The following is a 57,671-nucleotide window of genomic DNA, read 5'->3' as shown; positions in this document are numbered from 1 at the left end:
AAATGAAGCAAGAGTTTCAGGATAAAGCTGCTGAACTGCAAAGTATCCGGACTGAAGCCAAAGAGAAAGTTGAAAAACTGAAAAGAGATAGTTCATTAATGAGTGAAAGTGACGTTGAGAAACTTCGCATTGAAATTGGACAGCTCGATAGTAAGTTTAAAATTAAATCACAGGCATTAGAGCAAGCTTCTTCTAAACGAGAAGCGGAAGAAAAAGGTAAACTACTGAAAGTTATTCATGATGCAGTAGAAAAAATTGCCAAGAAAGAAGGTTTTGATATGGTCATTGATACTCAGGTAATGCAATACGGCAAACCAGAATATGACTTGTCAGACAAGGTTATTAAAGCGTTGAAATAATTATATGATGGTAAAACTGACATTAGCCGAACTGGCAGACATCACCAATGGTGAAATCATTGGCGACCCGACCGTGACAGTGAGTGCTGTCGCACCGATGAATAAGGCGAAAGAGGGGGATATCACCTTCTTATCCAATCCGAAATATGCGCAGCATTTAGGGCTTTGCCAAGCATCGGTGATCATGGTCAAAGCTTCACATCAGTCGCTATGCCCAAAGAATGTATTGGTTGTAAATGATCCGTATGTTGCTTTTGCAAAAGTGGCTCAAGCTTTGGATACAACACCGGCACCGGCATCAGGAATTGCTGCATCTGCCGTCGTTGCTGAAGATGCCGTTCTGGGAAGTAATGTCTCGATTGGTGCGAATTCGGTTATCGAATCCGGTGCTGTTTTGGGCGATAATGTTGTTATCGGGGCTGGTTGTTTTATTGGCCAACATGCTGAGATTGGTGATAATACCCGCTTATGGGCCAATGTCAGTGTTTACCATCGGGTTGTTATTGGCTCTGATTGTTTAGTTCAATCAGGGACAGTCATCGGCTCTGATGGTTTTGGGTATGCCAATGAAAAAGGGGAGTGGATTAAAATTCCTCAGTTGGGGAGCGTCAGAATCGGTAATCGTGTTGAAGTTGGTGCATCCACGACCATTGATCGGGGAACACTTGATGATACGGTCATTGAGGATAATGTTATCCTTGATAATCAGATGCAGATCGCGCATAACGTGCACATCGGATATGGTACGGCAATGGCTGGTGGTACGATTATTGCTGGCAGTACCACAATAGGAAAATATTGCGTCATTGGTGGTGCTTCAGTTATCAATGGGCATATTGAAATTGCAGATGGTGTCACAATCACTGGTATGGCGATGGTGATGCGGAGTATTTCTGAGAAAGGTGTTTATTCTTCAGGAATTCCTCTTCAACCGAATAAAGAGTGGCGCAAGACCGCAGCTCGGGTGCTTCGGATTGAAGATATGCATAAACGGTTGAAAGCCGTTGAACAACAGTTGGAGCAGCAAGTGGAATCTTAATTCTGCGATGTATCCTGAGCCGAATGTGATTTAACGGGGAAGGGTATAGAGAAAGGCTCGCATCGTGTGAGCCTTTTTTGTTGGAAATACCCTGATTGGTTTTTATTGATTTATATAGGAATATGACTTTGACTACTGAAAATAAGACGATGGATATCACTGAGATTCAGAGACTCCTTCCACATCGTTACCCATTTTTGCTGATCGATCGCGTCACAGATTATGAGGAAGGGAAATATTTAGTTGGCTTGAAAAATGTTTCATTCAATGAGCCTCAGTTCACCGGACATTTTCCTCAACTACCGGTGTTTCCGGGAGTCATGATTCTTGAAGCGATGGCTCAGGCAACGGGTCTGCTCGCATTTAAAACTTTTGGTGCGCCTAAAGAGAATGAACTTTATTATTTTGCTAGTATTGACAATGCGAAGTTTCGCAAACCGGTCTCTCCGGGAGATCAATTAATTGTTGAAGTGGAGTTCATCAAAGATCGTCGAGGAATTGCGCTGTTCACCGGAGTGGCAAAAGTTGATGGTGAAGTCGTTTGCTCGGCGGAACTAAAATGTGCTCGCAGAGAGTTTTAGTATGATTCATGAAACAGCTCAGATACACCCTACAGCAGTCGTTGAAGACGGTGCTCTGATCGGTGCGAATGTAAAAATCGGCCCGTTTTGTTATGTCGAAAACAATGTGGAGATTGGTGACGGGACTGAGTTACTGTCTCATGTTGTTGTGAAAGGCCCGACGAAAATTGGTCAGGATAATCGTATTTTTCAGTTTGCTTCAATCGGTGAAGCTTGTCAGGATTTAAAATACAAAGGCGAAGCCACACAACTGGTGATTGGTGATCGAAACACCATCCGTGAGAGTGTCACAATGCATCGTGGTACAGTGCAGGATCAGGGGATTACGCAAGTCGGCAGTGATAACCTATTTATGATCAACGCGCATGTGGCACACGATTGTAATGTCGGGGATCGGTGTATTTTTGCCAACAATGCAACGCTTGCCGGACACGTAACTGTCGGAAACTATGCAATTGTGGGTGGGATGTGTGCGATTCATCAGTTTTGCCATATCGGCGAGCATGTGATGTTGGGTGGTGGCTCGATAGTCGTTCAAGATATTCCGCCTTACGTCACGGCTCAAGGGAACCATTGTGCTCCATTCGGTATTAATGTCGAAGGTCTGAAGCGGCGTGGATTTGAAAAATCTGAGATTCACGCGATTCGCCGTGCCTATAAATTGTTGTATCGTAGTGGTCTTAAGCTGGACGAAGCCAAAACGGAAATTGCAAAAGAAGCGGAATCAAGCCCCGCTGTTCAGGCTTTTCTGGACTTTCTGATGCAGTCCGTACGCGGTATTATCCGCTGATTTATGCACAATCAGCAGAAAAGATCGCTTTGAATTGAGCGATCTTTTTTTGTTGGTCTCCATTTATGCTGTCTGTTAGGGATTCAAAATCAATCATGTTGGATAAAAGTAAGCCGCTCAATATTGGCATCGTGGTCGGTGAGTTATCCGGTGATACGCTGGGTGAAGGGCTAATCAAAGCGATCCGAGAACAGTATCCTAATGCTCATTTTGTCGGAATCGCTGGTCCTAAAATGAAAGCGCTGGGTTGTGAATCTTTATTTGATATGGAAGAACTGGCTGTCATGGGGTTAGCCGAGGTTTTAGGAAGACTGCCTCGTCTTTTCAAGATCAAATCTCAGCTCGTTCGCTATTTTAACGCTGCTGACCTGGATGTATTTGTTGGTATCGATGCACCGGATTTCAATCTGCGTCTGGAGCGGAATTTGAAAGATGCCGGTATCACAACGGTTCATTATGTAAGCCCTTCTGTTTGGGCATGGCGTCAAAAGCGTATTTACAAGATTGCTCAGGCAACTCATCTGGTGCTGGCATTTCTTCCGTTTGAGAAAGCTTTTTATGATCGATTTAACGTGCCATGTGAATTTATCGGTCATACATTAGCGGATGCGATTCCGTTGTCTTCGGATAAAAATGAGGCCCGGGCAGCATTAGGGCTGGAGACCGAAAAACGTTGGTTAGCCGTACTTCCCGGAAGCCGGGGCAGCGAACTGAAAATGTTGAGTCGTCCTTTTATTGAAACTTGTCAGAAACTTCACCGGCGTTATCCTGATTTAGGGTTTGTGGTCGCCTTGGTGAATGATAAACGACGTGCTCAGTTTGAAGCCGCATGGCAGGAAATTGCGCCTGAATTGGATTTTAAACTGTTCGATGGGACGGCAAGAACGGTGATTACGGCTGCGGATGCAGTCCTGTTGGCGTCTGGAACCGTTGCATTAGAGTGTATGCTGGTGAACCGCCCCATGGTGGTCGGCTATCGGTTTAATGCGGTAACCAATTTCCTAGCCAAGCGACTGGTGAAAACAAAATATGTATCGCTACCGAATATTCTTGCCGATGACGAAATTGTGAAAGAATTATTGCTGGACGAATGTACGGTGGACAACTTATACCGGGAAGTCTGTGTTCTATTCGATGGTGATAATCGTTTGATGCAAAACAAGTTCACAGAAATTCACCAGTTGATCCGCAAAGATGCCGATAAACAGGCGGCTAACGCAGTTTTAAACCTGATAGAGCGATTGTGAATGGCTAATATTGAATTCCCTCCTTTTGAATACCCGTCTGGTTACCGGTGTTTTGCCGGAGTCGATGAAGTGGGGCGCGGGCCTCTGGTTGGCGACGTCGTGACTGCCGCAGTGATTTTAGACCCGGCCCGGCCGATTAATGGTTTAACGGACTCCAAAAAATTATCGGAAAAAAAACGGCTGGCTCTCTTTCCCGAAATTCAGGAAAAAGCGATTGCGTGGGCGATTGGGCGTTGTTCAGCAGAAGAAATTGATCGTCTGAATATTTTACAGGCAACGATGGTGGCAATGCAGCGGGCGGTTGATGCTCTCCCGGTTGCCGCTGATTTTGTTCTGGTCGATGGTAACCGGATTCCGCCATTGTCTGTCCCTGCGGCTGCTGTCGTAAAAGGCGATCTGCGTGTGGCAGAAATCAGTGCTGCTTCAATTTTGGCGAAAGTGACCCGGGATCAGGAAATGATGCTGTTGGATCAGCAATATCCCAAGTATGGATTTGCACAGCATAAAGGCTACCCGACCAAAGCGCATCTGACAGCAATTGAACATTACGGGGTGATTGATGCGCATCGCAGAAGTTTCAAGCCCGTACGACGTATTTTGGACTTAGATAGATAATCACGTACAATATTGGGTTATCACGTTTTTACATACGGAGACGGCTGTTTTTTTACCGTTTCTGAACAGGATATTCAACACCATGTCAGACCCTAAATTTATCCATCTCAGAGTTCATAGTGATTTTTCTATGATTGATGGGCTATCTAAAGTGCCGCCTTTAGTCAAGAAGGTTGCAGAGATGGGAATGCCGGCGATGGCGTTAACTGATTTTACCAACCTGTGCGGGCTGGTAAAATTTTATAGTACCGCCCATAACTGTGGTGTAAAGCCGATCATCGGCGCTGATTTTTCAGTTCGTTCGCAGGCATTCGGTGATGATCTGACTCGCCTGACATTACTTGCAGCTGATAATACCGGCTATAAAAATCTGACTTGGCTTATCTCACAAGCCTATCTCCGCGGACATATCCAGCATCAGCCCGTGATTGACCAAGAATGGTTGGCTGAACACTCTGAAGGTTTAATCGTCTTGTCCGGTGGTAAAAACGGAGATATTGGTCAGGCGTTACTGAAAGGCAACCAGAAACTGGTTGAGCAGTATGTTGACTTTTATCAGACCCATTTCCCTGATCGTTTTTATCTTGAGTTAATCCGAACCGGCCGCCTTGATGAAGAAACCTATCTGCACTTTGCCATCGAATTGGCGGAGCAATATGATTTACCGGTGGTGGCCACAAATGAAGTGGTTTTTTTAAGCCGGGATCTGTTTGAAGCGCATGAAATCCGGGTCGCGATTCATGATGGCTATACCATGGATGACCCGCGCAGACCCAAACACTACAGTGAACAGCAATATCTTCGCAGTGAAGATGAGATGTGTGAGCTGTTCAAAGATATTCCCGAAGCGCTGCAAAATACAGTCGAAATCGCTAAACGCTGTAATGTGACCGTGCGGTTAGGGGAGTATTTCCTGCCGAATTTCCCTACGGAAGGGATGAATATCGATGACTTTTTAGTCAAAAAATCGCAAGAAGGGCTAGAAGAACGACTCGAATTTCTCTTTCCCGAGCCGCAAGTCAGGCTGGAAAAACGGCCGGCATATGATGAGCGTTTGCAGATTGAACTCGACGTCATCAACCAGATGGGATTTCCCGGTTACTTCCTGATCGTGATGGAGTTTATTCAGTGGTCCAAAGATAATGATATTCCCGTGGGACCGGGGCGAGGCTCAGGTGCCGGATCGCTGGTGGCCTACGCGCTGAAAATTACCGATTTGGATCCGTTGGAGTATGACCTGCTTTTCGAACGTTTTCTCAATCCGGAGCGGGTGTCAATGCCCGACTTTGATGTCGATTTCTGTATGGATAAACGAGATCGGGTGATCGAACACGTTGCCGAGATGTACGGAAGAGATGCGGTTTCTCAGATCATTACCTTCGGTACGATGGCAGCGAAAGCGGTTATTCGTGATGTGGGAAGGGTTTTGGGGCACCCATTCGGGTTTGTGGATCGTATTTCTAAGCTGGTACCGCCTGATCCGGGCATGACGCTGGAGAAAGCGTTTAAAGCTGAGCCTGCACTCCAAGAACTCTATGATGCCGATGAGGAAGTCAGAGAGCTGATCGATAAGTGTCGGATTCTGGAAGGCTGTACCCGAAATGCAGGTAAACATGCCGGTGGGGTTGTGATCTCACCGACGACGATTACCGATTTTTCTCCCATCTATTGTGATCCGGAAGGTCACTATCCGGTTACTCAATTCGATAAAAATGACGTCGAGACCGCAGGACTGGTTAAGTTTGACTTTTTGGGATTGCGGACACTGACGATTATCGACTGGGCACTTGGTCTGATTAATCCGCGCCTCGAAAAACGAGGAGAACCACCGGTTCGTATCGAAGCGATTCCGCTGGCCGACCCACAGTCATTTCGTAATTTGCAAAATTCAGAAACAACCGCAGTGTTTCAGCTCGAATCGCGCGGTATGAAGGATCTGATTAAACGACTTCAGCCGGACTGTTTCGAAGATATTATCGCATTGGTGGCGTTGTTCCGTCCCGGACCTTTGCAGTCAGGGATGGTGGATAACTTTATTGACCGGAAGCATGGGCGTGAGCCGATCTCCTATCCTGATGAAAAATGGCAACATGAATCGCTTAAAGAGATTCTTGAGCCGACATATGGGATTATCCTTTATCAGGAACAGGTCATGCAGATTGCTCAGGTCCTGGCCGGTTATACCTTGGGTGGTGCAGATATGCTGCGCCGCGCGATGGGGAAGAAAAAGCCGGAGGAAATGGCAAAGCAGCGGGCGATATTTGAACAGGGCGCAGTCAATAACGGTATTGATGGCGAACTTGCGATAAAAATCTTCGACTTGGTGGAGAAATTCGCCGGTTATGGCTTTAACAAGTCGCATTCGGCAGCATATGCACTAGTATCATACCAGACGCTGTGGTTGAAAACGCATTATCCAGCGGAGTTTATGGCCGCAGTCATGACTGCGGATATGGACAATACCGAGAAAGTGGTCGGTTTGGTCGATGAATGTATCCGGATGAATCTGACGGTACTGCCGCCTGATATTAATTCAGGGCTTTATCGGTTTAATGTCGATGATCAGGGCGCTATCGTATACGGTATCGGCGCGATTAAAGGTGTTGGCGAAGGGCCGATTGATGCGATTCTCGAAGCACGTAATGCTGGCGGGCATTTTAAAGACTTATTTGATTTTTGTGCGCGAGTTGATCTAAAACGGGTCAATAAACGTGTTATCGAGAAACTGATTTATGCCGGTGCGCTTGACCGTCTTGGACCACACCGTGCGGCTATGATGGCTTCTCTCGATGATGCGGTTAAAGCTGCCAGCCAACATCGTCAGGCCGAATCATTTGGTCAGACGGATATGTTTGGGGTGCTGACCGATGCACCAGAAGCCGTGGAACAACGCTATACGCAAGTACCTCCATGGCCGGAAAAGGTTTGGCTTGAAGGCGAAAGAGATACACTGGGACTCTATTTAACCGGTCACCCGGTTAATGCGTATCTGAAGGAACTCAATTACTATACGGATTGTCGATTAAAGGATGTGACGCCAACTCGACGTGATCAATCGTTAAAAGTTGCGGGATTGGTGATTGCCGCACGGGTGATGACCACCAAGCGCGGCTCGCGTATCGGGATATTGACATTGGACGACCGTTCCAGTCGGTTAGAGGCGATGTTGTTCTCCGATGCGCTGGAACAGTATGCAGAATTGCTTGAAAAAGATAAAATTCTGGTGCTAAACGGACAGGTCAGCTTTGATGACTTCAGTGGTGGCCTTAAAATGACTGTCCGCGAAGTGATGGATTTAGATTCAGCACGAGAAAAATATGCAAAGAGTTTGTCTTTATCAATCACTCAAACACAGATTGATGAACCATTTTTTGAGCGTTTCAGCCGTATTCTGGAACCTCACCGCTCCGGTAGTGTGCCGATACATATTTATTATCAACGGGCTGATGCCAGAGCGAAATTGACCCTGGGTACAGAATGGCGTGTGACGCCGAACGATACACTGTTGGATGAATTGAAACAATTGCTTGGCCCCGGCCAAGTTGAACTCGAATTTAACTAAATTCAGCTGAAAATAAAGAAAGCTGAGTCAAAAAGGATCGGTAAATGAGCCTGAATTTTCTAGAATTTGAAAAACCAATTGCAGAACTTGAAGCGAAAATTGAAGCATTACGAGATGTTTCCCGTCATGGCGGGAGTACCTCAGTCGATCTCGATAAAGAGATCGAACAGCTAGAAAATAAAAGCATTGAACTGAAGAAAAAAATCTTTAGTGATTTAGGTGCGTGGCAAGTCGCTCAGTTAGCCCGTCATCCTCAGCGTCCTTATACTTTGGACTATATCAAACACGTCTTTACTGATTTTGATGAATTGTCTGGGGATCGCGCTTATGCTGACGACAAAGCGATTGTCGGTGGGATGGCGCGTCTGGATGGCCAGCCTGTCATGGTGATTGGTCATCAGAAGGGGCGTGAAACCCGTGAGAAGGTCAAGCGTAACTTCGGGATGCCAAAACCTGAAGGTTATCGTAAAGCCTTGCGCCTGATGCGAATGGCAGAACGTTTTAATCTGCCGATTATTACATTTATCGATACAGCGGGTGCTTATCCCGGTGTCGGTGCCGAAGAACGCGGCCAATCAGAAGCAATTGCGACCAATTTGAAAGTGATGTCCGGTTTGAAAGTACCAGTCATCTGTAATGTGGTTGGTGAAGGTGGTTCCGGTGGCGCTCTGGCAATCGGTGTCGGTGATTATGTGAATATGTTGCAATATTCAACTTACGCTGTAATTTCTCCTGAAGGGTGTGCGTCTATTTTGTGGCGTGATTCAGATAAAGCGCCTCAAGCGGCTGAAGCGATGGGGCTTGTTGCGCCACGCCTTAAAGAGCTTGGCCTTATTGACGATGTGATCGAGGAGCCTTTAGGTGGGGCACACAGCAACCATCAGCAAATGGCACAGCGAATGAAAGAGACGTTGCAACGACAGCTTCAGGAACTGCGTCAATTTGATCAGAATACTTTATTAGATCGCCGTTATCAGCGTCTGATGAGTTATGGTTATTGTTAAGCGTGACTTACGGTACAAATGCGTTTTGTTGTACCGGTTGTACCGCTTAAGATTGAAAGGGAGATCCGATTCGGATCTCCCTTTTACTTATTCATCATGACCTCACAAAGATCAATTCAGGTTTTCACCTGCAAAAGGCCAAGGTAAACTGACGGTCTCCAGTGTTTTTTGAAATGCGACCTCAATGCTTTATCACGATTTTTTTCAGTTTATGACCAGCCATATTCAATCTCCGCAAACCAGATGTATTCTGGCATTGAGTGGTGGTGTTGATTCGCGCGTCTTGCTTCATTTGTTAGCTCGCTACGTGAGCGATAATCCGTGTCCGGCAATAGCGGTGCATGTCCATCATGGACTGAGTGCTTCGGCCGACCAGTGGGTTGAATGTTGCCGACAATGGTGTGCAGAAGAAGGATTGCCTTTTCAGGTGGAATATATTGAGGTCGATCAACAAGGTGATGGTTTGGAAGCTGCTGCCCGTCAGGCCAGATATCAGGCGTTACAGCGTTATATCGATGAGGGGGATTTGTTGCTGACCGGACAACATCGTGACGATCAACTGGAAACCTTTCTGCTGGCTCTCAAACGGGGCAGTGGCCCGAAAGGGTTATCGAGTATGGCGGCATCGATGCCATGGCATCAAGGGCGGTTATTACGCCCCTTATTGAATGTCTCAAGAGCGGAAATTGAGGCGTATGCTAATACTCATCAATTAAGTTGGGTGGAAGATGAGAGCAATCAGGATACTCGTTTTGACCGCAACTTTATTCGTCATGAGGTGATGCCTTTACTGGTGGAGCGCTGGCCTCATTTTCCGCAAGCGGTACAGCGTAGCGCCGAGTTATGCGCCAGTCAGGAAGCCTTACTCAGTGAATTGCTTCAAGCACGTTATCGCGCAGCGTTGCAGTCGGACAGTCGTTTGTCGATCCGCTGCTTATTCGAGAGTAGTGAAGCGGTACAGGCACAGCTATTACGGATGTGGTTTGAGCAACTTGGTCATCCGATGCCAAGCCGGATTCAGCTTGAAAATATCATTCATCAGGTTTTGCAGGCGAAAACCGATGCCAATCCGCGGTGTCGTATCGGTGATTATGAGGTGCGTCGCTTTGCCGAACATCTCTATTGTATTCCGGTTTATACAGATATCAGTGACTGGCAGTCCCCGATAAAATTGAATGCTCCGATTGAACTTCCTGATGGGTTGGGGACACTAACATTATCTGAGAGTTCTTTATTAACTGAGGATTCTTTATTAACTGAGGATTCTTTATTAACCGAGGATTCTTTATTAACCGAGAGCGTGACAGGTACACAAGGCGCACTTGGATTAGACACACATTGTCTGTCTATGCCACTGCGGGTGATGTTTAATCCGGAAGGATTGATCGCTTCTCCCGTCGGACGAAAGGGGCGGCATAAATTGAAAAAGCTGTTTCAAGAGTACCGGATCCCGAGCTGGCAGCGGCGGAGAATGCCGATTCTGGTGAGTGGGCAGCAGGTGATAGCCGTGGCAGGGTTGTTTGTTGATGAGCGCTTTTCTGGTTCAGACTATGAGCTGATTTGGGGCACGGCGACATAGATATCAGTACCGGAACAACGTATTATTGAGCTGGTCATGCAGTTTGATGGGATTGTACAAATGTCTCATTGTGTTAGTTTTCAGCAGTTCGGCTGGATTGAATCTCAGAGGGCTGGTTGCGGATGATGCCAGTCAGAGATGATTAATCTATTCATTTCATATTGGCGTGATGATTGCTTGTCGGTTGAGGGATTGTTGAATGTTTTCTTCTGGTAATCGATAATGCCTGCAACCCATAAAGTTTAAAGGATGAACATGAAAAAGATAGAAGCTATTATTAAACCGTTCAAACTCGACGATGTTCGTGAAGCGCTTGCCGATGTCGGAATTACGGGGATGACTGTCTCAGAGGTTAAAGGATTTGGTCGTCAGAAAGGGCACACTGAGCTATATCGCGGTGCTGAATATATGGTGGACTTTTTACCGAAAGTAAAATTGGAAATCGTCGTATCCAGTGATGTGGTTGATAAGTGTGTTGATGCAATTATTGAAACCGCACAGACCGGCAAGATTGGCGACGGTAAAATATTTATCACCGATGTTGAGCGGGTGATTCGGATCCGCACCGGTGAAGAAGACGAAGACGCGATCTAATTTATTACCGGAAGGAGCCGATGGCTCCTTCTTTGTCATCAACCATCGATTCTGATTTATTCCTACCCGTTTCATTCTTTGATTACTTTCCGGAAAGCATACCATGAAAAAAAGACTGGGAATTCTCCTTGCCGTATTGTTACTCCTCTCTGCATTAGGTGCGACGATTGTTTTTCAAGTTCCAGACTCACCGCAACTGATGTCATTAGTGCCTGCAAAGTCATCTGTTCCTTCATTTGATGGGCAATGTTATCAAAATAGCCATATTCCGGCTGCGATTGATGCGCAAGGTGTGTTGAATGTGCTGGTTTGGAATATCTATAAAGAGAACCGTTCCGACTGGGAACCGGCTCTGAGCAAATATAGCCGGAATAAGCAGTTGATATTGCTACAGGAATCAAGTTTTGGCTCGCCATTGTATCAATGGTTGATGCAACAAAATCTGTCTGCGTTACAGGTTCATGCTTTCTCTGTCTTCAACAAGTCTGCCGGAGTAATGAATATTGCCGGGCCCCCCCCTATTTCGGCTTGTGCTTATACTGCTGATGAGCCATTGATTCGTCTGCCTAAATCGGCGTTGGTTGCTTATTACCAGTTAAGTCAACCGGCGCAAAGGCTGGCGGTGGTCAATGTCCATGCCATTAATTTCTCGCTTGGAATCGAAGCATTTCAGCAACAGTTGCAACAGTTGACGCGAACATTGACCGCTCATCAGGGGCCGATCTTGTTTGCCGGTGATTTTAATAGCTGGAGTGATGAGCGAATTCAATTGGTCAATCAGATGATGGCGTCATTATCGATGCAGGAAGTCACTTTCTCTGATGACCAGCGTAAACAGTTTCTTTCCCATCCGTTGGATCATGTTTTTTACCGCGGGCTGGTTCTCAATCAGGCTCGTGTGGTTCAGACCACGGCGTCGGATCATAATCCGATTCAGGTCTCTTTCTCTTTACCGAAGTAGGTATATTCAGGGGGAAGTTCTATTACGTAATCGGAAGGGCTTTACCGGTACGGCTGTACCGGTAAAGTGATGTGATCAGACACTGACTTTGGTGACATCGACATATAATTTCAACTGTTGGCCGGGTTGGAGGTATTGTTCTTCCATCAGGCTATTCCATTTGATGATATCGGATGTTCTGATCCTGAATTTATTGGCAATGCCACTGAGGGTATCACCACTGCGAACTTTGTAAAACAAAGTGCGGATGATTGCACCGTCACTGGCTTTTTTCCAGATAACCAATGACTTGCCAATCTTGAGCGGATCTTTGGGGCTCATCCCATTCCATTTTGCCAGAGACCGGTGAGAGATGTGATAGTGTTTAGCAATGGTCCATAAACTTTCCCCGGGACGAACGCGGTGGGTCATTTTATACTGACCTCTGACTCTGGACTGAATCTTCGCCAGTCGATTGCTCATACTCAGGGCATAAGCTTTTTCGTCTTTGACTGAGGTCGGGATCATCAAATATTGTCCGACACGAATCAACATCCCATCCAGCTGATTCACAGTCTGAATTACTTTCGTGGTCGTATTGTATTTTTGAGCAATGGTACTCAGCACATCACCGGATTGAACCTGATAGCGAATCAGCTTCATGCCCCGACCATCATCGGCCTCAAGGGCTTGTTCAAAAATGTTGACTTTATCGACAGGAATCAGTAACTGGTATGGACCATTCGGTGAGGTAGCCCATTGATTGAAGGCCGGGTTATAACTCTGAAGTTCTCTGACGCTGATCCCGGCATACTTTGCCGCTACGGCAAGATCGAGCTGCTTTTGGGGATCAACGCGTGCCAATACTTGTTGGTTGGTAATCGGCGGAAGTTTAATACCGTATTGCTGATGATGGGCAATCACATCGACCAGTGCCAGCAGTTTAGGCACATAACTACTGGTCTCTTTGGGTAAATCTAACGAGAAAAAGTCGGTTGGCAGCCCTTTCTTCTTATTTTTTCGAATTGCAGATGAGACCCGGCCACTGCCACTATTGTAAGCTGCGATGGCATGATACCAATTGCCATTAAATTTTTTATTCAGATAGGAAAGGTAATCTAGTGCCGCGCTGGTGGCCGCATCCACGTCTCTGCGCCCGTCATACCAAAAATTTTGTTTCAGACCATACATCTTCCCGGTTGAAGGCACAAACTGCCATAAACCGGCGGCTCTGCCATAGGAGTAGGCAAAGGCGTCGAATGAGCTCTCTACAACGGGGAGTAAAGCGAGTTCCAGCGGTAGATGACGTTGTTCAATTTTTTCGGTGATCAGATAGAGAAATGGTATTGCTCTTTGGGCGACCGTTGCTAAATGTCTGGGATGTTTGAGATACCAGGCTCGATACCGATTGACGGATGCGTCATCCGGTATCGGTAGGCGAAACTGCATAATAATACGCTGCCATAGGTCAGCTTGTTCCTGTGGCGTGAGGATTTTCTTCTGTTTTTCGACAGCCGTCCGGAGCATTGCAGGCGGCTTTGCGGCTGCGTTTTCTGAATGCTCCGGAGATGGTGTATTCGTCGGTTCGGAAGCACTCACTGGTTCAAACGGTTGGGTGGTCTGACATCCGGTGACTAACAACATTAGCACCCAACTGAGATGTATTTTCATAAATTAATAACAGCCTTTTTTACACGACCCGTGATGATACTTGTGTCAGGATAATGATGACAAGAGAGGAAGTGTTAAAATTCATTTTTCCATTCACGTAATATTGTAAAAACCGAAAGCGGATCAAGGTCGGTGCTCCGATCTGAGACGGATTTAATAATTTCAGCCTGATCCGGACGTAAAAAAGGATTAATCTGTTTTTCGAGTCCGATCGTGGTTGGCAGGGTCGGTTGATGATGGGCACGCAAGCGGTTGACGGTATCGCGATAAGCTTGTAACGCCGGGTTTTCCGGTTCGACGGCTAACGCAAAAGCAATATTACTGGACGTATATTCGTGAGCACAGTAAACCTTGGTGTCTTCCGGTAAGGATCTCAATTTCTGGAGTGACTGCCACATCTCTTCGGCTGTGCCTTCAAACAGGCGGCCACATCCGGCAGAAAATAGCGTGTCACCACAGAAGACTTCAGACTCACCCAAATAACCAATATGTCCCAGCGTATGGCCTTTTAAATCGAGAATGTGGAATATATGGTCGAAAATTTCAATTTGATCACCACCGGAGACGGCATGAGTGATACCGCCGATGGCTTCATTAGCCGGGCCGACAACATGAATATGAGGAAAGTGGCGGACGAGTTCACTGATGCCACCAGTGTGATCAGGGTGATGATGTGTAATGAGGATCGCATCTAAAGTCAGATGATTGGATGTCAGGTAGTCGATGACAACGCCTGCATCACCGGGATCGACAACGACGCAGTGTTGATCCCGATTTTGGATGAGCCAGATGTAATTGTCGCGAAATGCAGGTATGCTTTTGATGTTTAACATGAGTTATCTCCATTCACCTTTTTTATTGAGCTTATGTAGCGGGGCAGTCATGGAACCGGCACGCAGTGAAAAAAAAATCGATAAGCCGCACTCTTGGGACCAACTGAAAAATGGTCAATGGGTTAGTGAGTCGATACAAACCCGGTTAGATGAGTGGTGGCCGAAATTATTCGGTTATCATATGCTAAAACTGGGTGGTTTAAGTTGTGAGCTTGCCAGTAGTCTTTCAAATATTCAACATCAAGTCCATTTGGATATAGAAAATCAATTGCATACATTAATTGCAGATGGTTACGACTTGCCGTTTCTGGAAAAAAGTATCGATGTGGTCATTCTGGCGCATCAGCTCGATTATTGTAACGATCCGCACCGAATGCTCAGAGAAGTTGACCGGGTGATGGTTGATGATGGTTACCTGATCGTCACGGGATTTAATCCGATGAGTCTGACCGGGTGTGCGAGTATCTTACCGTGGCGAAAAAAATATTTACCGTGGAGCGGGCGAATGTTCACGCCCAGCCGGATCAGTGATTGGTTAGGCGTTTTGAACTATCAAGTTGTTGAATGTCAGCGGTATGCGTTGTTTCCTATCCAGAGTTACCGTCCTCTCTGGACTTGGCTGGAAAACAATATCAGTGATGGTTGGCGCGCTTTCGGCAGTCTGTATTTTATTGTGGCCAGAAAAAGAACCTATCCGTTAAAGCCGATTAAACCGCACTGGCGTTTAAAACGTCCGCTGAGTCCGGTTCGGGTCAATTATCGTTCATTTCGGATCATGGATTAAGGTTGATATCCCTCATCATCAGCCGTCGGAGATTCGGCTGCTGTGCGTGCCAGTTGGTCACAAATTTCATTTTCCCGGTGACCGGCATGACCTTTCACCCAACGCCACTCAACTGTATGTCGCTGGGTTTCTTGATCCAGTGCTTGCCATAAGTCTGCGTTTTTGACGGGTTTTTTATCTGCTGTTTTCCAGCCTTTCTTCTTCCAGTTATGAATCCACTGGGTAATTCCCTGCCGGACGTACTGGCTGTCTGTTGTCAGAGTGACATGACAGGGCTCTTTGAGGCTTTTCAGTGCCACAACGGCTGCCATCATTTCCATGCGGTTGTTTGTTGTGAGCCGAAAGCCTTGAGAAAGGTTTTTTTCAGTGCTTTTATAACGCAGAACAATCCCATATCCACCCGGTCCCGGATTACCGAGACAAGAACCATCTGTGAAAATTTCCACCTGTTTCGCCATGATTTGATACTATAAGCCACAGTGATTGAATCAACATAGTCTGACACAGTTATCCCAATGAATACTAGCAACAATTCTGAAATACATCGTATCGTGGTTCTTGATACGGAAACCACGGGTATGAACCAAGATGGTGGCCCGCATTATGAGGGACATCGGATCGTCGAGATCGGTGCGGTTGAAATTATCAATCGCAAGCTGACCGGCAGACATTTTCATGTCTATCTGAAGCCGGATCGTCAAATTCAGCCTGAAGCGATTGAAGTTCACGGTATTACCGATGAATTTCTCGTCGATAAACCGGAATATAAAGATGTTCATGCCGCTTTTCTGGAATTTATCCGTGGCGCTGAGCTGGTGGCTCATAACGCACCGTTTGACGTCGGCTTTATGGATTATGAGTTTGCCAAGCTGGGAGTCAATACCGGTAAAACAGAACAGTATTGTAAGGTGACGGATACACTGGCAATGGCCAAACGGATTTTCCCCGGTAAGCGGAACAATCTGGACGTATTGTGTGAACGATATGGTATCGATAACTCACACCGGACGTTGCACGGCGCTTTACTCGATGCGGAGATTCTTGCTGACGTTTATCTGTTTATGACAGGTGGACAAACCTCACTGCAATTTTCGGCGGGACAAAGCTCCGGAGATGGCGGTGAAGCGATTCGCAGGGTTGCTCCCGGTCGAAAATCGCTAAAGGTTTTAAGCGCAACGGCCGATGAAATACAAGCACATCAAGATCGTTTAGATTTAGTTGAAAAAAATGGCAGCTGTCTTTGGCGTCAGTAGGAGAGTGAATATATATGTTGCGGGTGTTAACGATCTTTATCGGGCTATGGGTATCGCTGGGAAGTTATGCTGCAACAAGTTCTCCGGTGTCTTTATTGGATAACCGCTTTCGTGTTGATCCGACCATCAGTCAGATAACGTTCGTCATTTACCGTGAGAAACCCTCGAAACCGGTAGTCTTAGTTCGTCCTGATGGCACGAAATATTATTCATGGAAACATCCGGATAATGTGCGTTGGTATCAGGAACCATCAATGGATATTATCTCAATCGAAAAACCGATGCCCGGCCCTTGGCAGGCTGTCGGTAAAGTGACCCCTAAAAATAATATCCGACTGATTTCAAATCTGGCATTAACCACCGACCAGCTCCCGTTACGACTGTATCAAGGCGAAGAGATTAAGTTTACAGCTAGATTAACCTCTGATGATAAGCCGCTGACGATTCGTGATTTTTTGGATCGCGTCAAACTGAAAGTGACCTTTACTAAATATATCGAGAATGAAGCGCAACTGGTTAAAGAAGCACGTCCGACCCCGGATGTCATCGGGGAATTTGCCGATGACGGGCGAGAGCTTGATGAGAAACCGGGAGACGGCGTTTTCACCGTCAAATTAAACATTTTTTCTGAGCCGGGTAGATATCGGGCTCGGATTACATCCGGGAATGGCGTGTTCTTACGCGCGCAGGAACAAGAAGTGCTGGTTTATCCGTCACCGATTACCACGTCTTTTATTCAGTCCCGGGTTGATGATCAACCACATCAAGTGGTATTCACCGGGTTAGAAGGGACGATCGAACCGGGTTCGGTGATTGCACATATTGATCACTGGGATCGCTATGACAATCACTTTACTGCCGAAGGCCAGTCCGGGACTGAATCTTTGACCGTTAAACTGGCCATTCCTAACAATGGTGAAGTCGGTAACTTTAAATGGAACGGCCGCGTTTATGCGACTGAAGCCAACTCTAAACGGCCGCTTATTTTCCCCATCCCCGAACATACATACAGCGTGGTTGAAGATGTGAATATCGAGCAGACGCGGCTGATGCAAGAGAAAGCCCTTGCTGAGAAAATTAAGCTGGAGCAGCAGGAAGAAATTCTGAAACAGCGAGAGTCAGCAAGAAAGTGGAAGCTGATTTATATCGTGTTGGGGAATGTCGTTGCTTTGATTTTAGGATTGGTGGTCTGGATGGTTATCCGCAAGAGAAAAGCGAAAAAAGCTGAAGTACCACTCCAGCTCGATATGCCCAAAAAATAGTTTTGATGTTCTGAGATATCTTATCGGAGACAAAAAAAATGCCAGTCAGTTTTCCTGACTGGCATTTTTACTGATGGTCAATCAAACTGCCTTTGCTGCTAGACTCATCCGGATAAAACGGGTCAGAGAGTTTGTTGCAAATGGCATTTGTTGCAAATGGCACTGACCCGTTATGACGCTTATACCGAAGTGGCCGTTTTCCGATTGGTGCGTTTGGCTTTTTCCTGTTTCGGATGAACAGGTGAGCCTGCTGCCAGCGCTTCCGGTGCAAAGTCATCGACATTGATCACATAGAGTCGTTCCTGCTCTGCCTTGATCAGTAAATCAGACTCGTCGCTTGAAATCAGCTGTTCATCCAACGCTGTTTTAGCCAGTTGATCTAAATTGGTAAATGGATAATGTTTACCTTTCAACTGACAAATCTTATCAAAAATTGGTTCTGCCTGAATGATCGTATCCAAGGCCTGATGAATCCGACCAGCGGGATTATGTTCGCTTGCATACCAGTATTGATAACGACCCAGACGGTTTCTTGGTGCAGTGTTGGACTGCAGTAACTTGGCCACTTGATGATCAAGTTTATCGCCGGGGCCGTGACAAACTCGTCCAAATGGCATCAGTACCCGTTTGAGCAGATATCCCAAAATCGGGGACGGGTAGTTGTCCAGTAATTCAGACAACGCCACTTCCATCTCTTTCAGGCTATCTTCCAATGCCCAGCGAACCAAGGCTAAATCTTCAGTGTGGCGGCCATCATCGTCATAGCGTTTCAATGTTGCCGATGACAAATACAATTGACTGAGTAAATCACCCAGACGGGCTGAGACGCGTTCTTTGCGTTTCAGGCTACCGCCAAGTGTCAGCATTGTCAGATCTGCCATCAGTGCGAGATTGGCACTGTAACGGTTGAGTCTTTGATAGTAACGCTTGGTTTCATCACGATGCGGTGCAGCCGATCCGAGTCCATTGGTGAGTCCCAGCCAAAAACTGCGCGCTGCATTACTGATGGTATAAGCAATATGCGAGCTGAGTGTCTGGTCAAACTGGGTCATTGCGTCAGTGCCTGAAGCATGGGCCAGTTCCATTTCTTTGAGTACGTAGGGATGGCAGCGAATCGCCCCCTGGCCGAAGATAATCATCGAGCGGGTCAGAATATTTGCACCTTCAACCGTAATGGCGATTGGCGAGCCCTGATAGTTCCGTGCCAAAAAGTTCGAGGGGCCAAGGCAAATGCCTTTCCCGCCGGTAATATCCATTGCATCTTTGAGGCACTGTTGCGCCCGATGAGTACAGTGGTATTTGACGATTGCTGAAATAACGGACGGTTTTTCACCTTTCATGATACCGGTTACGGTAAGCTGGCAGGCTGCATCCATGAGGTAGGCATTCCCGCCTAAGCGTGCTAATGGCTCTTCAATTCCTTCCATTTTTCCAATCGGTTGTTTGAACTGACGACGGATTCGCGCATAAGCCCCGGTTGTGACTGCCGCAGTTTTAGTGACCCCGGTTGAATTCGATGGCAGGGTGATGCCGCGACCCACCGACAGGCATTCAACCAGCATTCGCCATCCGTTACCGGCCATATTCGGGCCACCGATGATAAAATCGAGCGGAACAAAGACATCTTTTCCCTGAGTCGGGCCGTTTTGGAATGGAATATTGAGCGGGAAGTGACGCCGGCCAATGTCAACACCTGCCATATCGGTTGGAATCAACGCACAGGTGATACCAATGTTTTCTTCTTCACCGAGTAAATGATCCGGGTCTTGTAATTTAAAGGCTAACCCTAATACGGTTGCTACCGGGGCAAGCGTGATATAGCGTTTATTCCATGTCAGACGCATCCCGATGACTTCTTTTCCTTCCCATGTGCCTTTACAAACCACTCCGAAGTCAGGAATTGAACCGGCGTCGGATCCGGCTTCAGGGCTGGTCAGGGCAAAACAAGGAATTTCCTGCCCGGTGGCGAGGCGAGGGAGATAATGATCTTTTTGTGCTTCGGTGCCGTAATGTTGTAATAATTCTCCGGGGCCTAAGGAGTTAGGCACACCGACAGTGATAGCCAGTATACCGGATACACCCGCCAGCTTTTGGAGCACCAGAGACTGTGCATAGGCTGAAAACTCTAACCCGCCGTACTGTTTTTTGATAATCATGGCAAAGAACTTCTGTTCTTTCAGGTATTCCCAGATTTCAGGGGGTAAGTCTGCCAGTTCATGAGTGACCTGATAGTCATTGACCATCTCACAGACCTGATTGACCGGTCCGTCTAAAAATGCGCGTTCTTCTTCGCTCAGGTGAGGTGCCTGATAGCGATGCAGTTGTTGCCAGTCTGGTTTGCCCCGGAATAGCTCGGCTTCCCACCAGACGGTTCCCGCATCTAAGGCTTCTTTTTCGGTCTTAGACATTGTTGGGAGCTGGCGTTTAAACAGATTGAATATCTGAGACGTCAGTAAATTTTGCCGGATGGACGGAACCGTGACGCCAGCAATAATCAGTGCATAAATAACCCAGAATGTAAAACCGACATGGCCAAGCAGCGTTAACACAACCAGTGACGCAGTCAGCAGTCCTGTTCCCAATGCCATCGAGAGACGATGATAGGCGCAGATTCCCCATACCGCGAGTAGTACGACAATTGAGAGCAAAATACTCATATTAATTTTCCTTAATCGGATTATTTAGATGTTTTCATCGTAGAACTATCAAAGAGGTCTTACCAGTTACTATGTTGCAAAAGTGTTAAGGAGATCGAATTGTGAGTCACTTTCTGATGATTTGGTGAGATGATGCGCTGGATCTGAGGGAAGAAACAGCATTCTTACAGGGCAAGGCTCGACAGAATGAATTGTTGGGGTAAACTCATGATTATCACCGGAACATTTCACCAACATATTATGAGTGAGCCGGGTAAACATGTATCGCTCTTGTCTTAAGAGTGCCATTTCAGCATACATCAAAGAGAATTGAGTTATGTACCACGATTTAATTAAGAACGAGCTGAACGAAGCTGCCGACGTACTAAACAAGTTTTTAAGTGATGAGCACAATATTGCTCAGATAGAGGCGGCTGCCAAGCTGATTGCAGATTCTTTTAAACAGGGTGGTAAAGTGCTTTCTTGTGGGAACGGTGGGTCTCATTGTGATGCGATGCATTTTGCTGAAGAATTGACGGGACGTTATCGTGATAACCGGCCTGGTTATCCGGGCATTGCGATTTCGGATCCGAGCCATCTGTCGTGTGTCAGTAATGATTTTGGTTATGAATTTGTATTTTCTCGTTATGTTGAAGCTGTCGGCGCCAAAGGCGACGTATTGTTCGGGCTTTCTACATCGGGAAATTCCGGAAACATTCTGAAAGCGATCGAAGCGGCTCAAGCAAAAGGCATGAAAGCCATCGCTTTAACCGGCAAAGATGGTGGCAAAATGGCTGGTATTGCTGATGTTGAGATTCGTGTACCTCATTTCGGTTATGCTGATCGGATTCAGGAAATTCATATTAAAATTATCCATATCCTGATCATGCTGATCGAGAAAGAAATGGCTTAAACACCGTTCTACTGGGAGATTGCAGGTTATGTGTGAATTGCTCGGCATGAGCGCGAATGTTCCGACCGATATCTGTTTTAGTTTTACTGGCTGGATTCAACGCAGTGGTAAAACAGGCCCGCATCGTGACGGCTGGGGGATTACGTTTTATGAAGGGAAGGGGTTTCGCACATTCAAGGATCCAAAGCCGGGCTATCAGTCTACGATAGCGGAATTAGTTCAGAGGTACCCAATCAAAAGCAGGGCCGTGATTAGCCATATTCGTCAGGCTAATCGTGGTGGGGTCAGTTTAGAGAATACCCATCCGTTTACACGCGAACTTTGGGGGCGTTTCTGGACATTTGCCCATAATGGACAATTGAGTGGTTATGAGGATCTTGATACTGCCAATCATCGGCCGGTGGGCGAAACAGACAGTGAACTGGCATTTTGTTGGTTGCTCAAGCGGCTGGATGACCAATATCCGACACCACCCGATGATGCGATAGAAGTGTGTCGTTTTATTGCCACGCTGTGTGACCAACTTCGACAGATGGGCGTGTTTAATATGCTCCTGACAAATGGTGAGCATGTGATGACCTACTGCACGAACCATCTATACTCAATTACACGCCGCTCACCTTTTGGTCAGGCGACGTTGATTGATGAAGAAGTCGAAGTGAATTTTCAGGAAGAAACGACACCCAATGATGTAGTGACGGTGATTGCGACTCAGCCACTGACAATGGACGAGCAGTGGCACCGAATGAAGCCCGGAGAATACAATATCTTTCATCATGGTGAGTTGATTGACAGTAATCAGTGTCAGTTAGCAGATGTGCCGTTTGCGGAAGCAAAACCAGGCTGTCAGGCACCGACGGAACCTCTTGAATAGAACGGCATCTCAGAATCACCGAATACGAATAATAGAGGCTTGCGATATGCAAGCCTCTGGTATTATTTCAGTAGTCCTTTTTGTGCAAATGTCACTTTTGTCGCCTCATTAAGATCCAGAGAGGGAAGTTCTTCAGGGCTTGCCCATTTAAATTCTTGGAACTCGTCATTAATCGCAATATGACGATTGGCGCTTTCACAGTCGAATATCAGATAAATCATATAGATTTCTTCTTGACTGCCGTCTGGATAAGTCTTGATCCGAGTATCGTCTCTGAATGTCCACGGGGAGATGTGCGTCAGCGCTAAGTCGGGGCCTAATTCTTCTCTGATTTCACGTTTTAATGCTTCTTCCATTGTTTCTCCCGGTTCCATTCCGCCTCCGGGAAGTGCCCATTGACCGGGGAATACACCGCGATCACTCGCCATTTTACAGAGTAAGTAATCCCCGTTGTTGGTAATCAAGGGGCAAACAATAGTTCGCTGTCGCATAAAGGCTCCTGTTTATTCTGAATTTTATTAATCACGAGATTGGTAATGGTTTCAACGGTCATTTGCTGATTGTATTCAACGACTCGCTCTTTCAAATGCGTCGGTAAGTTATCAATCAGTGACTGATATTCTTCTCCCCAACCATGAATCCAGCGTTGTTTGGTTGCTTCATCAGGAAATTCCCGGGGACGAATGCCTTTTGACTCATCATTGGATAAATTTTTTAATGAAAATTCGGGTGGAAAATTCATGTAAACAATCACATCAGGATCGGGGATTATATCCGTGAGTTGATGCCATAAAGACATATACGCTTGATGCTGTTCTCTGGATATATATTTTTGCTTATACATAAAATTTGCAAATATATAATCCTCAATATGAGAGCGTTCCATAATAACATTAACGCCTTTATCTAGCCAAGATTTAACCAGCAGCACTCGTTGGATCATAAAATTAAGCTGTAACGGATAGCCATACGTTGCTGGCTTATCAAAAAGGTCTTGTAGTAATGGATGATGAAGTGATTTTTCATCAATCGCAATTGTCCGGGAATTATTTTCATAAATATGGGTGGAGATCGAACGGAGTAATGTGCTTTTCCCAACACCAGAGTTACCGGACAGGACAATATATACCGGGTGGGCATCCTGTATATCCGGTAATTCACTGCTTGCCCATGGCGGGGTATAGAGGTGGTGTTTATTCATGAGACAAACTCCATTTCATCGAGCCAGAATCGATTGTTTTCACATTTCTGCATAATTTCAGGCTGACCAAAAATATGGTGAATAATTTGTTCCGGAGAGTCTTTTTCCATATTACACAGATAGGTATAGTTTTCACCGTCGGGAATAATGACATCAAAGTTGGGCTCCATCACAATATTGGCTTTGTCACGTTCTTCAAAAGTTGCCCAGCTCAGTGGCAGATCCGGAAATTCATTTTTTGTCTGCTTCATTGTGCTGATAAATAAGTCAGTATCGATTTCTAACTTATCTCGTTTTTCTTTACCCACGCCGAGCGGACAAAACTGATAAAATCGCCACGACTGAATTTTATAGGGGAAACTATTTACCCAGCGCACAATGTCGGAGATTTGATGTGCATTGGTTTGAGAAACAACAGTAGTAAGTTTGATATTAATGGTGTTATTTGTCTGTGATAACCAAGTCAGGATATCTTTGATCACGCGATGCTGATTTCCCATCTTGTCACTTCTGATATCACAGTTGGTTTGTTTTTCTATCCCATCAATGGGCATTCCAACCCAGTCCAGCACACCGTTTAACCGCTCGTGGTCCATAATGAAGCGGTGACCGACGGTTGACAGATAAGTCATAAAGCCGAGTTTTTTGGCGTGTTCAATTAAGACGAGAAAATCTTTTCTGGTGGTGGGCTCTCCACCGGTGAACCCGACGCGACGGAATCCGACTTGGTACATTTTATCTAATACCTTCAATGCACTTTCGGTTGATTGGTCTGCAATGCCGGGATTTCTGAAGCATAAGTCACAGTCGAGATTGCAATAAGAAGTAATACGGAAATCTAATAATAATGTATTGATATCTAACATATTTATATCCAGTCTATTTGCATTCTAATAACCATAGTCTTTGTATTGTTATTATGCAAGCTGGCGCATTTTTTTTCCGAAACGGGTGAGCTCCATACCATCGTCATGTTGTGAGTCAGTCGGTGGAGAAAATGTTGTATGGTATTGAACCAGATGCAGGATATAAAAAAAGCGGCTGGAGAGCCGCTTTTCAGAAATAGAAAGGGAGTTGCTGACTTAACGCGCCGAATGGCCTTTATAGCCATGAATGCCCAGTTGTTCGCCATCAAGATAGGCTTTGCCGTCACGCATTTCGACCCGGTCTTCAACAAACCATTGTGCCACCAGTGGGTAGATCCGGTGTTCTTGTTGTTGAACCTTACGGGTCAGGGACTCAATGGTATCATCGTCATCGATAGGAACCCGGGCTTGTAGAATGACAGGGCCACCATCCAGTTGTTCCGTCACGAAATGAACACTTGTGCCGTGTTCCTCATCTCCGGCGAGAATGGCCCTCTGATAAGTATTCAGTCCGGGATACTTCGGTAATAGTGAAGGATGAATATTAATCATCTTTCCCATGTAATGGCGGACAAACTCTGCGCTCAGAATACGCATATAACCCGCCAGAATAATCAGGTCAGGTGCATACTCATCAATCTGTTCCATCAATGAGCGGTCAAAGGCATCACGCGTGTCAAAGGCTTTTGGATCGACAAAGATTGCCGCTGCATTGGCTTTTTTGGCTCTTTCCAGCGCGTAAGCATCCGCTTTGTTTGAAAAAACAGCAGTCACTCTGCCATTGGGCATTTTTGAGTCACAAGCATCAATGATGGCTTGTAAGTTGGTCCCGTTGCCCGAAACTAAAACGACAATACTTTTCATGAACTATTTAATCTCTACTTGCGCTTCGTCAGCCTGTGCTTCTGCTATATGTCCGATAACCCAAGCGTTTTCTCCTTCTGACCGGAGAAGTTCGACTGCGGCCTGAGCTTGTGCTTCTGGCAATGCGATAATCAAACCGACACCACAGTTGAAAGTGCGGTACATTTCGTAAGTATCGACATTTCCTTTTTCTTGCAGCCATTTGAAAATAGCCGGCCATTCCCAACTGCTGCCATCGATAACCGCTTTGGTGCCTTGTGGTAAAACGCGAGGAATATTTTCCCAGAACCCGCCACCGGTAATATGAGAAATGGCGTGAATATCATGTTCAGCAACTAGCTTTAGTGCTGACTTGATATAGATTTTTGTTGGTTCGAGTAAGTGTTCACCAACTGATTTTCCTTCCAGCAATTCGGATTTATCCGCATTAGAGACTTCCAGAATTTTACGGATCAGTGAATAGCCATTGGAATGAGGGCCACTTGAGCCGACAGCAATCAGACTGTTTCCGGATTCAACTTTAGAACCGTCGATAATCGCTTCTTTTTCGACGACACCAACACAGAACCCGGCGACATCGTAATCGTCACCCTCATACATGCCGGGCATCTCTGCGGTTTCTCCGCCGATCAGCGCGCATCCAGCCTGAAGACAACCTTCGGCAATCCCTGAAACCACGTCTGCTGCTGTATCAACATCCAGTTTGCCGGTCGCATAATAGTCAAGGAAAAATAGCGGTTCAGCACCTTGTACAATCAAATCGTTGACGCACATTGCGACTAAATCGATTCCGATCGTGTCATGCTTTTTCATATCCAGTGCCAGACGTAATTTAGTACCGACACCGTCCGTTCCTGATACAAGCACCGGGTGCTTATATTTGGTAGGTAATTCACACAGGGCACCGAAACCACCGATACCACCCATTACTTCCGGGCGACGCGTTTTCTTTACTGCACCTTTAATTCGCTCTACAAGCGCGTTGCCTGCATCAATATCAACGCCTGCATCTTTATAGCTCAGAGATGTGTTCTTGCCACTCACGGGGTCATCCTCGTTCTTTGGTTGGATATGAAAACGGCGCTATTCTACAGGGGAAAAAAGTAAAAGGAAAACGTTTGCGCTGATTTTTTTATCCGGCGGGACAGACTGAAAATTGATGGCAATCATGGCTTCTCAATGCGCTAAATCATGATATTCCCAGAGGTTAAGGATAAAATTAACGATAGAAAGTATGTATAATCGGAAAGTTTATTTGATTGAATGTCGGAGATGCAGATGAAAGTTGTTGAAGTGAAGCACCCGCTTGTCAAACACAAATTGGGTTTGATGAGAGAGAGAGATGTCAGTACCAAGCGTTTTCGTGAGCTAGCCACTGAAGTGGGCAGCCTGCTCACTTATGAAGCAACGGCGGACTTTGAAACCGAGAAAGTGACGATTGAAGGTTGGAACGGTGCTGTTGAAGTCGATCAACTCAAGGGTAAAAAGGTGACGGTTGTGCCGATCCTGCGTGCGGGATTAGGCATGATGGATGGGGTGCTTGAACATATACCGAGTGCGCGTATTAGTGTCGTCGGAATTTATCGGGATGAAGAAACGCTTGAGCCGGTTCCTTATTTTAATAAGATTGCTTCAAATATTGAGGAGCGAATTGCTTTGGTGGTTGACCCAATGTTGGCGACCGGTGGTTCGATGATCGCAACGATTGATCTGCTTAAAGCGCAGGGATGTACACAATTTAAAGTCTTGGTTTTGGTTGCCGCGCCTGAAGGGATCCGGGCTTTGGAAAAAGCGCATCCTGACGTTGAGCTGTACACTGCTGCTATCGATGATCATCTGAATCAACAAGGTTATATTGTGCCCGGTCTTGGTGATGCCGGTGATAAAATCTTCGGTACTAAGTAAGTCCGCTTTATCAGATAAAAAAACAGTCAGTCTGGCGAAGTCTGACTGTTTTTTTAGGGTCTGATTTTTGATTGATTTTTGATGTGAAGGGCGTCGATAACCGATATTGGCTGGTGGCTTTTCGGTTAATGAGGGCGTCTTTTCTGGTGTCGCTCACGGTTTTCCTGCTTTTGTACCTGACTTTTACGCAGGAGCACATAAAGTGCGCCGCTTCCGCCATGGAAACGCTGTGCGCTGTGGACACACTGGACTTCTTCGATTTGGGGAAGCCAGTATGATACATAGCTTTTCATCAGGGCCGGTGGGTTTGAATGTTCGCCTTTGCCGTGAATGATCAGGACGGTTCGAATGTCCATGCGCATACACTGACGTAAAAATTTCACGATTTCATCACGTGCTTGCTCCAGCGTTTTTCGATGCAAATCCAAGCGAGCCTGAACCGGGTATTTACCTAGCCTGAGTTTTCTGTAAACACCGTCCTGAACCCCGTTTCTTTTAAACTCAATCAGATCATGAGGCCTGATTTGTGGCGCATGTTCCAGAGACAGGTAATCAGATTCATGCTGTTCTAGTTTCATCGCTGCTTCTTGGCGGGCGAGGTGTGTATCAGTAATCTGCAAGGCTTTTTTGAGTTCGGCCGTATCGTGTTTCAGAGGTTTGACATCTTCCATCATTTGCTGAAATAACTCGAAATCTTCCTGAGACATGCGTATTCCTCCGAGTGGTTGTACATCACGTACCTTGAGGTGATTTGGTATATATACCGAAGTGATTTTCAGATGCAAGACTCTCGCAACATTCATTTACCAAAGGTGTGCGTTATTAACGTGGTATATCGGCTAAATTGGTGTATTGACAAAAGAATTACACTTGAGGGATCGGGGAACAATTTTCAGCGGATAAAAATAAAAAACCGGAGTGGAAAAGAGTCCGCTCCGGTGCATAGCTTATAACTGTTTTTTACAGGAGCTAAGCGATCTAGTGAGGAGATTTGTCATTCATGACTTTGTGATAAGAAACGACACATGTGACCAAACTGTGTTGACGCAATGACGATCTGTATGTCAAAGCAAAACCCTGACGTTCAGTTTCAAGCGGTGTTTCTTCAAAGTTGCGAAGACGTGTTAAACATAAAGTGAGTCAATGAATAAAGTGATGATCTGGATCAAGTGTATTGAGGAAGTTGCTTATTTGTTGAAATTCATGTGTTCATTGTCACATTTATAGTCAGAGATGGACGTCTTTTGAACACTTGATTATTTTTTTAAAAAAATCAGCGAAAATGAGTTGCGTCTATAATCAGAATCCGTATTATACCCATCCGTTGAGACGCAGTTGATCGTCGTCCAACGGAGCAATACTCGGTGAATAGCGCAGTTTGGTAGCGCATCTGGTTTGGGACCAGAGGGTCGGGGGTTCGAATCCCTCTTCACCGACCACATTCTGAAAGCCTCAGCATCTTGCTGAGGCTTTTTTCGTTTTCGGCTCTCAACCAGCTCTTTCTGTCGCTGATTATCATTCAGCGACATTCATCTATCTGAACGGCCCCTTTCCCAATGGTGTTTTGTCGGGTGACGGTGAACCCTTGCTTGGTCAGCAATTGAATTAAGTTTTCCTCACCGATGAGGTGTAAGGCGCCAACGACAACGAGATATTTTGAGGGATGTTCAGAAAATATCGGTGGGGACGTGAGTTGGTTTAACCAGCGATGATTTCTTTGAATTTCAAGCTGTTCAGACATTTCCTGGGACATGTCATGATGGTCTATCAGCTGTTTTAACTGCTCAGGATCACCCTGATGCCATCTCGCCACCAAACACTCGGTCTCATGCGTGTTTTCTCCCCAGTCTGCCAGCGTTGTTGTCAGTAGTTCTTTGCCATTTTGCTTCATACCCGCCAGCAGATCGATTTGCGACTGGAGTGATTCGAGGCCAATAATCGGGATGGATTCTGACGCTGCCTGCTGAATCATATATTGATCGATGCCGAGATCAGCGCGATACCCTAATCGGCTGATTGCCTGCATTTGTAAACCGATCGCCGTTTGCCATGGCGGTGAAGCTTTCAGACGCTGAACATTGAGGTTTAACTGTTCAGCGATACTTTCTAATTTTTCCAGCTCTGAAGCCGAGAGCACTTGTTGTGATGTCCATTTGACAGGCGGATACTGCAATGTGTTTGCCTGACGAATGTCGGCTTCGACAATTAATCCGTCACTGTCACGAAGAAAATCCGTCACCGGTTTGGGTAAAGGGTACATATCCGGGTGTCCGACGTGAATCGAGCCCAATAGCATCAGCTGCATCTGATTCTTACTGGCAAGCCAGTACAATGGCTCAGCCTGAGTATAAAAGCTGAGCATGATGGCACCGACTGAAAGCAGACGGGTGAGTTGCATAAGTGGGTTTCCTATCTTCTGGCATTCATCTGAACGCCTAGCATAGATTGCGTTGCTGTCGGTAAGCAACTGTTACTCACTCAAATGATTACACTTTTTATTCTGAATTATGGGGTTGATATGGTTTGCGGAATAATCGTAACCGGTTGGCGTTTGTCACCACGGTAATCGATGATAAAGCCATCGCTGCACCGGCAATCACAGGGCTGAGCAGAAAACCGAACCAAGGATACAATACACCGGCAGCTACCGGAATGCCGAGGGTGTTGTAAATAAAAGCACCGAGCAGGTTCTGTCTGATATTTCTGACGGTTGCTTTTGACAGTGAAATTGCATTGAGAATCGCTAGTGGAGAGCTGTTGAGAAACGTCATCTGAGCACTTTCGATGGCCACATCACTGCCACTTCCCATTGCAATACCGAGATCTGCCTGTGCTAAAGCCGGCGCATCATTGATGCCATCACCAACCATCGCGACTTGGTGTCCGGCCTGCTGGTATTCGACAATATGTGCTGCTTTTTGATCGGGAAGAACCTGTGCAATGACTTCCTGAATCCCCAACTGTTGAGCAATGCCTTGTGCGACAGCGTGGTGATCGCCCGTTAACATAACCGTTTTTATTCCCAGCTTGTTGAGTGCCTGAATGGCTTCTGCTGCATCAGCTTTAATCGGATCTGCCACGGCAATTACACCCTCAATCTCTTGGTCGATAGCAATCAGGAGTGGTGTCCATGCCTGAGCAAGAACCTTATCAAGCGCGGGCTGGATCTGGTCAAATGAGAACTCTAAAGATGTCATGTAATGCTGGGAACCAATATGAACGGTATGACCGTTATAATTGGCTGTAACACCACGCCCCCGGAGATTTTGGAAGGCGGAAATCTGAGCCGCTGAAATTTGTTTCGAGCGGGCGTATTCACAAACCGCTTTCGCCAATGGGTGCTCAGATTGTTGCTCCAGCGCATAGACGATGGATAACAACTCGTGCTCTTCCCGGTGAAGACTGTCAACCGATTGAACCTTTGGTGTCCCTTCAGTTAAGGTTCCTGTTTTGTCGAAGACAATCGTATCGATGTGGCTGGTGGTTTGAAGTACCTCGGCATCACGGATCAGGATGCCCATCTCTGCGGCCTTACCGACACCAACCGTCACCGATAGTGGGGTTGCAAGCCCTAATGCGCAGGGGCAGGCAATAATCAGAACGGTTGTCGCGACAACAAGCATATAGCTCACTTTGGGCTCTGGGCCGAACCAAAACCAGACAAATGCGGCCATAATCGCGATAGCAACAACGACGGGGACAAATACAGCAGATATTTGATCGGCGAGTTTTGCTATGGGTGGTTTACTACTTTGTGCTCTTCTGACCATCTGAATAATGCGCGACAGCATTGTTTCACTGCCGACACCGGTTGCTTCAATCACCAGACTGCCATCATGATTGATGGTTCCTGCAGAGACGGCATCTCCGGAACGTTTCAGAGTGGGAATGGGTTCTCCGGTCAGCATGGATTCATCCAGATAGGATTCGCCTTTTATGACGACACCGTCAACCGGGAGTTTATCGCCGGGTTTAATTCTCAGATGCATTCCTTTCTCTATCTGCGATACAGGAATGCTTTGATCATCACTTTCGGTAATGAGCGTTGCTTGTTGGGGTTGGAGTTGGATCAATGCCTGTAACGATTGTGTGGTTTTCGCTTTGGCTTTTGATTCAATCGCATGTCCCAAAGAAATAAGACCGATAATCATGGCGCTAGCTTCGAAATAGACATGACGCGCTTGGATAGGAAACCAGTCTGGAGCGACCACGACCATGATCGAGTAAAGCCATGCGACACCTGTTCCTAATGCGACCAGTGTATCCATTGTCGCCCTTTTGTGGCGCAGTGCTTGCCATGCACTTTGATAGAAACTTTTACCGGCAGTACAAAGCAGCCCTAAGCATAACAGGCCGACCACACCCCAGCTGAGCTGTTGTGGTTGAGTTTGGATCAGCATACTGCCGCCGAAGACACCCCATGCCATGATTGGCACGCCTAGTAATAACCCCATAATGGCGTTGCGGCGGTGATATTTCAGTGTGGCTGTTAAATGGGCTTGCTGTTTCTCTTGTTGTTGTGCCGGATCATCGACGATTTCAGCGTCATATCCGGCACAACGAATCGCTGCAAGGAGCTGTTGTTGATCGGGTTGCTGGTCTGAAAAGGCTGCAGCACTCTGTTCTGACAAGTTGACTTGCGCGTTCTTAATTCCGGAGACGGATAGCAGCGCTTTTTCTACCGAAGCCACGCAACTGGCACAAGTCATCCCTTTCACAAGTAAATTGGTTGTGACATCGGCACGATACTGCTGGCGAGATGGAGGAGCTGCCGGGGTGGATTCCGTTGCTGTTTGGGTTGCTGGGAGTGCGCTGTTGTTATTTGAGGATGAATCTTCTGTAAAGGCTTGATAGCCGAGTGATTCGACTTGATCGATAATGGTCTGCTCCGGTAAGGTTGTCACCAGAGAAAGCGATGTTTTAGTCACGTTCAAATCTTGAATTTGTTCACTTTCACTCAGTAGGTCGGTGAGCTTTTGGACACATTTCCCACAGTGCAGCCCTTGTAATGTATAGTGTTGTCTTTGACCAACCTGATATCCGAGCGATTCGATATGTTTGACGACTTCACTGATGGATGCATCGGTATCCAGTTCAATGAGAGACGGGGATAGATGGCTGATTTCGACATCCAAATTCGCTTTTAACTGATGTTCTACTTTTCGGGCACAGCCCATACAGTGCAAGCCTGACAGCGGTAGTTTTAAATGGTGCATATTTGCCTCTTTCTCAATCCCATGTCACTTAAAAATAAACCTTGACGCAAGGGGAAGGTCAAGGGGTTTTGATCTTTCTGCCGAAGTGAAAAGGCGCTATCCATTGACATGATTGAAAAATCAGGCGTAAGGGTCATTGTCGTGGTTGATAGTCAGGTGCTAGAATACTGGCCAAATTTTGGCTGATACATCTAGATCTGAAGCTGATACGCTCGATCTGAATAAAGGTAAATCTCATGACGGTTAAAACGCGTTTTGCTCCAAGCCCTACAGGGTTTCTTCACGTCGGTGGTGCCCGGACGGCACTGTATTCCTGGCTCTATGCAAAAAATCAGGGCGGGGAATTTGTTTTAAGAATTGAAGATACCGATTTAGAGCGTTCAACACAGGAAGCGGTCGATGCAATTCTGGAAGGGATGAGCTGGTTAGGTCTGGATTGGGATGAAGGCCCTTATTATCAGACGAAGCGCTTTGCTCGGTATGATGAGGTTGTCGAGCAGTTACTTGCTGCCGGAAAAGCGTATAAGTGTTACGCATCTAAAGCACTGTTGGATGAAGTGCGTGCAGAGCAGGAAGCGAACAAAGAAAATCCTCGCTATGATGCCAATCATCCGAAAATCAAGGCAGTGAATGACGCGGCAAAAGATGGTGATGCTTTTGTGGTTCGTTTCCGTAATCCGAAAGAAGGCAGTGTTGTTTTTGCTGATCAAATTCGCGGGCGGATAGAAATTCGCAATGATCAGCTTGATGATTTGATCATTCGCCGGACTGACGGTTCTCCGACTTATAATTTCTGTGTGGTTGTTGATGACTGGGATATGGGTATCACCCATGTTGTCCGGGGAGAAGACCACATCAACAATACGGCACGCCAGATTAATATCTATGAAGCATTAGGTGCAACGGTACCGACATTTGCTCACTGTGCCATGATTTTAGGTGATGACGGTGCCAAGCTCTCGAAACGTCATGGCGCTGTTTCAGTGATGCAATACCGTGATGACGGTTACCTGCCAGAAGCATTAAATAACTATTTAGTCCGGCTTGGCTGGTCTCATGGTGATCAGGAAATTTTCTCTCGTGATGAAATGATTGAGCATTTCAGTCTGAATGCGATTAGCAAATCTGCCTCTGCATTTAATACGGACAAATTGTTGTGGCTAAACCATCACTATATCAAAACCTCAGATCCTGAATATGTTGCCGGACATCTGCAATGGCATCTGGATCATCAGGGGATCAACCCGGAAAATGGCCCGGCGGTCACCGAAGTCATTCAGTTGTTAGCTGACCGCGTACAGACTTTGGTTGAGCTGGCGCAGCAGGCGCGTTATTTCTATGAAGACTTTGATGCATTTGATGAAGCCGCTGCGAAGAAGCATTTACGTCCGGTCGCTAAAGAACCACTTGTTCTGGCTTTGGAAAAAATAACAGCGCTGGAGACGTGGACCACTGAGAACCTTCATCAAGTCATTACGGATGTATGTGAAACGCTTGAGCTCGGAATGGGTAAAGTCGGAATGCCGTTACGAGTTGCGGTAACAGGAGGTGGGCAATCTCCATCTGTCGATGCAACCATGCAGCTGATCGGTAAAGCGCGTGTGATGAAACGGATTCAGATGGCGATTGAGTTTATTGAGCAGCGTGAAGCAAATGCTGGCTGATGCCACACAATAACTTGAAAATAGCAGAGAAGCCGCAATTGATGTTGCGGCTTTTTTTATTCCAACTATATATAAAATGTGTTGCATTAATCTGGGTTAATGCAACTGAACTATGGTCATGTTTCAGATTCGATAAAGGTGACAGTAATTTAACACTCCGCTCTCTCATTTTTTACAGTGATGCAATAGAGTGATCTTGATTCAATATGTTCGGTACTGAGGCAAGTTCGGGCATTCACAATAAAAAGGAATAGCAGCATGAATAACATGAATAAAATGTTAATGGTGGTATCGGCAGCATCATGGATGGTTTCCGCAATGATTCATGCCGAGGTCTATGTGGGTGGTAAAGTTGGTAAATCTTGGCTGGATGATTCATGTCGCCCGACAGATGTCTGTGATGATGATTCGTCCGCAGTCGGTGCTTTTCTCGGATATCAGGCTTGGGAGCATGTTGCACTTGAGGCTGGATATGACCATCTGGGAAAATTTACCGGGGCAGGCATGGTCAATGATCATGTGAATGCGGTGACTATTGCGCCTAAGTTCAATATTCCTCTTTATCAAAATCTTGATTTGTATGCGAAACTTGGTGGTGCTTATGTCGACTATGGTTCGAAAGAAGACTGGTCTTATCTGGCTGCGGCAGGTTTGGAACTGAATGCGACGGACAATGTCGCTCTACGTCTTGAATATCAGACACTGACTGATATCAATAATGATATTGTCCGAGCTGAAGGCAATATGGCAACACTGGGTGTGACATATCGCTTTGGTCATTCAGAGTCTACACCTGTGATTACAAGCCAGCCCCGGCCCGCTTCTGTTGAACCAGTCATTGTTGAAGAAGCGCCTGAACCGGTGGAAAAACCAGCTGATACACCCGTGATTAAAACGGTGAAAAAGAGCCTGAGCAGTGAAAGCAGCTTTGCACTAAACAGTGCGAAACTGAGCAAACAGGGGATTGATGATCTTCAGGAAGTGGTTGAATTAATGTCTCGTCACTCTCAAGCGACTGCGGTAGTGACCGGTTATACGGATTCGACCGGGTCAAAAGAGTACAACCAATCACTGTCGTTGGAAAGAGCTCAGGCTGTTGCTGATCAGCTCGTTTCTCAGGGGATTAATGCTGAGCGGATCACTGTCCGTGGTATGGGTGAATCAGATCCTGTCGCATCCAACGATACCAAAGAAGGCCGGGCGAAAAACCGCCGGGTTGAAGTTGAAATTCCGACATTTACTTATCAGGTCGTCATTAAGCAATAAACGAATCTCTATTTATCGGGTTCAACCTTGTTTAGCGCTGTGCTATGAGAGATTAAAGCTCGCATATCACAGCGTTTTTTATTGGGCAGCGAAAATGAGAGGAGAATATGGAATAAAGACATCAGAGTGAGAAAAGAAGTTACTTCAGGTCGATGCTGTTTAATCTGCCCATAAAAATTAAAATATCGAGATAATCTTTATGCGCATCGAGCAGCGCTTTTTTGGTTTTTGTGTATGCGGCCAGTTTCCCATGTTTATTGATGGAACAGACGACGCTCTTGAAGTGACACTTGCCTTGTTCGTCATAAGTTCGCCAAGCAGCAATGTAGCAAGCATCGCGATAATTCGGATTGTCTTTTGTGGGGCGAGGTTTATAGATAATCTTAGGTTCAAGGCTGTGGGGTAACCGCGTCATCAGATAAGGGTCTTTAAGGAGCATTCGCCAGTGCTTACCCCACATTTGACGACCCAGCTCATTACGAAGCAAGATTGCCTTTTTTAGCCCTTTCTTTTCACCAATACGAATGAAACCAACAGAGCGGTGTAAAACTTTATCATCTGGCGTATGTATATGAATTTTATAAGCAGTTTTCGCTTTAGAAATAAAGCGATGGCCAGTATTGGTTTCAAGATTACTCTTCTTCATCCGTTTGTTATCTATATTTTTATTATTAACAATAGTAGATCAAATCACCACTAAGGTGAAGTGGTTCCGTTCACTTCAGTCATGAGTATAGAGACAGAGATACAGCTCGTACGGTCATGCTTAGGGTGTCGATTACTCTCAACCATATGACCCAATGCCTTTGACATTCTGAGCTAGTTTGAGATAACACACAACAACTGTGACAATATTCGAGAAACCCATTCAATTTTTATTGCAAGAAAAGTAACACCGATACGCCTTTTTACTCAATATCTCTGTTTGACGGGGTTGAAGGGGGCTCTGAGTTAAATGAAGAGAGCCAAGACCTGAGCAGGGCTGAGAGTTGCAATTGCTCTGTTTGGTTTAAGGTATTCATCAATCTTTCTTGTGCTGCTACGTGTTCTGCCAGTGCTTGATTGATGAGTTGATAGCCTTGGTCGGTTAATTTTACCGAGATACTCCGGCGATCAACGTGACTATGTATGCGGACAATTAAATTTTTTTGTTCCAGCTTATCAAGTCGGTTTGTCATCGCACCGGAGGTCAACATTGCGGTGCTGATTAATGCGGAAGGGGTTAACTGATATGGTGCACCGGAGCGGAGCAACGTCGCCAGCACGTCAAACTCTCCCATCTTGAGGTCATAGCGTTTATGAATACTGGTGATCTCTTGCTCTAGATGTTTAGTCAGACGCAGTATCCGGCCAAAAATACTCATTGGCAGCGTATTTAGTTCCGGTTTTTCTGTCGCCCACTGATGGACGATCCTGTCAATAATATCCATTGCCACATATGTATAGTTAAGAGTTGATCATTATATCTTAACATAAAGATTCTTTACAAAGATAAATTACTTTTTTATGATTAATGAAATCTCAATATAAAGATACTTCATATGAATATAATATTAGCATTGGTTGCGACATTTTTGTGGGGAACGACTTACGCAGTCACTCAGGCAACACTACCGGGTTGGCCACCGTTGTTGCTCGGTGTATTACGAGCTTTACCGGCAGGTTTAGTCCTTTTGGCAATTAAGCCAACTTTCCCTGATAAAGGGACTTGGAAAGTATTGCTCATCACCGGTTTGGTGAACATTGCCATATTCTTCTGCTGTATATTTGTGATGGCACTTACACTACCTTCGGCAATATCCAGTGTCGGGATGATGTCGGTCCCCGTATTTGCGATGCTAGTCCAATGGATAGTGATGAAACAGCGGCCTTCTGTCATTCAAATCATTTCTGGTTTGGCTTTGTTAGGGTTTGCTGCGCTGCTATTTGATCCTGGCCGTCTGAATCTGAGCTTGCTTGGGCTTTTGGCGATGTTAATTGGTATCTTATGCCTGATTTGCGGTAGCACATTGACCCAAATGTTGAGCCAGAAATTAGCGTGGTGGTGTGTGCTGACGTGGCAACTGATTCTTGGTGGACTTGCATTGTTATTCATCACGCTAGTTCACGCGAGCTATGAGCCGAGTCACTATATGAATGCATGGCAGCATCTATCAGGGAAGAATCTGTTAGGACTGTTTTGGCTCTGTATTCTGAATACTGCGGTTGCATACAGTTTCTGTGTTTGGGCGCTAAAACATATCTCTGTTGTTGAATTTACTTTTGCCGGGGTCGCAAATCCAGTTGCAGGTATTTTGTGTGGTCTGATTTTGGTTGGTGAATCTTATACACTGATACAATACGGCCTGATGTTTGGCATGATTGTGATGTCTTTATTCCCACAATTTATTAAAAGTTATCAGAAGTACCGCGACGTGTCGAAAAAGCATCTTCAGCCGCTTTCTGAGAAATAATGAAATTTAATTCGAATTGTTGAAACGAAAAAAGCGGTGGGGGACACCGCTTTTAGTCATTTAGACTGAAAATATTAAGACATTAGTTGATCTTAATATGCTGAGTGACTCCTTCTGGTTTCATTTCCATTTTGGGCACAACCACAACCAGTACACCATCTTGATATTCAGCATAAATATCGTTCACATTGATATTGTCACCTAAATTAAAGCTACGTACCATTTTGCCTTGATAGCGCTCTCTATGAATGACTTTATCTTCGTCAGTCTTCTGTTCATCTTTTAAAGTCGATGCTTCGATCGTTAGGGTGCCATGGTGACATTTCACCGAAATATTGTCTTTCTCTACGCCGGGTAAATCCGCGATAATTTCAAATGCGGTTTCTTTATCCAGTACATCAACCCGCGGAGAAAAAGATTCCATATTGAAACTTGGCCGAATCGACGGAAAAGCATGATCAAACAAATGATAGAAATCAGACCATGAGTCACGTGGAATTAAGCTCATCACAATCCTCCTATTGCTATCCTCGAACTCTCTGTAAGTGTAGAACCCATTCCGATAACTAAATAAAAATATGTATATAAATTGATTTAAATCAATTTATAAAGGTTTTTTTTATGTAGAGAAGGAATGGATTTTATAAAGTTTGTAACACTATGTTTCACAAAAAATGTGATTTTTTTATCATAATGATGTGGTTTTTGTATATAAATTTTACAAATTGATTTCCATCAAAATAGTGTGGTTATTATGTGCTACTGTGCGCGCCAGTAGAGTCTTTTAGCCCAATGACAAGGAAAAATATAATGAAAAAAACACTTTGCGGATTAGCCATCATGACTGCCTTTGTTTCTGCTGGCGCTTTTGCCCACCAAGAAGGTGATTTTATTGTGCGTGCAGGGATTGCATCGGTAATCCCAAATGATAGCAGTGATAAAATTTTAGACAGTCAGGCAGAGTTGGAAGTGAATTCGAATACGCAGCTGGGTTTAACGCTAGGCTACATGATTACGGATAATATCAGTTTTGAAGTGCTGGCTGCGACACCGTTCTCTCATGATATCTCCACACCACTTGTTAATGGTGATATCGGTGAGACGAAACACCTGCCACCAACATTCATGCTTGAATACTACTTTGGTCAGTCTGATTCAAAGATCCGTCCTTATGTCGGGGCCGGTATCAATTACACCACCTTCTTTGACGAAAAAATTAGTGGTGCTGGCGCGGCTGCTGGTTTGAGTGATCTGAGTTTGGATGATTCTTGGGGATTGGCGGTGAATGCCGGTGTTGACTACATGATCAATGACGATTGGTTTGTCAATGCTTCAGTTTGGTATGCTGACATTGACTCTACGGCAACCTACAAATTCAAAGGCGCTGAAAAATCTACTGAAGTCCATATTGATCCGGTTATCGTGATGATTTCCGGAGGCTATAAGTTTTAGATATTCCCACTTTAATATACGTAATATTGAGGCAGCTTATTATATAGGCTGCCTTTTTCGTTTGTACGATTCAAGATTTCACTCGTGATGACGGTTTTGTTGAGAGGTTGAGTGGGGGAGGTATTAGCTTGTTCTTGAAATGACTTCCCGTTCTCTTTATATTAGTTTATTCTAATTTAAATGGGGCAATATTATGTGGGATGACCGATATCAGGTCGATACATATATCTACGGTAAAGAACCAAATGATTTTCTGCGTGAAAGCGTGCAGCATCAATATTTACCGTTAGGAGCGGTTTTGTGTCTGGCTGATGGTGAAGGGCGGAACTCTGTTTATTTGGCGAAATGTGGCTATGACGTGACGGCTGTAGATTTATCTGCAGTTGCGATCGAAAAAGCCCGTTTGTTTGCAGCCGAGAATCATGTATCTGTGAATTTTATTCAGGCTGATCTGAATGATTTCGATTTAGGGCTTGCACAGTGGCAAGCGGTTGTGGCTGTCTTTTGCCATCTTCCGCCTGTGGTGCGGCAAAAATTACACCAGTCATTGCCGAAAAGTCTTAAAACGAGCGGGGTTTATCTGGTTGAGGGGTATACGCCGGAACAGCTGAAATATAAAACTGGTGGTCCTTCAGAGGCTGAGATGATGTTATCACGACAGGTTTTGATTCACGAACTTCCGACGTTGTCCCCTTGGTATATTGAAGAGAAAGAAAGAGAGATCTACGAAGGTGTCATGCATCGCGGTAAGAGCCATGTCGTTCAGGCGATAATGAAGAAGAATATGGTATAGGCCGGAGTGGCGTCCCCTGCGAGATTTGAACTCACGTCTAAGACTTAGGAGGTCCTTGTTCTATCCAACTGAACTAAGGGGACATCGGTATCAGCTGTACAATTGAAAACTGTACAGCGATATATATGATACTGATTTAATTGAGATAAGTTAAGCCCTGATTTTATTTCATGATCTGTTTGTGCATTACATCGCCAATTTGAATGCTATCTGCCAGCTCAGCTTGATCAACCGACAGTTCAGCTTCTGTTTCATAAACACGATCAACTGTCAGCGTGATGTCACTCCGGGTGACTTTATTCCGGGATAATCCTCTTTGGTCGATAAATGAACCTGTATGCCATAATTGCAGCTTATCCCCTTTCTGAACACCGTGGATTCTGCCCAAATTCATCATTACAATCTGGTCTGACTTGGAAATAACTTCCGGTAAGGTGATTTTACACGACAGTTCTGATTCAAGATCCAACATCACATGGCGGCTGAGACGGAGTAGCATCTCACCATAGGTTGAAGCCCAGAAGCGAGCACTTTGCGTATCGACCTGACTGGTTCTCGGAAACGGCCAGCGGGCAATTTCACGATAGTTACGATTCATGATTGTGTTGCCGGTTTCACCGTCAAAGACACTCAGATCCATGGCAAATTGACGATTAACCACTTCATCGCCTGATGAATCAGCAGCAATTGTTGCTGTGAGGTCTGTGATATTGCCTGCGATAATGTACTGAGCATTATTATCTTCAGCTATCATTTTGAGTCGGGTCGGATAATTTTTATCAATCTCATAATCGGTTGTTCCTACTGAGATAAAACTATGAGATTCCTTATCCAGCTGTTTATTCAATACTTGGGCAAAGTCATCGCCAATCTGGTAGATTTGCCCCATCACTGCCTGTTGTGGTGACGTTAGTGTGATGTTACTGACTAAGACGGTTTTCTTGTATTGTTCTACCTGACAACCTGATGTGGATGGATAAATATCGATCCGAACTTTGACATAGGCAACATTGTTTTTGACGGTTTGTTCTTCAACCAGAATGTAACGAACTTCATGGTTGGTAAACTGAAATTCAGTACGCTGAGCATCCAGTAAGGGGTAGAGGTTACTGATGCTACCAATATCCGCACCTGAAAAACTAATCGCTTTATATACTGCATCTTCAAGGGCGTATAGTTTAGCCTGAGATTCTGATGAAACGACTGCAGCACTGCCGGTAACTTCATACCACGAGGCTGTTGCCGGCACGGTTCCGAATATGAACAAAAAAAGTGATAAGAGGATGGTTCCTACATTTTTCATATTTACCTACCAATCAGGTATAAAATTTGCTTGTTATTCTGATAACGGTGATAAGCGCAGTTATCGGCAAAGCTTTTCTTGATGATGAATAACAAGAGAAAAGCAAAGAGTGTTCCACTTTTGCGTCAAAAACTGGACACTTGAATGACCGAGCTATCTGGAGAGCGGAAAATGAAAAAATGGCTATCGTTAGTGCCCGTGTTATTTTTAACAGCGTGTGCCTATGCCCCGATATATAATGGTAAAGAGCCCTATAAAGGCTCCCAGTTTATGTTATTAGAAAGTCCTCGTCACACTTTAGATTTTTTTGTTGAGAGTATGACTGAAGATTTAATGAAATCGAATACCAGTGTTACGGCAAGAACACCGATTGCAGTGACTTCATTTGTTGACTTGCAAAATATGGATACCACCAACTGGTTAGGGAATTCAGTGACTGAAGGATTCATTCACCAGTTACAACAACGTGGATTTCAGGTTGTTGACTTTAAAACGACCGGTTCCATTCAGGTGACCCATCAAGGGGATTTTGCATTTAGTCGCGATTGGAAAGATCTGGCTCAACAGCAGGAAATTCAATACGTGTTGACCGGAACCATGTTGCGTCAGGAAGGCGGGGTATTGGTCAATGCACGAGTGGTCGGAATGCAGTCTCGTGTTGTTGTGGCAACCGCTCAGGGATTCTTGCCTGCGGATCGGATTGGCCGTGATCTGGATACCTTGAATGCAGTCCGGACTGAAGATGGGGTATTGATTCGTTCTGATCCGACGATGACGCAACCTTACACTGTTATTCTGCGTCCTTAGGAGTTGTGATGAAAGTTTGGTTAATGAGCGCGATGTTTTTATTGTTGGTCGGATGCCAACCGTTGCAGACCATGAATAAGCAGGAATGGCTGACAGCGGTCGGCTATGCATCGATTAGTGAACAAAAAGGTCGCAATGTAGAAGAGAAGCAAGTTCGTGCCATGCGAGCATCTAAAATCGATGCTTACCGTGAACTGGCTGAGCAGATTTATGGGATGCGGGTTAGCGGACGAGCAGAACTCATGGATCAACGACTTGGCACGGAAGCGACAACCGGTGCTGTTGACGGTGTCATTCGGGGAGCGGAAGTCGTAAGAAGCTATAAAGTCGGCGACAGCTATGTGACAGAACTACGTTTGAACGTGGATAAGATGGAAAAACTAAGAGATTATGGTGAAGTGCAGCAGGTTCCTGAAAAGCGGCAGCAAACCTTGTTTTAGTTCTATCTGTTATGCGTGGCAATTTTATTGCCACATTAGCGGCAAGCCTTTTCTCTCCAGAATATAAAAAAGCGGCAATCATTGCCGCTTTTTTATATTGATTGTTTCGGGAGTGTCGGGAGAAGCGATGTCAGTGGGAATTAAGCCTTAATATTCGTGCCTAAAGTAGAAATAGAACGCGTTTGCCCTTCAGCAGTGTATGTCATACCCATTTTCCCCTGGCTCTGTTGCATCAGATTATTCAGTTTGTGAAAACTCATCTGAGCTCGGTTGAGCGCTTCACCATTGATGCTGTTTGCCTGTTGACACTCCCAAACCACAGACTTAATTTGTTCGACTAGACTTTTCAATGTCTCATCCTCTTGCAGGCTCGATACATGAGAATGTGATTCAATCCGTCGGTCTGTCTCGTTAAGCTGGTTAATCAAAGTAATTTTTTGTTTGGCAATGGCTTCAATTTGTGATGCGTTTCGTTGGGTAATAACCACTTTCTCCTGCTCTAAAAGTTCGGAGAGAGACTGAGCATTCTTCAATTGAAACTCAAGTAGGTCTTGTAATGCTGCCATGACTTAATTACCTGATTTCTGGGCTCAGATGTCTGGTATGTCTACCGATAATCATCGATAAATTATTGCAGACCATCCAGCTCTTTTTCGAATTTGATCATGTTGTCCGCCAGTTTTTCTGCGTCAACACGATAAGAACCATTCGCAATCGCTTCTTTAATCGCTTCAACTTTTGCGCTATCAAAAGCAGGGCTTGATGCCAGTTTGCTATGAATCTCACCCATCGCTTTACTTTGTGAACTCAGAGATACAGCATCTTTTTTATCTGATGATGCAGGGTGATTTATTTTCTCTGAGTTTGATGTATTGTGCTCTGTACGGGTCGAGTTCCGACTCGTATTCGTCAGAGACTGGCCAGAACGCACATTATCAATGCTTGCCATAATTGAGCCTTTCTATCAAAGTTAAACATCTGTACCGTCAATATCGACAGACCTATTCCTTACTTTAGCATTTTCTTTGCCAAAAATGATGTTTTTTTATGCGCCATCACCAGAAATGTTAAAATCGCACTGTTACTTCACCAATGGCAGAAACCTGTGCATCAATGATTCGGTTGGTTTTATCGTTCTTGACCCGTATCTGTTCACCCAAGTCACCGTCTGACAGTGCCGTTCCTTGTGTAATAATGGATAAACCATTCTTAACCGCTTTTATGGTCACAGTTTCATTACGACACACAATACAGATATCCCGATCACTAATGATATCGTTTAGTGGAATATTTCTTTTAACTTTTGCTCCGATCACTTGATCAATTGTCGAAAATCCTTGCTGTCGGAAGCGAAGCAGATCTACCATACCCAAAGTAACATCTTGTTGAGTAATGATTTGTCCTCGGTTTAGTGGGGTTGCCGCGAGTACGGCAGGGACTGAAATATCCAACTGAACGGGAACATAAATCCGCCAATTATCTGTTGGACACTCAACAAGAACAGTGATATGGCTTGCAGAACCATTTCTTGATGAAGAAAAAGCCTTTAATCCTGTTGGACAATCGGATGCTTGTATCCGATTATCAAGAGGTGCCGCTGTGGCAACAATTTTCCCGCCTGTTGGATGCTCGATAACAGTGGTCGCGTACTGCTCTGCAGTTTCTCTAATATGATCAAGTTGTTTTTGAGTTGCTGCCTGAGTCGAAATATTAAAGAAAACAGATAAAATGACGATAATGCTATAAAAAAGTTTAAAGAAAGCTCTACACTTAGTAAAAGGCAGAGGGGATAAGCACAGTTTCTTAGACATGATTCTGGTTCCCTTAATTTATTCATCGCTTGTTGTAGACTATCACTTTTTTACAGAAAAAGTTTGAGAGATGGAGATGGGGTTATGACGGGTATTCTTGATTCTGTGAATCAGCGTACGCAACTCGTTGGGCAGAACCGCTTAGAATTGTTGACATTTCGGTTGAATGGGCGCCAGCGTTACGGCATTAATGTATTTAAAGTAAAAGAGGTATTGCAGTGTCCTAAGCTGACAGCAATGCCGAATCTGCATCGTTTAGTGAAAGGGGTTGCTCACATTCGTGGACAAACCGTTTCTGTGATTGACTTAAGTTTAGCGATTGGTGGCCGGGCAACGACTGATGTTGAGAAAAGCTTTGTGGTCATTGCTGAGTTTAACCGGACAATTCAAGCGTTTCTCGTTGCTTCGGTTGAGCGTATCGTCAATATGCGTTGGGAAGAAATTTTACCGCCACCAGAAGGTGCAGGAAAAGCAAACTATCTGACGGCTGTGACCAACATAGAGAACGAACTGGTTGAAATTATTGACGTTGAGAAAATCTTAGCGGAAATTGCACCGGTTGATGAAACGATGAATTCTGCCATCGTAGAAGAGATTGCTCATGCCGGTGAAAATACAGAACAGAATTTTGTACGCCGTATCTTGATTGCTGATGATTCAACCGTTGCGCGTAAACAGGTACAGCGTGCTGTCGAGTCGATCGGTTTTGAAGTCATTGCTGTAAAAGATGGTAAGGAAGCTTATGAAAAATTGGTTGAGCTTTCTGATACTGACAATATTTTTAATCATATTTCGCTGGTTATTTCAGATATCGAAATGCCAGAGATGGACGGATATACACTCACAGCTGAAATTCGTCGTAATCCGAAGCTGAAAGATCTTTATGTTATTCTCCATTCCTCATTGAGTGGTGTATTTAATCAGGCTATGGTAGAAAGAGTGGGCGCGAATACATTTATCGCGAAGTTTAATCCTGATGAACTTGGTAATGCGGTAAAAGCTGCATTGGTTGACACTGAGCTAAAGAGAAGTGAATGACTGCAATAACGATCAGCGAACAAGAATATAAAGATTTTTGCCGCTTTTTAGAGTCTCAATGTGGGATTGTACTTGGGGATAGTAAGCAATATCTGGTTCGAAGCCGTCTTAGTCCGTTAGTTACAAAATATAAGATGGACTCATTATCGACATTACTGAAAGAAGTGGTGAGAGGCGTCAGTCGAGATCTCAGAATTGCCGCTGTCGATGCCATGACAACCAATGAAACCTTATGGTTTCGTGATGGTTACCCTTTTACAGTCCTGTCAGATAAATTATTACCTGAACTGGCAGCCAATCGACGGCCGATTAAAATTTGGTCTGCAGCAAGCTCTTCGGGTCAAGAGCCCTATTCGATTGCGATGACGATTCTGGAAACGCAGCAGAAGAAGCCGGGGCTGTTAACGAATTGTTCGATTACTGCGACCGATATATCTTCAACGATGTTAGATATCTGCCGTATCGGTAGTTACGATAGTCTGGCATTGGGACGTGGATTATCCCCTGAACGTCGCCGCAATTTCTTTGAAGATGCCGGAGACGGCAGAATGAAAATCAAAGATAATGTAAAGCGTTTGGTGAGCTTTAAGCCTCAGAATTTGATGGAAAGTTACTCTATGTTGGGTAAATTTGACATTATCTTTTGCCGGAACGTCTTGATCTATTTTTCCGCAGATATGAAGTCGAAAGTCCTCAACCAAATGGCGAATAGCTTGAATCCGAAAGGATATTTGTTACTGGGAGCTTCAGAATCGTTGACCGGCCTGACGGATCGGTTTGAGATGGTGCGTTGTAATCCTGGCATTATCTATAAGCTTAAATAAATATCTTGACTCTCTTTTCAGAACCCGGCAATGCCGGGTTTTTTTAACCCTGACAACTTTGGTCTGAAATTTGCCTATATTCATGATTAAGTATAGTGATGATATCTCCACCATGGTTAGCTCAGAGTGAGCAAGTAAAGTTAAAGTTGGTACATAAATTGCTAATGTTTATGGTGTGGCAATCAATATATCCATGAAGAGGCGTATATGGCAATCTCATTTGATAAAGCATTAGGTATTCACCAATACACTGTCGGTGTCCGTGAGCGTAATGCAGAAATGATTTCCAGCAATATCGCACAAGCGAATACGCCGGGATATAAAGCTAAAGCTTTAGATTTTGACAAAGCGTTACAAGCGGCAAGTTCGGGGGCAAGTATTAGTCTCGCCCGTACCAATGGACGGCATATTCCTGCCTCCATGTCGGTAATAGGGGAAGAGCTTTACCGCATCCCGACGCAACCGGATACCGGTGACGGCAACACGGTTGATGTCGATTTAGAGCGAAATCTTTTTATGCAAAATCAGCTTCGTCATCAGGCTTCCCTTGACTTTCTGGGTGGAAAGTTCAAAGGAATGACCAAAGCAATCAAAGGGGAGTAAATTAGATGAGTCTATTTAACGTATTCAATGTTACAGGGTCTGCGATGAGCGCTGAGTCTGTTCGTCTAAATACAACCTCAAGTAATTTGGCGAATGCTGATAGTGTAAGTAGTTCTGCAAAAGACACCTATAAGGCACGTCATCCGATATTTGCCGCTGAGTTAAACCGGGCGAAATCGAAAGATGACTATACTGTACCGGTGAAAGTCTTAGGGGTCTTAGAAAGTAACAAACCATTAGTTGCGGAATATAATCCTGACCATCCTCTGGCAAATGAAGATGGTTATATTTATAAGCCGAATGTGAATGTGATGGAAGAAATGGCAAATATGATTTCAGCTTCACGAGCATATGAGACCAATGTTCAACTGGCTGAAGCAAGTAAGCAAATGTTGCTTAGAACATTGCAGATGGGTCAGTGAGGTATAGGAGATAACATATGGCCGGAATAGATAATGTTGGTCAAAATGGCAGTTTGTCCTATATCGATCAACTTAAGAAACTTCAAGAGCAGAAAAAGCCTGATGAGGTCACTGGCAAACAGGATCTGAAACAGGAAGACTTTTTATCACTGCTCACCAAACAGCTGGCTCAGCAAGATCCATTTAAGCCGGTCAGTAATGATCAGATGATTGCTCAGATGGCATCATTTGCAACGGTTGATGGTATCGGCAAGATGAACTCTCAGTTTGAGAGTTTGAACTCTTCGATGACGTCGAACCAAGCACTGCAAGCGTCTTCACTAGTCGGTCGCGATGTGCTTGTTCCCGGAGCCAGCGGTGTGAAGAAGGACCAGGGTAATATGGCGGCAATGGTGAAACTCCCTGCGTCTGTCGATAATTTGCTGGTCCGGATTGAAGATGCTGCCGGGCAGTTAGTCAGAACATTTGATGTCGGTGCAAAGCCTGCGGGTGATAACCGGGTTGAATGGGACGGCAAAGACCAAAGCGGCAACCCTTTACCGGGAGGCAAATATAAAGTGAAAGCTTCAGGTCTCGTAGACGGAAAGAGCAAAGAATTTGATGTTTCAACTTATGCAAACGTCAACAGCGTTCTTCTTGGCAAAGGTGATGGTAACGTACTACTCAATCTGGCTGGCTTTGATTCGCCAGTTCGACTTGCTGAGGTACTGGAAGTAGGCAAAGCGTAATACGCTAGCTAGATAGGAGAATTCAGATGTCATATGTATCATTAAGTGGTTTATCGGCCGCTCAACTTGACCTCAATACCACCAGTAACAATATTGCCAACGCGAATACCTATGGTTTTAAAGAATCGCGTGCAGAATTTGGTGATGTTTATTCAAATTCATTATTTACCAATGCGAAAACAACTCCGGGAAAAGGGGTGCAGGTCAACAAAGTTGCCCAACAGTTTCATGAAGGGTCGAGTATTTATACCAACAACCCCATGGATTTACGGATTTCCGGCACCGGTTTTTTTGCCGTCGCCAAAGACCGTTTGGTACCGCAACAGAATGAACTGACACGTAACGGTGCTTTTCACATTAACCATGATAATTATCTGGTTACCTCAAATGACGAGTACCTGCTCGGATATAACGTCAATCCGGAAACGGGTGATGTATTATCTTATGAGTCGTCCCCCATCAATATTCCGGCTGAGTTCGGTAAACCGAAGCAGACCTCCAATATTGATGTCGGTGTTAACCTGCCGGCAAATGGTGACCTGAAAGATCCGGCGTTGTTCGATTTTGAGGATCCGGAAACCTATAACCGTTCGACGTCATCGACCATCTATGACTCGATGGGGCAGGCTTATAAGATGACCACATATTACCTCAAGGATCAGACCCAGCCGAATACCTGGCAGGTTTACTATACGATGACTGATTCTGCCGGGGAAAAGCCAATCAATATCGTTGGTGGTGATGCTGCGACACCGACCGGGCATGTTGGTCACACTCTGAAATTTAACAATGACGGAACTTTGGCAAGTATCAACAACGGACAAAATGTCGTTTCTGAACCGTTAGGTGCCGGAGCCAATCCAATTAACCTCAATGGTGCGGATATTAATCAGGTGCTTTCATTCGGTCTGGATTCTTCAACGCAGTTTGCGGCACCATTTGAGTTAACGAAGTTTGATGAAGATGGCGCGACGACTGGGTTTTTGACCAAAGTCGATGTTAATGAAGAAGGTAGCATTCTTGGGACATACTCAAACGGTGAGAATGTGACTTTAGGTCGTGTTGCTTTAGTCCGGGTTCCGAACGAACAAGGGCTGGATAAGAAAGGCGGAACCCAGTGGGATTCGACCAATGCTTCCGGTGATAAGATCTGGGGTGAATCCAATAAAGGCTCATTTGGTACGATTAACAGCGGGACGTTGGAGCAATCCAATATTGATATGACCCAAGAGTTGGTGGATTTGATTTCTGCACAACGGAACTTCCAGGCGAACTCTCGTGCATTGGAAGTGCATAACCAGACCCAACAGACGATTCTACAGATCCGCTAATTAGTTACGTTTATTCAGACCGACGGCAAAGTCGGTCTGACTTTTTCCTCCTCCCCCGGCAATCTTGCGGCAAAAGCAGCCTCTCTGTTTCTATTTTTCCTTATAATTATCTGAATTATATGGACATTTATACTTGGCACACCAATTGCTTTATATCTATCGTATGACGATGATAGGAGTAAATTATGGACCGTGCATTGTTTCTGGCAATGAGTGGCGCAAAGCAGAATATGCAGGAAATGCAGCTCAGAGCGAACAACTTAGCCAATGTGAGCACGACTGGTTTTCGGGCTGATCTGGCTCAGGCTCGCGCCATGCAGAGTTACGGGGATGGGCTGCCAACCCGCGTATTCAGTATGACGGAACGGCCGGGAAATAATTTTGCTCAAGGCAGCGTCATGACGACAGGCAGAGATCTGGATGTCACGATTCAGGGCGATGGATGGATTTCCGTGTTGGATGATCTCGGTACTGAAGGTCTGACTCGTAACGGGAACTTCCAAATCAGCCCAAATGGTTTATTGACCAGTGGCAATGGTCATCTGGTGTTAGGTGACAATGATGCGCCGATTACCTTACCAATTCCGCTGAGTAAAATTGAGATCGGTAAAGATGGTACCGTATCCGTCATTCCCCAAGGGGCACCGGCTGACGCGATGGAAGTTGCCGGACGAATTAAATTGGTTCGTCCTGATAATCGGACGTTATACAAAGATTCGGTCGGGCTTTTTCGAGCCAAAGCACCGAATACAGTATTTAACGCGGATGCGAGTGTGACATTACTTCCCGGTGCTTTGGAAGGGAGTAATGTTAATGCTGTCGGAGAAATGACCAATCTCATTGATCTACAGCGTCAGTTTGAAATGCAAGTCAAAATGATGAGTACAGCAGAAGAAATGGATAAAGCGTCCAATTCTCTGTTGCGCACCGGTTAATGAGTGAGAGGAGAAGAACATGCATCCAGCTCTATGGGTAAGTAAAACAGGTTTAGATGCGCAACAGACAAATATTGCGACGATTTCGAACAACCTTGCGAACGCCTCTACAGTCGGCTTCAAGAAAAGCCGTGCTGTGTTTGAAGATCTTTTTTATCAGAATATCAATCAACCCGGCGGCCAGTCTTCACAGAATACAGAACTGCCAACCGGATTGATGCTCGGTGCCGGCTCTAAAGTCGTCGCGACGCAGAAAGTTCATACCAACGGTAATGTGCAAACGACCAATAACAGTATGGATATGATGATTGAAGGAGATGGATTCTTCCAGATCATGATGCCGGACGGCAATATGGGTTACTCCCGGAACGGGCAGTTTACCTTAAATGCTGAAGGTACCATTGTGACATCCGGTTCCGGATATCCATTACAACCTGAAATCGTGGTACCGCAAGATGCGGTTTCTGTCACGGTCGGCAACGATGGTCAGGTCTCCGTACGAGTTCGCGGCCAGCAAAATAATCAGGTCATCGGTCAGATTACCACGGTTGATTTTATTAACCCCGGGGGTCTGGAGCCGGTCGGTCAGAACTTGTACTTACCCACCGGTGCCAGTGGTGACCCGCAAGAAGGGGTTCCCGGATTAGACGGTTTGGGCAATATTCGCCAGTCGATGCTGGAAAGCTCAAATGTGAACGTCACTGAAGAGTTAGTTAATCTGATCGAAGCGCAGCGAGTGTATGAGATGAACTCCAAGGTCATTTCTGCGGTAGATAAGATGATGAGCTACGTGAATCAACAGCTCTAATCGGGATTATATGTGAGGTATTCGATGAAACGCTTATTCACTTTGGGATTGATCTGTTTCTTATCGGGCTGTTCGTTAATGCCACAAGGGACAACGGAAGCACAAGATGACAGTAGCACAACATTGGTTGATGCTGTCGAAGGCGATAAATCCGGTGAAACCAGTAGCCCGGGGTTGTTAGACGGATTGACCCGGCGTGCGGATCCGGTTGCTGATGATCCTGCCTGGGCGCCGATTCACCCCAATCATCGTCCGAAGCATTATGCTGCGGAAACCGGATCCTTATTTAATCTGAGTGCTGCTACGAGCTTATACAATGACTCAAAGCCGCGACAAGTCGGCGATATCATCACCGTCACACTTAATGAAAGCACTAAAGCGGCAAAAAGTGCTGATGCAGATTTATCGAAAAAGAATGATGCTTCGATGGATCCGTTGGAAGTGGGTGGTCAGGAAATGAAAATCGGGGATTACAACTTTTCATATAAATTAGGCAATGATAATAAATTTTCCGGCAGTGCGGCAGCCAATCAGAGTAACAGTATGTCTGGTTCTATCACGGTTGAAGTCATTGATGTGCTTGCCAATGGCAACCTTGTGATTCGTGGTGAAAAATGGCTGACACTCAACACCGGCGATGAATATATTCGCTTGAGCGGTACGGTTCGTCCGGATGACATTGACTATGATAATACCATTTCATCGAATCGGATTTCGAATGCCCGAATTCAGTATTCAGGCACCGGAACCAACCAAGATATGCAAGAACCTGGCTTTTTGGCACGATTTTTCAATATTGCTTTATAAGTTAAGTTTAAACGTCGTTTTTTTGGCATAGAAGACGACGTGTATGGTAGAGAAGCACAAGGTAAATTGAATGAAAAAGTTAACTCTTTTTTTACTGGCGACACTGTTTGTTTCCTTACAAGGGCAGGCAGCAAGAATTAAAGATGTCGCACAAGTAGCCGGGGTGCGTAGTAACCAGTTAGTGGGTTATGGCCTAGTTACCGGACTGCCGGGAACCGGAGAGTCGACACCTTTTACCGATCAAAGTTTTAATGCCATGCTGCAAAATTTCGGCATTCAATTGCCGCGCGGAACAAAGCCGCAGACTAAAAATATTGCCGCTGTGATTGTCACGGCCGAGTTGCCGCCATTCTCCAAGCAGGGACAAACTATTGATGTCACGGTTTCCTCGATTGGTTCAGCAAAAAGCTTACGTGGCGGTACTCTGATGCAGACTTTCCTCAAAGGTCTGGACGGTCAGGTTTATGCGATTGCACAAGGCAATCTGGTGGTCAGTGGATTCAGTGCTGATGGTGCTGATGGTTCAAAAATTGTAGGCAATAACCCTACCGTTGGTATCATTTCCAATGGTGCCAGTGTTGAACGTGAAGTGCCGAATCCATTTGCCCGGGGTGATTACATCACTTTTAATCTGATCGATTCTGATTTCACCACTGCCCAGCGTATGGCGGATACCGTCAATCAGTTTCTTGGCCCTCAAATGGCAACAGCCATTGATGCAACATCGGTGCAGGTACGGGCACCAAGAGATGCCGGGCAACGTGTCGCGTTTCTCTCTGCGGTTGAAAACCTTGAATTTAACACCGCGGTCGGTGCCGCGAAAATTATTGTCAATTCACGAACCGGCACAATTGTGGTTGGGCAATACGTCCGCTTAAAACCGGCTGCTGTTACTCACGGTGGCATGACTGTTGCTATCAAAGAAAAACTGAGCGTAAGCCAGCCTGAACCATTCTCAAATGGTCAAACGGCTGTGGTACCGGATTCAGATATCTCTGTGAAAGAGAAGCAAGGGAAAATGTTTAATTTCCAGCCGGGGGTGACGCTTGATGATCTCGTCCGTGCGGTGAATGAGGTCGGGGCAGCACCATCTGATTTGATGGCTATTTTGCAGGCACTCAAACAGGCCGGTGCGATTGAAGGCCAGCTGATTATCATTTAAGGGGCACGCAATGGTCAATGATGTAAAAGATATCGGCTTTGTCCAGGATATTACTCAACTGGATCAACTGCGTAAGCAAGCGGTCAGTGGTGATAAAACAAGTGAGAAGTCAGCATTAACAGCAGCAGCCAAACAGTTTGAAGCCGTGTTTACATCAATGCTGTTTAAATCAATGCGCAAAGCAAATTCCGGCTTCGAATCTGACTTATTACATAGTAAAACAGAAGATTTTTACCGCGAGATGCTGGATGAGCAAATGGCCAGCCAACTCAGCTCTTCCGGGCGGCTAGGGCTTGCCGACATGATTGTCGCCCAGCTTTCTACAAATATTGATGGAGGAGACTCTCAAACCTCTCAAGAGAGCACTCAGCCGGATCCTTTATTGCAGGCATTGGCGCGTGTGCGGGCTCATCAACAGCAAACTTCCGGGCAAGACAGTATGACGGGGGTTCAGCAGTCTGCAGCTGTGACGGAGCCACGTCGATTTGATTCACCTGAATCCTTTATCCGGACGTTGAAGCCTTATGCTGAAAAAGCAGCCCGGGTTCTTGGTGTTGATGCATCGGTATTATTGGCTCAGGCGGCACTGGAAACCGGTTGGGGGACTAAAGTGGTCGCAAACGCCCGGGGCAGCAGTCATAATCTGTTTAACATTAAAGCAGATCGAAGCTGGCAGGGCGACAAAGTGGCGACTCAGACGCTGGAATATGCAGATCAGACACCAGTTATTGAAAAAGCTTCATTCCGGGCTTACGGCTCTTACCAAGATAGCTTTGATGACTATGTGAACTTCTTGAAAAAGAACCCGCGTTATATCACGGCATTGAATACCCACCAAGGCGATCCGACCTCTTTCATTGAGGGGATTCATCAGGCAGGTTATGCAACCGATCCAAATTATGCTGACAAAGTCCTGCGTGTCCGCTCTCAAATTCAACAGATGAATTAAACACCTACCACCTTGTCCTTGGCAGGGCGGAAATTTCCTTCCGGTATCTGAATAACCTATTGTATTTTATCTGATTAATTTAATGGCATACATATTGCTTCATTTTGATAGAAGGTTCAGTTTTGACTGATGATTTTTATCTTGTGGGGGCGGTATGGCGTCTGATTTATTGAATATTGGGACTCAGAGTGTCTTAACATCTCAAAGACAGCTCAACACGACCGGTCACAATATATCGAACGTAAATACAGAAGGTTACAGTCGTCAGTCTGTGATTCAGGGTGTTAATGCCCCGCGGATGTACGGCGGCCAGACCTACGGCATGGGTGTCCATGTGGAAAATGTTCGCCGCTCGTGGGATCAGTTTGCCGTCAAAGAGCTAAATATTGCCACCACTGATTACGCCTATAAGCATGATACTGAGCAAAATCTGGATATGTTATCTAAGATGCTCTCTTCCGTTGCTTCCAAGAAAATTCCGGAAAACATGAATGAGTGGTTTGACGCGCTGAAAACGCTGGCTGATAGCCCCAATGATATGGGTGCACGGAAAGTGGTGCTGGAAAAATCCCAGTTAATGACCCAGAACCTGAATGATTTTCATGAAACGATTCGCCGCCAGTATGAGACGGTCAATAAAGGGCTGGATCTCGGTATCAAGCGGATCAATCAGCTTGCTTTAGAAATCAGAGATTTACAGCGTTTAATGATGCGGACTCCCGGGCCTCATAATGACCTGATGGACCAACATGAAAAGTTAGTCAAAGAGCTCTCTGAATACACCAAAGTCACTGTAACACCACGGAAAAATGCTGAAGGGTTCAATATTCATATCGGCAATGGGCATACTTTGGTTTCTGGTACTGAGGCCAGCCAGTTGAAGATGATTGATGGTTATCCAGATACCCATCAATGGCGCCTGGCGATGGTTGAAGGAAAAGGGATTAAAGCGATTACGTCTAAAGATATGGGGGGTAAGATCGGAGCGCTATTTAATATGCGTGATAACGAAATTCCCAACGTACTTGATGAGATTGGCCGCCTTGCGACCAGCTTTTCTTATGATGTCAATAAGTTGCAGCGACAAGGGCTTGATCTGAATGGCGACATCGGCGACTTGATGTTTACCGATGTGAACGATGAGCGGATTGCCAAAGAGCGGGTGATTACCAGCAGTGAGTCTGAAGCGGATATGGCAGCCTACATCGAAGATGTGTCGCAATTAAAAGGTGGTGAATATTCACTTCTTTATGATGGCAGTGATTATATTGCGATTTTGCCGAATGGCGAGCAGCGGGAGTTATCACCAAGTGGTGGTGAAATCTATATTGACGGAATGAGAATTGAAATTCGCAACGAACCGAAAGAAGGGGAGCGAGTGCTCATCCGGCCGACTCGTTCCGGTGCGGCAACCATCAAAATGGAAATGAACGACCCGGCAAAAATTGCCGCTCAGAGTTATGAGGCTTCAACCACTTTTGCTCAGGGAAGTGCCACTTTTAATATTCTACAAGCCGGTGAGTTGCGAGAATTTGAAATTGATGTTTCTGAGCTGGGAGATACTTTCACGGTGAAAGATAAAGACGGCAATATTGTTGCGGAAAATCAAGCTTATCCGCCGTCTGGCCCGGTAACTGTCATGGGAACAACATTTGAGTTGTCTGCCGGTGCTTTGCCAAAAGATAAGTTCACCGCGAACTTGGTTCCCTCTGAAGGGGATAACGGCAACCTGAGAAAAATGCAGAATATTCAGACCGAGAAGAAGCTGGACAATAACGAATCCACGATTTTGGATGTTTACCACAACCTGAATACCAATGTTGGGTTGAGAATGTCTACCGCCTCTCGGCTGACTGATGTGGCCCGCCTCGAGAAAGAAGCAGCCCAAGAACGGATCGCCTCTGTGTCAGGTGTGAATCTGGATGAAGAAGCCGCCAATATGATGAAATTTCAACAGGCATATATGGCATCTTCGCGGATTATGCAGGCGGCCAATGATACCTTTAATACCATTTTACAGTTGAGATAGGGAGGAGGATCTTATGGTTGGTCGTATTTCAAGCTTCCATAACTATCAGGCTGTGCAGAACGATATCCGTCGTCAGGAAGCCAAGATTTATCACAATCAGGCTCAGTTGGCATCGGGTAAAAAGCTGATGTCTCCCAGTGATAATCCACTGGCCACTCATTACATCCAGAATGTGGGGCAGCAAGAAGAGCAACTGCGCCAATACCTTGATTCGATAGTTCTGGTGCGCAACCGGCTGGGACATCAAGAAGTCATTATCTCCAATGCGGAAGATTATGCCGATGAGGCAAAGCGGACAGTCATGGAGATGATCAACGGTTCATTATCACCCGAAGATCGTCAGGCGAAAGAGCGTGAACTGGAAGAGTTAGCGGATAACTTTCTCAATCTGGCGAATGTTCAGGATGAACTGGGTAACTATATTTTTGCCGGAACCAAACCGGATAAGCAGCCTTTTTTCCGTGATAAAGAAGGTAATGTGACTTACGCCGGTGATGATTATCAACGCAAAATGAGAATTTCCAATAGTCTGGAAATGCCGTTCAATAATCCCGGCAGTAAAGTATTTATGCAAATCGATAATCCTTTTGGTGATTATGAGCCCGATTATCAGTTGCAGGAAGGTTCTGAGCTGTTGCTGGAAAAAGCCACCAATACCGATCCTCAAGATCAATCACAATATCGGGTGACTTTTGTTGATATGGGCAACGGCAAATATGGCTATCAGTTAGAACAGGACGGAAGTGCCGTTCAGGCCGGAGAATTTGATCCGAAAACCGGCATCAATTACGAAGGTGTGAATATTGAACTGAAAGGCCAAATTTCACCGGGAGATGTCATTGAGCTGTCCCCGAGAAAGACCTTCAACATTTTTGACAGTTTCAAAAAGGCAATGGAATATTCACGCGACTCCGTTGCTGATGGATCAGCGACCGCGAAGCTCCATCAAGTTACCAGAGAATTTCATGCAGCCTTTATCCACCTGACAAAAGTCAGAACGGATATCGGTGCGCGGCTGAATACATTAGATATTCAGGAGCAAGAACATGAAGACTTCAAACTGACTTTGGCAAAGTCTAAAAGCAGCTTTGAGGATCTTGATTATGCGGATGCCGTGATCGAGTTTAATGAGAATACTCGTGCGCTTCAGGCATCTCAACAGGCTTTCAGTAAAACGAAGGACTTAACACTGTTCAATTATATCTAACTTTCATTTGCCTTATGTGCCATGCCATAAGTCGCGAAAGGAGTTGTATTGAATATTGTTTTGTGAAGGCGAGAACCTTTATTCGGGAGCTCGTTTTAGCAAGTAAAGCTTTGTCAGCCGGCATATTCACGCAGTGATTGCTGAGGCAATCAAGCGGCAACGAAGCGGCAAAGCGGAAATAAAACAGGATTGCAGAGAAACCCTAAAGTGTTGTCATGTGATTCTTTGTTATTTAAGTTGTTGATTTTATT

Annotated in this window: 56 protein-coding genes and 2 tRNA genes (1 of these 58 running past the window's edge); 38 read left to right on the top strand and 20 right to left on the bottom strand. The window is 45.4% G+C overall.

The genetic code is table 11. The features are described from left to right. The 11 genes from VR7878_RS05495 to VR7878_RS05450 all read left to right on the top strand — a co-directional run. Positions 1–359: the 3' portion of an OmpH/Skp family outer membrane protein gene (locus tag VR7878_RS05495; RefSeq protein WP_077334126.1), read on the top strand. 151 nt of this gene lie to the left of the window's left edge; only the last 359 of its 510 coding nucleotides appear in the window; its start codon lies beyond the left edge, outside the window; its stop codon occupies positions 357–359. A 7-nt stretch (positions 360–366) separates the two neighbouring features. After that, positions 367–1,398, top strand: a complete 1,032-nt coding sequence (lpxD, locus tag VR7878_RS05490) for a UDP-3-O-(3-hydroxymyristoyl)glucosamine N-acyltransferase (protein ID WP_077334203.1) — start codon at positions 367–369, stop codon at positions 1,396–1,398. Positions 1,399–1,547: 149 nt separating this feature from the next. Beyond that, the gene (gene fabZ / locus VR7878_RS05485) at positions 1,548–1,979 is read left to right on the top strand and encodes a 3-hydroxyacyl-ACP dehydratase FabZ (protein WP_205409421.1); all 432 of its coding nucleotides are present in this window, start codon (positions 1,548–1,550) and stop codon (positions 1,977–1,979) included. Between the two features lies 1 nt (position 1,980). Continuing rightward, the gene (gene lpxA, locus VR7878_RS05480) at positions 1,981–2,769 is read left to right on the top strand and encodes an acyl-ACP--UDP-N-acetylglucosamine O-acyltransferase (RefSeq protein WP_077334122.1); all 789 of its coding nucleotides are present in this window, start codon (positions 1,981–1,983) and stop codon (positions 2,767–2,769) included. 95 nt (positions 2,770–2,864) lie between these two features. Continuing rightward, positions 2,865–4,016: a lipid-A-disaccharide synthase gene (gene lpxB / locus VR7878_RS05475; protein WP_139344012.1), complete on the top strand. Its 1,152-nt coding sequence runs from the start codon at positions 2,865–2,867 to the stop codon at positions 4,014–4,016. Continuing rightward, entirely contained in the window at positions 4,017–4,631 is a 615-nt protein-coding gene (gene rnhB / locus VR7878_RS21295; RefSeq protein ID WP_139344011.1) for a ribonuclease HII, read from the top strand. A gap of 82 nt (positions 4,632–4,713) precedes the next feature. Beyond that, positions 4,714–8,193 carry a DNA polymerase III subunit alpha gene (gene dnaE, locus VR7878_RS05470; RefSeq protein ID WP_077334120.1) on the top strand — a complete coding sequence of 1,160 codons (3,480 nt, stop codon included), beginning with the start codon at positions 4,714–4,716 and terminating at the stop codon, positions 8,191–8,193. Between the two features lie 44 nt (positions 8,194–8,237). Continuing rightward, positions 8,238–9,197 carry an acetyl-CoA carboxylase carboxyl transferase subunit alpha gene (accA, locus tag VR7878_RS05465; protein WP_077334118.1) on the top strand — a complete coding sequence of 320 codons (960 nt, stop codon included), beginning with the start codon at positions 8,238–8,240 and terminating at the stop codon, positions 9,195–9,197. A 184-nt stretch (positions 9,198–9,381) separates the two neighbouring features. Continuing rightward, a complete protein-coding gene (gene tilS, locus VR7878_RS05460) occupies positions 9,382–10,776 on the top strand; it encodes a tRNA lysidine(34) synthetase TilS (RefSeq protein ID WP_077334116.1) in 1,395 nt (464 codons plus the stop codon). 255 nt (positions 10,777–11,031) lie between these two features. Beyond that, positions 11,032–11,370, top strand: coding sequence for a nitrogen regulatory protein P-II (gene glnB / locus VR7878_RS05455; RefSeq protein ID WP_038183495.1), 339 nt, complete (start codon positions 11,032–11,034; stop codon positions 11,368–11,370). Positions 11,371–11,473: 103 nt separating this feature from the next. Then, positions 11,474–12,331, top strand: coding sequence for an endonuclease/exonuclease/phosphatase family protein (locus VR7878_RS05450; protein ID WP_077334114.1), 858 nt, complete (start codon positions 11,474–11,476; stop codon positions 12,329–12,331). A 75-nt stretch (positions 12,332–12,406) separates the two neighbouring features. On the opposite strand, the gene VR7878_RS05445 is transcribed toward VR7878_RS05450, so the two are convergent. Both VR7878_RS05445 and gloB read right to left on the bottom strand, forming a co-directional pair. Next, positions 12,407–13,981: a lytic transglycosylase gene (locus VR7878_RS05445; RefSeq protein WP_077334112.1), complete on the bottom strand. Its 1,575-nt coding sequence runs from the start codon at positions 13,979–13,981 to the stop codon at positions 12,407–12,409. Between the two features lie 74 nt (positions 13,982–14,055). Then, complete coding sequence (gene gloB, locus VR7878_RS05440; RefSeq protein WP_077334110.1) at positions 14,056–14,814, bottom strand: hydroxyacylglutathione hydrolase; 759 nt, start codon at positions 14,812–14,814, stop codon at positions 14,056–14,058. 49 nt (positions 14,815–14,863) lie between these two features. On the opposite strand from gloB, the gene VR7878_RS05435 reads away from it, so the two are divergent. Further along, positions 14,864–15,598 carry a class I SAM-dependent methyltransferase gene (locus VR7878_RS05435; RefSeq protein ID WP_077334201.1) on the top strand — a complete coding sequence of 245 codons (735 nt, stop codon included), beginning with the start codon at positions 14,864–14,866 and terminating at the stop codon, positions 15,596–15,598. On the opposite strand, the gene rnhA is transcribed toward VR7878_RS05435, so the two are convergent. Beyond that, positions 15,595–16,056 (bottom strand): ribonuclease HI, encoded by a 462-nt coding sequence (rnhA, locus tag VR7878_RS05430; protein ID WP_077334108.1) that lies wholly within the window; start codon positions 16,054–16,056, stop codon positions 15,595–15,597. The genes VR7878_RS05435 and rnhA overlap by 4 nt on opposite strands. Before the next feature lie 57 nt (positions 16,057–16,113). Here rnhA and dnaQ point away from each other — a divergent pair, with 57 nt between their 5' ends. After that, a complete protein-coding gene (gene dnaQ, locus VR7878_RS05425; protein ID WP_077334106.1) occupies positions 16,114–16,851 on the top strand; it encodes a DNA polymerase III subunit epsilon in 738 nt (245 codons plus the stop codon). A 14-nt stretch (positions 16,852–16,865) separates the two neighbouring features. After that, positions 16,866–18,113, top strand: coding sequence for a TIGR03503 family protein (locus tag VR7878_RS05420; RefSeq protein ID WP_077334104.1), 1,248 nt, complete (start codon positions 16,866–16,868; stop codon positions 18,111–18,113). A 179-nt stretch (positions 18,114–18,292) separates the two neighbouring features. On the opposite strand, the gene fadE is transcribed toward VR7878_RS05420, so the two are convergent. Beyond that, positions 18,293–20,770, bottom strand: coding sequence for an acyl-CoA dehydrogenase FadE (gene fadE / locus VR7878_RS05415; protein ID WP_077334102.1), 2,478 nt, complete (start codon positions 20,768–20,770; stop codon positions 18,293–18,295). Positions 20,771–21,086: 316 nt separating this feature from the next. On the opposite strand from fadE, the gene lpcA reads away from it, so the two are divergent. After that, a complete protein-coding gene (gene lpcA, locus VR7878_RS05410; RefSeq protein WP_077334100.1) occupies positions 21,087–21,662 on the top strand; it encodes a D-sedoheptulose 7-phosphate isomerase in 576 nt (191 codons plus the stop codon). A gap of 28 nt (positions 21,663–21,690) precedes the next feature. Further along, positions 21,691–22,536: a class II glutamine amidotransferase gene (locus tag VR7878_RS05405; protein ID WP_077334098.1), complete on the top strand. Its 846-nt coding sequence runs from the start codon at positions 21,691–21,693 to the stop codon at positions 22,534–22,536. Between the two features lie 62 nt (positions 22,537–22,598). Here VR7878_RS05405 and nudI read toward each other — a convergent pair whose 3' ends face one another. The 5 genes from nudI to purM all read right to left on the bottom strand — a co-directional run bounded on the left by nudI (position 22,599) and on the right by purM (position 26,511). Next, complete coding sequence (nudI, locus tag VR7878_RS05400; protein ID WP_077334096.1) at positions 22,599–23,027, bottom strand: nucleoside triphosphatase NudI; 429 nt, start codon at positions 23,025–23,027, stop codon at positions 22,599–22,601. Then, positions 22,997–23,737 (bottom strand): deoxynucleoside kinase, encoded by a 741-nt coding sequence (locus VR7878_RS05395; RefSeq protein WP_077334095.1) that lies wholly within the window; start codon positions 23,735–23,737, stop codon positions 22,997–22,999. Before VR7878_RS05395 ends, nudI begins: the two co-directional genes overlap by 31 nt. After that, complete coding sequence (locus tag VR7878_RS05390; RefSeq protein ID WP_077334094.1) at positions 23,734–24,603, bottom strand: radical SAM protein; 870 nt, start codon at positions 24,601–24,603, stop codon at positions 23,734–23,736. Before VR7878_RS05390 ends, VR7878_RS05395 begins: the two co-directional genes overlap by 4 nt. A 216-nt stretch (positions 24,604–24,819) precedes the next feature. Continuing rightward, the gene (purN, locus tag VR7878_RS05385; RefSeq protein ID WP_077334092.1) at positions 24,820–25,467 is read right to left on the bottom strand and encodes a phosphoribosylglycinamide formyltransferase; all 648 of its coding nucleotides are present in this window, start codon (positions 25,465–25,467) and stop codon (positions 24,820–24,822) included. A 3-nt stretch (positions 25,468–25,470) separates the two neighbouring features. Continuing rightward, complete coding sequence (gene purM / locus VR7878_RS05380; protein WP_077334090.1) at positions 25,471–26,511, bottom strand: phosphoribosylformylglycinamidine cyclo-ligase; 1,041 nt, start codon at positions 26,509–26,511, stop codon at positions 25,471–25,473. Between the two features lie 234 nt (positions 26,512–26,745). Here purM and upp point away from each other — a divergent pair, with 234 nt between their 5' ends. Beyond that, entirely contained in the window at positions 26,746–27,372 is a 627-nt protein-coding gene (upp, locus tag VR7878_RS05375) for a uracil phosphoribosyltransferase (RefSeq protein ID WP_077334199.1), read from the top strand. A gap of 125 nt (positions 27,373–27,497) precedes the next feature. On the opposite strand, the gene smrA is transcribed toward upp, so the two are convergent. After that, positions 27,498–28,079 (bottom strand): DNA endonuclease SmrA, encoded by a 582-nt coding sequence (smrA, locus tag VR7878_RS05370; RefSeq protein WP_077334088.1) that lies wholly within the window; start codon positions 28,077–28,079, stop codon positions 27,498–27,500. 655 nt (positions 28,080–28,734) lie between these two features. Here smrA and VR7878_RS05365 point away from each other — a divergent pair. Continuing rightward, positions 28,735–28,811: transfer RNA gene (locus VR7878_RS05365), tRNA-Pro, on the top strand. An 80-nt stretch (positions 28,812–28,891) separates the two neighbouring features. On the opposite strand, the gene VR7878_RS05360 is transcribed toward VR7878_RS05365, so the two are convergent. Next, positions 28,892–29,770, bottom strand: a complete 879-nt coding sequence (locus VR7878_RS05360) for a TraB/GumN family protein (protein ID WP_077334086.1) — start codon at positions 29,768–29,770, stop codon at positions 28,892–28,894. Positions 29,771–29,867: 97 nt separating this feature from the next. Then, positions 29,868–32,588, bottom strand: a complete 2,721-nt coding sequence (locus VR7878_RS05355; RefSeq protein WP_077334084.1) for a heavy metal translocating P-type ATPase — start codon at positions 32,586–32,588, stop codon at positions 29,868–29,870. Between the two features lie 236 nt (positions 32,589–32,824). Here VR7878_RS05355 and gltX point away from each other — a divergent pair, with 236 nt between their 5' ends. Together gltX and VR7878_RS05340 are read left to right on the top strand one after the other, a co-directional pair. Next, the gene (gene gltX, locus VR7878_RS05350; protein WP_077334082.1) at positions 32,825–34,252 is read left to right on the top strand and encodes a glutamate--tRNA ligase; all 1,428 of its coding nucleotides are present in this window, start codon (positions 32,825–32,827) and stop codon (positions 34,250–34,252) included. A gap of 267 nt (positions 34,253–34,519) precedes the next feature. Further along, positions 34,520–35,518 (top strand): OmpA family protein, encoded by a 999-nt coding sequence (locus tag VR7878_RS05340; protein ID WP_077334197.1) that lies wholly within the window; start codon positions 34,520–34,522, stop codon positions 35,516–35,518. Between the two features lie 139 nt (positions 35,519–35,657). Here VR7878_RS05340 and VR7878_RS05335 read toward each other — a convergent pair whose 3' ends face one another. Next, positions 35,658–36,164, bottom strand: a complete 507-nt coding sequence (locus VR7878_RS05335; RefSeq protein ID WP_077334078.1) for a Fe3+-citrate ABC transporter substrate-binding protein — start codon at positions 36,162–36,164, stop codon at positions 35,658–35,660. 262 nt (positions 36,165–36,426) lie between these two features. After that, the gene (locus VR7878_RS05330; protein WP_077334076.1) at positions 36,427–36,948 is read right to left on the bottom strand and encodes a MarR family winged helix-turn-helix transcriptional regulator; all 522 of its coding nucleotides are present in this window, start codon (positions 36,946–36,948) and stop codon (positions 36,427–36,429) included. 111 nt (positions 36,949–37,059) lie between these two features. On the opposite strand from VR7878_RS05330, the gene VR7878_RS05325 reads away from it, so the two are divergent. Continuing rightward, a complete protein-coding gene (locus tag VR7878_RS05325; RefSeq protein WP_077334074.1) occupies positions 37,060–37,971 on the top strand; it encodes a DMT family transporter in 912 nt (303 codons plus the stop codon). Between the two features lie 82 nt (positions 37,972–38,053). Here the strand turns inward: VR7878_RS05325 and VR7878_RS05320 are convergent, their stop codons facing one another. Continuing rightward, complete coding sequence (locus VR7878_RS05320; protein WP_077334072.1) at positions 38,054–38,479, bottom strand: Hsp20/alpha crystallin family protein; 426 nt, start codon at positions 38,477–38,479, stop codon at positions 38,054–38,056. A 302-nt stretch (positions 38,480–38,781) separates the two neighbouring features. Here VR7878_RS05320 and ompW point away from each other — a divergent pair, with 302 nt between their 5' ends. Further along, positions 38,782–39,423, top strand: a complete 642-nt coding sequence (gene ompW, locus VR7878_RS05315; protein WP_077334070.1) for an outer membrane protein OmpW — start codon at positions 38,782–38,784, stop codon at positions 39,421–39,423. A gap of 193 nt (positions 39,424–39,616) precedes the next feature. Beyond that, positions 39,617–40,216, top strand: coding sequence for a class I SAM-dependent methyltransferase (locus VR7878_RS05310; protein WP_077334068.1), 600 nt, complete (start codon positions 39,617–39,619; stop codon positions 40,214–40,216). A gap of 7 nt (positions 40,217–40,223) precedes the next feature. On the opposite strand, the gene VR7878_RS05305 is transcribed toward VR7878_RS05310, so the two are convergent. Further along, positions 40,224–40,299, bottom strand: a tRNA-Arg gene (locus tag VR7878_RS05305). 80 nt (positions 40,300–40,379) lie between these two features. After that, a complete protein-coding gene (locus VR7878_RS05300; RefSeq protein WP_077334066.1) occupies positions 40,380–41,519 on the bottom strand; it encodes a flagellar assembly protein FlgT in 1,140 nt (379 codons plus the stop codon). A gap of 171 nt (positions 41,520–41,690) precedes the next feature. On the opposite strand from VR7878_RS05300, the gene VR7878_RS05295 reads away from it, so the two are divergent. Both VR7878_RS05295 and flgP read left to right on the top strand, forming a co-directional pair. Next, entirely contained in the window at positions 41,691–42,326 is a 636-nt protein-coding gene (locus VR7878_RS05295; RefSeq protein WP_077334064.1) for a FlgO family outer membrane protein, read from the top strand. 8 nt (positions 42,327–42,334) lie between these two features. Further along, the gene (flgP, locus tag VR7878_RS05290) at positions 42,335–42,766 is read left to right on the top strand and encodes a flagellar assembly lipoprotein FlgP (protein ID WP_077334062.1); all 432 of its coding nucleotides are present in this window, start codon (positions 42,335–42,337) and stop codon (positions 42,764–42,766) included. A gap of 140 nt (positions 42,767–42,906) precedes the next feature. Here flgP and VR7878_RS05285 read toward each other — a convergent pair whose 3' ends face one another. The 3 genes from VR7878_RS05285 to flgA form a co-directional block, all read right to left on the bottom strand. Beyond that, positions 42,907–43,332: a flagella synthesis protein FlgN gene (locus VR7878_RS05285; protein ID WP_077334060.1), complete on the bottom strand. Its 426-nt coding sequence runs from the start codon at positions 43,330–43,332 to the stop codon at positions 42,907–42,909. A 62-nt stretch (positions 43,333–43,394) separates the two neighbouring features. Beyond that, positions 43,395–43,715, bottom strand: coding sequence for a flagellar biosynthesis anti-sigma factor FlgM (gene flgM, locus VR7878_RS05280; RefSeq protein WP_077334058.1), 321 nt, complete (start codon positions 43,713–43,715; stop codon positions 43,395–43,397). A gap of 118 nt (positions 43,716–43,833) precedes the next feature. Further along, positions 43,834–44,577: a flagellar basal body P-ring formation chaperone FlgA gene (flgA, locus tag VR7878_RS05275; RefSeq protein ID WP_077334056.1), complete on the bottom strand. Its 744-nt coding sequence runs from the start codon at positions 44,575–44,577 to the stop codon at positions 43,834–43,836. Positions 44,578–44,661: 84 nt separating this feature from the next. On the opposite strand from flgA, the gene VR7878_RS05270 reads away from it, so the two are divergent. The 13 genes from VR7878_RS05270 to flgL all read left to right on the top strand — a co-directional run bounded on the left by VR7878_RS05270 (position 44,662) and on the right by flgL (position 57,420). Next, a complete protein-coding gene (locus VR7878_RS05270; protein WP_077334054.1) occupies positions 44,662–45,615 on the top strand; it encodes a chemotaxis protein CheV in 954 nt (317 codons plus the stop codon). Further along, complete coding sequence (locus VR7878_RS05265) at positions 45,612–46,439, top strand: CheR family methyltransferase (protein WP_077334052.1); 828 nt, start codon at positions 45,612–45,614, stop codon at positions 46,437–46,439. The genes VR7878_RS05270 and VR7878_RS05265 overlap by 4 nt, the downstream gene beginning before the upstream one ends. Positions 46,440–46,646: 207 nt before the next feature. Next, on the top strand, positions 46,647–47,042 hold the full coding sequence (flgB, locus tag VR7878_RS05260; protein ID WP_038183588.1) for a flagellar basal body rod protein FlgB: 396 nt from the start codon (positions 46,647–46,649) through the stop codon (positions 47,040–47,042). A 5-nt stretch (positions 47,043–47,047) separates the two neighbouring features. After that, entirely contained in the window at positions 47,048–47,464 is a 417-nt protein-coding gene (gene flgC / locus VR7878_RS05255) for a flagellar basal body rod protein FlgC (RefSeq protein WP_077334050.1), read from the top strand. A 17-nt stretch (positions 47,465–47,481) separates the two neighbouring features. After that, positions 47,482–48,192 (top strand): flagellar hook assembly protein FlgD, encoded by a 711-nt coding sequence (flgD, locus tag VR7878_RS05250; protein WP_077334048.1) that lies wholly within the window; start codon positions 47,482–47,484, stop codon positions 48,190–48,192. 26 nt (positions 48,193–48,218) lie between these two features. Then, positions 48,219–49,523 (top strand): flagellar hook protein FlgE, encoded by a 1,305-nt coding sequence (flgE, locus tag VR7878_RS05245; RefSeq protein WP_077334046.1) that lies wholly within the window; start codon positions 48,219–48,221, stop codon positions 49,521–49,523. Between the two features lie 185 nt (positions 49,524–49,708). After that, entirely contained in the window at positions 49,709–50,458 is a 750-nt protein-coding gene (locus VR7878_RS05240; protein ID WP_077334044.1) for a flagellar basal body rod protein FlgF, read from the top strand. 19 nt (positions 50,459–50,477) lie between these two features. Beyond that, positions 50,478–51,266: a flagellar basal-body rod protein FlgG gene (gene flgG / locus VR7878_RS05235; protein WP_077334042.1), complete on the top strand. Its 789-nt coding sequence runs from the start codon at positions 50,478–50,480 to the stop codon at positions 51,264–51,266. Between the two features lie 24 nt (positions 51,267–51,290). Continuing rightward, positions 51,291–52,073 (top strand): flagellar basal body L-ring protein FlgH, encoded by a 783-nt coding sequence (gene flgH / locus VR7878_RS05230; RefSeq protein ID WP_077334040.1) that lies wholly within the window; start codon positions 51,291–51,293, stop codon positions 52,071–52,073. 70 nt (positions 52,074–52,143) lie between these two features. Further along, positions 52,144–53,235, top strand: a complete 1,092-nt coding sequence (locus tag VR7878_RS05225) for a flagellar basal body P-ring protein FlgI (protein WP_077334038.1) — start codon at positions 52,144–52,146, stop codon at positions 53,233–53,235. Between the two features lie 10 nt (positions 53,236–53,245). Next, a complete protein-coding gene (flgJ, locus tag VR7878_RS05220) occupies positions 53,246–54,184 on the top strand; it encodes a flagellar assembly peptidoglycan hydrolase FlgJ (RefSeq protein WP_077334036.1) in 939 nt (312 codons plus the stop codon). 154 nt (positions 54,185–54,338) lie between these two features. Then, positions 54,339–56,213: a flagellar hook-associated protein FlgK gene (gene flgK / locus VR7878_RS05215; RefSeq protein ID WP_077334034.1), complete on the top strand. Its 1,875-nt coding sequence runs from the start codon at positions 54,339–54,341 to the stop codon at positions 56,211–56,213. Positions 56,214–56,226: 13 nt separating this feature from the next. After that, entirely contained in the window at positions 56,227–57,420 is a 1,194-nt protein-coding gene (flgL, locus tag VR7878_RS05210; RefSeq protein WP_077334032.1) for a flagellar hook-associated protein FlgL, read from the top strand. The last annotated feature ends 251 nt before the right edge of the window (positions 57,421–57,671 follow it).

The sequence above is a fragment of the Vibrio ruber DSM 16370 genome (assembly GCF_900163965.1).
Classification (GTDB): Bacteria; Pseudomonadota; Gammaproteobacteria; order Enterobacterales; family Vibrionaceae; genus Vibrio; species Vibrio ruber.
Note: the sequence above shows the minus strand (reverse complement) of the source record. Positions and strands in the feature narration are given on the sequence as shown.

What these genes read in the sequence shown, in the direction of transcription:
- upp (WP_077334199.1), top strand. Translation starts at nt 26,746, where the DNA reads ATGAAAGTTGTTGAAGTGAAGCACCCGCTTGTCAAACACAAATTGGGT.
- rnhB (WP_139344011.1), top strand. Translation starts at nt 4,017, where the DNA reads ATGGCTAATATTGAATTCCCTCCTTTTGAATACCCGTCTGGTTACCGG.
- gltX (WP_077334082.1), top strand. Translation starts at nt 32,825, where the DNA reads ATGACGGTTAAAACGCGTTTTGCTCCAAGCCCTACAGGGTTTCTTCAC.
- VR7878_RS05330 (WP_077334076.1), bottom strand. Translation starts at nt 36,948, where the DNA reads ATGGATATTATTGACAGGATCGTCCATCAGTGGGCGACAGAAAAACCG.
- flgH (WP_077334040.1), top strand. Translation starts at nt 51,291, where the DNA reads ATGAAACGCTTATTCACTTTGGGATTGATCTGTTTCTTATCGGGCTGT.
- VR7878_RS05450 (WP_077334114.1), top strand. Translation starts at nt 11,474, where the DNA reads ATGAAAAAAAGACTGGGAATTCTCCTTGCCGTATTGTTACTCCTCTCT.
- flgD (WP_077334048.1), top strand. Translation starts at nt 47,482, where the DNA reads ATGGCCGGAATAGATAATGTTGGTCAAAATGGCAGTTTGTCCTATATC.
- flgC (WP_077334050.1), top strand. Translation starts at nt 47,048, where the DNA reads ATGAGTCTATTTAACGTATTCAATGTTACAGGGTCTGCGATGAGCGCT.
- dnaQ (WP_077334106.1), top strand. Translation starts at nt 16,114, where the DNA reads ATGAATACTAGCAACAATTCTGAAATACATCGTATCGTGGTTCTTGAT.
- VR7878_RS05420 (WP_077334104.1), top strand. Translation starts at nt 16,866, where the DNA reads ATGTTGCGGGTGTTAACGATCTTTATCGGGCTATGGGTATCGCTGGGA.
- VR7878_RS05285 (WP_077334060.1), bottom strand. Translation starts at nt 43,332, where the DNA reads ATGGCAGCATTACAAGACCTACTTGAGTTTCAATTGAAGAATGCTCAG.
- fadE (WP_077334102.1), bottom strand. Translation starts at nt 20,770, where the DNA reads ATGAGTATTTTGCTCTCAATTGTCGTACTACTCGCGGTATGGGGAATC.
- flgE (WP_077334046.1), top strand. Translation starts at nt 48,219, where the DNA reads ATGTCATATGTATCATTAAGTGGTTTATCGGCCGCTCAACTTGACCTC.
- tilS (WP_077334116.1), top strand. Translation starts at nt 9,382, where the DNA reads ATGCTTTATCACGATTTTTTTCAGTTTATGACCAGCCATATTCAATCT.
- VR7878_RS05355 (WP_077334084.1), bottom strand. Translation starts at nt 32,588, where the DNA reads ATGCACCATTTAAAACTACCGCTGTCAGGCTTGCACTGTATGGGCTGT.
- accA (WP_077334118.1), top strand. Translation starts at nt 8,238, where the DNA reads ATGAGCCTGAATTTTCTAGAATTTGAAAAACCAATTGCAGAACTTGAA.
- smrA (WP_077334088.1), bottom strand. Translation starts at nt 28,079, where the DNA reads ATGTCTCAGGAAGATTTCGAGTTATTTCAGCAAATGATGGAAGATGTC.
- lpxD (WP_077334203.1), top strand. Translation starts at nt 367, where the DNA reads ATGGTAAAACTGACATTAGCCGAACTGGCAGACATCACCAATGGTGAA.
- flgM (WP_077334058.1), bottom strand. Translation starts at nt 43,715, where the DNA reads ATGGCAAGCATTGATAATGTGCGTTCTGGCCAGTCTCTGACGAATACG.
- gloB (WP_077334110.1), bottom strand. Translation starts at nt 14,814, where the DNA reads ATGTTAAACATCAAAAGCATACCTGCATTTCGCGACAATTACATCTGG.
- VR7878_RS05405 (WP_077334098.1), top strand. Translation starts at nt 21,691, where the DNA reads ATGTGTGAATTGCTCGGCATGAGCGCGAATGTTCCGACCGATATCTGT.
- VR7878_RS05270 (WP_077334054.1), top strand. Translation starts at nt 44,662, where the DNA reads ATGACGGGTATTCTTGATTCTGTGAATCAGCGTACGCAACTCGTTGGG.
- flgG (WP_077334042.1), top strand. Translation starts at nt 50,478, where the DNA reads ATGCATCCAGCTCTATGGGTAAGTAAAACAGGTTTAGATGCGCAACAG.
- VR7878_RS05395 (WP_077334095.1), bottom strand. Translation starts at nt 23,737, where the DNA reads ATGAATAAACACCACCTCTATACCCCGCCATGGGCAAGCAGTGAATTA.
- VR7878_RS05240 (WP_077334044.1), top strand. Translation starts at nt 49,709, where the DNA reads ATGGACCGTGCATTGTTTCTGGCAATGAGTGGCGCAAAGCAGAATATG.
- nudI (WP_077334096.1), bottom strand. Translation starts at nt 23,027, where the DNA reads ATGCGACAGCGAACTATTGTTTGCCCCTTGATTACCAACAACGGGGAT.
- lpxA (WP_077334122.1), top strand. Translation starts at nt 1,981, where the DNA reads ATGATTCATGAAACAGCTCAGATACACCCTACAGCAGTCGTTGAAGAC.
- purN (WP_077334092.1), bottom strand. Translation starts at nt 25,467, where the DNA reads ATGAAAAGTATTGTCGTTTTAGTTTCGGGCAACGGGACCAACTTACAA.
- rnhA (WP_077334108.1), bottom strand. Translation starts at nt 16,056, where the DNA reads ATGGCGAAACAGGTGGAAATTTTCACAGATGGTTCTTGTCTCGGTAAT.
- VR7878_RS05435 (WP_077334201.1), top strand. Translation starts at nt 14,864, where the DNA reads ATGGAACCGGCACGCAGTGAAAAAAAAATCGATAAGCCGCACTCTTGG.
- flgB (WP_038183588.1), top strand. Translation starts at nt 46,647, where the DNA reads ATGGCAATCTCATTTGATAAAGCATTAGGTATTCACCAATACACTGTC.
- VR7878_RS05390 (WP_077334094.1), bottom strand. Translation starts at nt 24,603, where the DNA reads ATGTTAGATATCAATACATTATTATTAGATTTCCGTATTACTTCTTAT.
- glnB (WP_038183495.1), top strand. Translation starts at nt 11,032, where the DNA reads ATGAAAAAGATAGAAGCTATTATTAAACCGTTCAAACTCGACGATGTT.
- VR7878_RS05265 (WP_077334052.1), top strand. Translation starts at nt 45,612, where the DNA reads ATGACTGCAATAACGATCAGCGAACAAGAATATAAAGATTTTTGCCGC.
- VR7878_RS05335 (WP_077334078.1), bottom strand. Translation starts at nt 36,164, where the DNA reads ATGAAGAAGAGTAATCTTGAAACCAATACTGGCCATCGCTTTATTTCT.
- ompW (WP_077334070.1), top strand. Translation starts at nt 38,782, where the DNA reads ATGAAAAAAACACTTTGCGGATTAGCCATCATGACTGCCTTTGTTTCT.
- lpxB (WP_139344012.1), top strand. Translation starts at nt 2,865, where the DNA reads ATGTTGGATAAAAGTAAGCCGCTCAATATTGGCATCGTGGTCGGTGAG.
- VR7878_RS05310 (WP_077334068.1), top strand. Translation starts at nt 39,617, where the DNA reads ATGTGGGATGACCGATATCAGGTCGATACATATATCTACGGTAAAGAA.
- VR7878_RS05225 (WP_077334038.1), top strand. Translation starts at nt 52,144, where the DNA reads ATGAAAAAGTTAACTCTTTTTTTACTGGCGACACTGTTTGTTTCCTTA.
- fabZ (WP_205409421.1), top strand. Translation starts at nt 1,548, where the DNA reads ATGGATATCACTGAGATTCAGAGACTCCTTCCACATCGTTACCCATTT.
- VR7878_RS05340 (WP_077334197.1), top strand. Translation starts at nt 34,520, where the DNA reads ATGAATAAAATGTTAATGGTGGTATCGGCAGCATCATGGATGGTTTCC.
- VR7878_RS05320 (WP_077334072.1), bottom strand. Translation starts at nt 38,479, where the DNA reads ATGAGCTTAATTCCACGTGACTCATGGTCTGATTTCTATCATTTGTTT.
- lpcA (WP_077334100.1), top strand. Translation starts at nt 21,087, where the DNA reads ATGTACCACGATTTAATTAAGAACGAGCTGAACGAAGCTGCCGACGTA.
- flgK (WP_077334034.1), top strand. Translation starts at nt 54,339, where the DNA reads ATGGCGTCTGATTTATTGAATATTGGGACTCAGAGTGTCTTAACATCT.
- flgL (WP_077334032.1), top strand. Translation starts at nt 56,227, where the DNA reads ATGGTTGGTCGTATTTCAAGCTTCCATAACTATCAGGCTGTGCAGAAC.
- VR7878_RS05295 (WP_077334064.1), top strand. Translation starts at nt 41,691, where the DNA reads ATGAAAAAATGGCTATCGTTAGTGCCCGTGTTATTTTTAACAGCGTGT.
- flgJ (WP_077334036.1), top strand. Translation starts at nt 53,246, where the DNA reads ATGGTCAATGATGTAAAAGATATCGGCTTTGTCCAGGATATTACTCAA.
- VR7878_RS05325 (WP_077334074.1), top strand. Translation starts at nt 37,060, where the DNA reads ATGAATATAATATTAGCATTGGTTGCGACATTTTTGTGGGGAACGACT.
- VR7878_RS05445 (WP_077334112.1), bottom strand. Translation starts at nt 13,981, where the DNA reads ATGAAAATACATCTCAGTTGGGTGCTAATGTTGTTAGTCACCGGATGT.
- flgA (WP_077334056.1), bottom strand. Translation starts at nt 44,577, where the DNA reads ATGTCTAAGAAACTGTGCTTATCCCCTCTGCCTTTTACTAAGTGTAGA.
- dnaE (WP_077334120.1), top strand. Translation starts at nt 4,714, where the DNA reads ATGTCAGACCCTAAATTTATCCATCTCAGAGTTCATAGTGATTTTTCT.
- flgP (WP_077334062.1), top strand. Translation starts at nt 42,335, where the DNA reads ATGAAAGTTTGGTTAATGAGCGCGATGTTTTTATTGTTGGTCGGATGC.
- VR7878_RS05300 (WP_077334066.1), bottom strand. Translation starts at nt 41,519, where the DNA reads ATGAAAAATGTAGGAACCATCCTCTTATCACTTTTTTTGTTCATATTC.
- VR7878_RS05360 (WP_077334086.1), bottom strand. Translation starts at nt 29,770, where the DNA reads ATGCAACTCACCCGTCTGCTTTCAGTCGGTGCCATCATGCTCAGCTTT.